The sequence below is a fragment of the Streptomyces sp. MST-110588 genome (assembly GCF_022695595.1).
Taxonomy (GTDB): domain Bacteria; phylum Actinomycetota; class Actinomycetes; order Streptomycetales; family Streptomycetaceae; genus Streptomyces.
In genome coordinates, this window is record NZ_CP074380.1 from 1,596,014 (window position 1) to 1,653,684 (window position 57,671).

Consider the following 57,671-nt stretch of genomic DNA (forward strand, 5'->3'; position numbering starts at 1 on the left):
GGGCGGCCGGCATTCCGCTCGGTCCGGGGGCGTGGAGGTGCTGGCGGAGTTCTGCGAGCCCCTGCCGGGGGACCGGGGGAAGGACAGCCGGCCAAAGATCCGCTCGGCGGACTCCGCGGTTTCCGGCGACGGCGGCGGTCGTACGGCTTCCGGGAACGACGGCGGCGGTGCGGCTTCCGGTGACGGCGGCGGCCAGACGGCTTCGGGTGACGGCCGTACGCCTTCCGGGAACGACGGTTGGACACTGAGCCTGCCGCCCGCGTCGGTGGCCGTGCTCCGGGACCGGTGAGGGGGCCGCCGACGGGGCCCCGCCCCCGCGCGAGCGTCATGGACGGGCGCGGTCCACGGCATTCCCGGCCGCGCCCACCGCGACGCCCAGCACGATCATCACGATGTAGCTGTAGACCTCGTACCCGTCGGCGACGAGATGGTGCAGGAAGCCGAACAGACGGACCCAGCCGAACCACTCGTGCAGCAGGCCGCCGATCCCTCCGACGACCAGAACGAAGCTGATGATCCTCAGCAGGCTCTTCACAGGTGATGTCATGCTCCGACGCTAGAAGCCGCGGTCCGGGCGGCACATCGGCCGACGGGAGCCGGGGCCGCGACCGAAGTCGCCGATGTCCGGGCCGGCGGTCGTCCCAAAGTATCGGACCGGTGGCGACAAGTACCGGTCCGGCCCGCCGGGCGCCCCCGGTGACACCCCGCGGCCGTACATTCGTCGAATATGCGCCGCTTCCACCGCATCCACCGCACCCGCCGCGACTGGGCCACCGACATCGGTCTGTTCCTCTTCGCGGCGTCCTTCGCCGCGATCAGCTCCCAATCGCTGCCCGGGACCGAGCTGAGCCCCGCCTGGCAGATCGCCGACCAGGTGGCGGGCGGCCTCGCCTGCGCCTCGGTGTTCCTGCGCCGGCGCCGGCCGGTCCAGATCGCCGTCGTCCTGCTGCTGGGCGGAACGTTTGCGCACTACCTGACCGGCCCGGCCCTGGTCGCCGTCTTCACCGTCGCCGCCCGCCGCCCGTGGCGCACCACGGCCTGGGTCGCCGCCCTCGCCTTCGCCCCGCTGCCCCTCTTCTTCGCCGAGCTGCCGGAGTACGACCAGGAGCGCGCCGGCCGGGCGCTCACCTACTTCGCGCTGATGGCCGGGGCCCTGGGGTGGGGGCTGTTCCGGCGCGCACGGCAACAGCTCATCGCCTCGCTGCGGGAGCGGGCGGAGCGGGCCGAGGCGGAGGCGGCACTGCGCGCGGAGCGGGCCCGGCAGCGGGTGCGCGAGGAGATCGCCCGTGAGATGCACGACGTGCTCGCGCACCGGCTGTCGCTGCTGAGCGTGCACGCCGGGGCGCTGGAGTACCACCCCTCGGCCCCGGCCGCCGAGATCGAGCGCGCGGCGGGGGTGATCCGCGAGAGCGCGCACCGGGCGCTCCAGGATCTGCGCGAGGTGATCGGTGTGCTGCGGGCCCCGGTCCAGGACGGGCGTCCGCAGCCGACGCTGCGGGACGTACCGCGGCTCGTGGAGGAGTCACGGGAGGCCGGGGCCGTGATCGCTTACGAGCCCCCGGAGCGGGCCGCCGGGGAAGCGGTGCCCGAGGATCTGGGACGTACGGCCTACCGGATCGTCCAGGAAGGGCTGACCAACGCCCGCAAGCACGCCCCGGACGCCCCGGTGCGGGTACGGATCTCCGGCCGCCCGGGCGAGGGGCTGGACGTGGAGGTGCGCAACGCCCTGCCCTCCGGTGCCGGGGACACGGACATTCCCGGAGCCGGGCAGGGGCTGATCGGGCTGGCCGAACGCGCGGAGCTGGCCGGCGGGCGGCTGGAGCACGGCCGGGCCGGGCCGGACTTCCGGCTGGCGGCCTGGCTACCCTGGCCCGCGGACCGCGGAGCGCCGGGCGGATGACGGAGCCCCGCCTCAGCCTTGACCCCGGCCCCCCGCGATCGCCCACCGTGGACGTGTGCCCGTGCAAACCTGTGACCCTGCAAACCTATGAACCTGCCAGCCTGTGAACCCGTGAACCTGTGAGGCCGCCTTGCCGTTGAACGAGCCCCCGCGGAACGAGCCCGTACCGGTGATCCGTGTCCTGCTCGTCGACGACGACCCACTCGTACGGGCCGGTCTGCGCCTGATGCTCGGCGGGGCACCCGACATCGAGGTGGTGGCGGAGGCCGCCGACGGCAGCGAGGTCGCCCCTCTCGTCGCGGCCCACGCCCCCGACGTCGTCCTGATGGACATCCGGATGCCGGGGACGGACGGGCTGGCCGCCACCGAGGCGCTGCGGCGGAGCCCCGAGCCGCCCGAGGTCATCGTGCTGACCACCTTCAACACCGACGAGCACGTGCTGCGGGCCCTGCGGGCGGGTGCGGCCGGGTTCGTACTGAAGGACACCCCGCCGCGGGAGTTCGTCACGGCGGTACGGAAGGTGGCGGCCGGCGAGCCCGTACTGTCACCGGCCGTCACGCAGCAGCTCATCGCGCAGGTGTCGGGCGGCGCGGGGCAGGACGCGCGGGCGGCCCGCGCCCGCGAGCGGCTGGCCGTGCTCGGCGAGCGGGAGCGGGAGGTCGCGGTGGCCGTGGGCCGGGGCAGGTCGAATGCGGAGATCGCCGCGGAGCTGTATCTGTCCGTGCCCACGGTCAAGACGCATGTCTCACGCGTCCTGACCAAGCTGGACCTGAACAACCGGGTGCAGATCGCACTGCTGGTGCACGACGCCGGCGAGTGCTGAGCCGGTGACGGGCTCGGCCCTCAGCCCACGGCCATCGGCCCTCGGCCCTCGGCCCTCGGTCACCGGCCCTCGGTCACCGGCCCTCAGCCTTCAGCCCTCAGCCCGAGAACTCCGCCACGAACGCCTCGCAGAACGCCTTGAGGTCGTCCGGCTTACGGCTGGTGATCAGCGTGTTCGGGCCGTGGTTGCAGATCTTCACCTGCTCGTCCACCCATTCGCCGCCCGCGTTGCGCACATCCGTCCGCAGGCTGGGCCAGGACGTCAGCATCCGGCCGCGTACGACATCGGCCTCAATCAGGGTCCACGGCGCGTGGCAGATGGCCGCCACCGGCTTGCCCGCGTCGAAGAAGCCCCGTACGAACCGTACGGCCTTCTCGTCCATCCGCAGCGCGTCCGGGTTGGCCACCCCGCCGGGCAGGACCAGGCCGTCGAAGTCGCCGACCGATGCCTGTTCGACCGTCTGGTCGACGGGGAAGGTGTCGGCCTTGTCCAGATGGTTGAACGCCTGCACCCGTCCGGAGTCAGTGGAGATCAGCTTGGGCGTACCGCCCGCGCCGATCACCGCCTGCCACGGCTCGGTCAGCTCGACCTGCTCGACGCCTTCCGGTGCCACGAGAAACGCCACCTGCATGCCGTTCACGTCCTTTCCGTCGTTCTCCACGTTCCGCACGGTCTGCACGTTCCGCGCGGCTGCACGTCCGCACGAGCCGTACGCTCCGTACGCTCCGTACGAGGAATGTTTCGGAGGAATGTTCTCCTTTCGCCTCCCCGTCCTTAAGCGAAGGAAAACACCCCAAAAGACCCGCGTCCATCCCGCGCCCTCACTCGCCCCGCCCCCGGCAGAGGCGATGGCCAGTCCGTCCACCCGGCGCGGGCGGGATGGACACCCTGTCGGCCCCCATGACGGACACTGTTCCCATGCCGCTGCGTATCGCCGATCTCCTGGACCGCCCCGAGCTGAATCTGTCGGTCGCCTACGACGTCCCGGCCGGTCTCCTGGACCGTCCGGTGGAGGCGGCGGCCGTCTCGGACCTGACGCGTCCGGGGAAGTGGCTCCAGGGCGGTGAACTCCTGATGACCATCGGCCTGTTGCTGCCGATGGAGCCCGCGGCCTGCCGGGCGTACGTACAGGACGTGACCGGGGCCGAGGCCGCCTGCCTGGCGCTGGGGCTCGGCCAGGGACTGCCGTACCAGGAGGTGCCCGAGCCGCTGGTGAGCGCCGCACGCGAGGCGGGTCTGCCGCTGCTGACCGTGCCGGACGGGGTGCCGTTCATCGCCGTCACCAAGGCCGTCTTCGACGCGCGGGCCGAGGAGCGGCGCGCCGTACTGCACCGGGCCTTCGCCACCCAGCGCCGGCTGACCGCCGCCGCCACGGACGGCGGGCTGCGGCCCACGCTGGAGGAGTGGACGGCGGCCACCGGGGTCGGCGCGGCGGTCCTGGACCCGCTGGGCCGGCTGCTGGCCGCGGGCGGCCCCGACCTCACGCCGCCGCCGGCCGAAGCGCGCGACCTCCTCGAACGGGTGGCCGCCCACGGGCTGCGCGGCAGCGCCTCCAGTACGGCCGGCGGCAAGCCGCTGGAGGTCCAGCCGCTCGGCGCCCGCCGGCTGCGCGGCCTGCTCCTGCTGACCGGCCGGCCGGACGCGGCGGCCCGGTCCGTGGTCCCCGGCCTGGTCGCGCTGCTCTCCCTGGAACTCGAACGCCGTCACCTGATGGACGAGCCGGAACGGCGCCGCAGGTCCGAGCTGCTCTCCCAGCTCCTGGCGGATCAGGAGGGCGCACCGGGCCGGGCCCAGGACATCCTGGCGTCCGCCGGCCTGCTGGAGGAGCGGGTACGCGGCGTCGTGGTCGAAGTACCGTCCACCCACCCGGACGCACCGTCCCACGACGCCCCGACGAACGGCACACGCGCACAGCGGACCACCACACCGAAGGCAGCCGCCCACGCCTCCGGCCGGACCGCGGCTCCCGGCCGGACCACGGCTCCCGGGCCCCCCGCCGACTCCCAGGCGCGGGAGATCGCCGCCGACCTCGCGCTGGCGCTCCCGGGCGGACTGGTGCGGGTGACGGACGGCGCGGCCACCGAAGCCGTGACCACCGAAGCGGTGACCATCGAAGCGGTGGTCGGCGAGAGCCTGGACATCCGGGAAGTACTGGGCCGTTTCGCCCCCGGCTGCCCGGCGGGCATCGGTGCGCCGACCGCACCCGGGTCCGTACGGATCTCGATACGCCAGGCCGCCGGCTTGCTCGGGGTGAGCCGGGCGAGCGGAGAGCCGGTGGAGGCCCGGCCGAGCGACGCCAGCAGGCTCCTCCTCGGCCTCGGCGACCGCCGCACCCTGCACGGCTACGCCGACGCCGTACTCGGCGCCCTGGACCTGGTGGACAACGGCGAGGAACTGCTGACGACCCTGGCGGCATGGCTGGAGACCGGCGGTGCGTGGGACGCCACCAGCCGGCGCCTGGGCGTACACCGGCACACCGTACGCAACCGCCTGGACAAGGCGATGGCCCTCACCGGACGCCGCCTGGAGAACCCCGACGACCGCTTCGACCTCTGGCTGGCCACCCGCATCCGACGCGACGGCGCCCCATCCCCCACCTCCGACACCCCCGATACCCCCACCCCACCCACCTGACCTACCGTCAAGGCATGCAGACCCCACGCGCCGCCGAGAACGCCGCGGCCCACGCCTCCGGGAGCGGTTCGGCGCCCGGCAGGCTGATGGCCATCAGCGACCTGCACGTCCGGTACGAGGAAAACCGCGCCATCGTCGAAAAGCTCCGCCCCTCCTCCGAGGCGGACTGGCTGCTGGTGGCCGGCGACGTCGGCGAGCACGTCGCCGACATCCGCTGGGCGCTGACCGTACTCAGCGACCGCTTCGCCAAGGTGGTGTGGGCCCCCGGCAACCACGAGCTGTGGACCCCGCCCAACGACCCCGTACAGCTTCGCGGCGCCCACCGTTATGACCACCTGGTGGAAATCTGCCGGGAGTTGGGCGTCGTCACACCCGAGGACCCCTACCCGGTCTGGGAGGGAGCCGGCGGCCCGGCCGTGATCGCCCCGCTGTTCGTCCTGTACGACTACACCTTCCGCCCACCGGGCGCCCCCACCAAAGAAGCGGCCCTGACGCTGGCCGAGGAAGCGGGGGTCATCTGCACCGACGAGTTCCTCCTCCACCCGGACCCTTACCCGACCAGGGAGGCGTGGTGCCGGGCCCGCCTGGAAACCACCGAAGCCAGGCTCGCCGCGATTCCCGAGGACCTGCCCACGGTCCTGGTCAACCACTTCCCCGTCGTCCGCCAACCCACCGAGCCGCTGTGGCACCCGGAGTTCTCCCTGTGGTGCGGCACCGAGGCCACCGCCGACTGGCCCCGCCGCTTCCGCGCCACCACCGTCGTCTACGGCCACCTCCACATCCCCCGCCTGATCCACGTCGACGGCATCCCCCACCAGGAAGTCTCCCTGGGCTACCCCCGCGAGTGGCGCCGCCGCACCCGCCCCCCGGGCCGCCCGGTCCAGATCCTTCCGGCAACGACGGAAGCATGAGAGCGAGCACGTCAGCAGGCGGGCCGGCGGGCCGGCGGGCCGGCTCCAGTTTGAACCCGTTCGCTCATGCGACCGGGCCTTGCCGAGGTGCGGTCCTGGCGTCCTTGCCGAGCACGAGCCCCAGCGCGTACGGCAACGCGTACGGCACCTCGCCGTATGCCGATGCCCGCGCAGAACCCTGTTCCGTGCGGGCATCGTCCGGTCCGGCGGCGGTCGCCACCGCCGGCCCTCGTCAGGCGTCGGGCGTCAGGCATCGAGCGCCAGACGCAGGGAAGAGAGGGCGCCCCTGCTCTCCCCGCGGGAGCTGATCACCCATGGGAGACGGCCGGGTCCTGCCGCACAGATCTCGACTTGGGCCAGGCCCTCTTGCCCAGCAGGACAAGGGCTGCGGGCAGCAGCACACCGCGGATCAAGGTGGCGTCGAGGAGGATGGCGACGGCAAGTCCCACACCCAGCTGCTTCATGTCCAAGGTCGACAGCGTCGCGAAGACCGCGAAGACGGCAACCATGATCACAGCGGCTGTGGTGACCACGCCCGCGGACGTAAGGATGCCGTGCCGAACGGCCGCATGTGTGGAGCCTCCCAGTCCGACCCCCTCGCGCACCCTGCTCAGAACGAAGATGTGATAGTCCATCGACAGCCCGTAAAGGACTACGAACAGAATCAGCGGGAGCCAGGAAACCACCGCTCCATTTGAGTCAAACCCCAGCAGGCTTTCGGCCCACTCGCCCTGGAAGACCAGGACGAGTACTCCATAGGCCGCCGCTACGGAAAGCACGTTGAGCACGGCCGTCAGCAGAGCCAGGGTCACAGAGCGGAAGGCGAGCAGCATGACGCCGAGGCAGAGCAGGGTGACGAATCCGAACACCAGAGGCAGACGGTCCTGCAGTGTGTCGGAAAAGTCCGTCGAGAAGGCTGTCTTGCCCCCGACTGCCCATTTGTCGACGTCGGCTCCTTTCAAAGTCTTCGGCGCCAGGTCGTTGCGCAGCAGTTGCAGCGTCTGCTTCGCCTCCGATCCACCCGCGTCCCCCTTTACGTGCAGTTCAAGCCGGGAAACCGTGCCGTCCCTCGACAGCGCGATGTCTGGCTTCGCTGACTGTGCAAACTGTCCGGTCGCCATGGCGTCGTCGTGGATGGCCGTCAGCAGCCGGGCAACCTCGCCGGATCGCCCCTTGTCGGCCTCGACCGCCACGGTATGCGCCGTTCCCTCGGTCGGGAACGCCTCCACCAGCCGGTCGTAGGTCTGCATGACCGCATACGAGCGCGGCAGGTCCTCGTCACCGGGCATCTTCAGCTTCATTCCGAGCGCGGGTGCGGCCAGAGCCAGCATGGCCACGCCGATCAGCAGTGACACTCCCGGTGCCTTGAGCACGGGACGCAACACGGCGGCCCACAGTCGGCTCTCACCGCGTACGACGGTGCGCCGCCGAAGCAGGGGGATCCGAGGTCGGTCGATCTTGTCGCCGAGGCCCGCGAGCGCGGCCGGAAGCACCGTGAGAGAGCCGAGCACAGCCACCAGGACCACCAGGACGGTGCCCAGGGCGAGCGAGTAGAACAGCATGTTTCCGGAGAGGAACATGCCGGCCATGGCGAATGCCACCGTCAGGCCGGAGACCAGGACGGCCCTCCCCGAGGTAGCTGCGGCGATACGCAGGGCCGCGGCGGGGGATTTCCCGAGCGCCCGTTCTTCGCGCTGTCGCCGGATGTAGAAGAGTGAGTAGTCAACTCCGACCGCGAGACCCATCAACAGGATCAGACTGGCTTGATTGGCATCCACGGGCACGAGCAGCGAGGTCACGCCCGCCAGGCCGAGTGCGAAGACGACCGAGGTGATGCCGAGTAGCACCGGCAGTCCCGCCGCGAGCAGTGCGCCGAACGCGACCAGCAGGATGAGCAGTGTCACCGGGACGCTGATGAACTCCGCGCGCTGGAAATCGGCGTTGAGCTTCTGGCTCAACTCCTTGGTGATGGAGCCCTTGCCGAGCTGTTCGATGCGGAGGCCGGTATGGGCCCGCTGCTCCGCCTCGGTCGCCTTCAGCATGGGACCGACGACATTCTTGGGCTTCTTCTTCTCGTCTCCGGTGCCCAGGTCGAGGGTGACCGGCAGCAGAACGCTGCGGCCGTCTTCAGAGGTCACCGGTTCACTGACGTCGGCGACCGCGTTCACAGTCTTGTACCGGGCGCGCAGAGAGGCGACCACGTCGTCGGCAGTGGCGGCGGAGAGTTTGCCGCTGCGCGCCTGGATCATCACGCGCTCGATGCCGTCGTCCGCGAAGTCCGCGTTGTCCAACATCCGTTCGGCGACCGCGGACTGTCCGGTGAGGCCGTCGGCGTCCTCCTGCTCGCGGACTCCGGTCACCGTGCTCGCCGCGTACGCCAGAATCACGACCGCGATCCACAACAGCAGGGTCAGCTTGCGATGGGCCATGCTCCAAGCAGCTGTTCTCTCCACGAGTCCACGCGGTGGCGGCGCCACGTCCGAGGACCCGGGGCGCTGGCGCGCTGCGTGCTTTTCTTCGGTGAAGGACACGGTCAAGGCTCCTCGTAGGGGTTGAACCGTGACGCTATGCAGCGGTGTACGTCACTGTCGGGCGTGCGATCACCTCTTCGGAAGTAGTGCTGGCACTACCGTCGAAGGACACGTCTGCACGCTCGGAACCGCCCAAGCCGCGAACCTAGGATCCTCATACGACGAGCCGAGACCGGGAAGTGTTATGAGGCGGAGACCACCGAGGATCCGGGCAGCGTACCGCGCCGCTCGGCGCCTGCTCACGCGGGACGTACGCGATGACCTCCTTCAGCTGCTGACCACGCTGGCCATGTCGCCGCTGTACTGCGTACCCCTCGTGCTGCTCCTGACAGGCGTGACCCTGACCCCGCTCCTGTTGATCGGTCTTCCGCTGCTGCCTCTGGCAATGATGACGGCCGGCTGGATCTCCCGGCTGGACCGGCAACGGCTCTACCTCCTGCGGACTTGGACATCGACATGCCGGTCACTGCGCCCAGCAAGGGCTGGAAGGACCGCCTGGGGCGGCTCTTCAGCCGTCGCGCCTGGCGTGAGCTGACGCACACCAGCGTGATGTTGATGTGGGCCCTCGGCGCCGGCGGGCTGATGCTGACGGTGCTCGCGGCAGGCGTGATGCTCACCCTGCTGCCGCTGTCCGCTCTGCTGCTGCCCGACGGAGCCGCGCTCCTCGACGCCGGCATCGGCACCCTGTGGGGCTCGACGTCCTCTGCGCTCACCGGGTTGGTCCTGCTGGTTGCCGGGCTGTGGCTCGGGCGGCCGTTGGCCCGCGCAGAGTCCGACCTGGCCATCCGCATGCTCGGCCCCAACCAGGTCGACCACCTTGTCCGGCGGACGCTGGACCTGGAGGACAGCCGCTCGCGCATGGTCGATGCCGCCGAGCAGGAGCGGCAGCGCATCGAGCGCGATCTTCACGACGGTGCACAGCAGCGGCTACTGTCGGTCGCGATGAGCCTGGGCAGGGCCAAGTCCCGGTTCGATCGGGACCCGGACAAGGCGCGACACTTGCTGGTGACCGCGCACGAGGAGGTCAAGGCCGCCATGCAGGAGTTGCGTGATGTCACTCGTGGTCTGCACCCGTCCATCCTCACCGAGCAGGGCCTGGCACCCGCTCTCGCGGCGGTGGCGGCCCGGTGCCCTGTCCCTGTCGAGCTCATGGTGCGTTTGACCGAGCGCCCCTCCCCCGGGCCGAAGCGGTCGCCTATTACGTGGTCTCCGAGTTGCTCACCAATATCACCAAGCACGCAAGGGCGGACGGGGCGTCCGTGAAGGTCTTCCGGGAGGACGAACTGTTACGGCTCACAGTCAGCGACGACGGCATCGGCGGCGCCGACCCCGACCGGGGTTCAGGGATCCGCGGGCTGCGTGACCGGATCCGTGCGGTGGACGGCCATCTCACGCTGACCAGTCCGTTCGGCGGCCCGACCGCCGTCGATGTCACCCTTCCCTGGAGGGCATAGCGAACATGTTGCGCGTCATCATCGCGGAGGACTCCGTCCTGTTGCGCACCGGTCTCGCCAAGCTCCTCGCCGACGAGGACATCGACGTCGTCGGGCAGGCAGGAAATACTGACGAGTTGCTCGCCCTGGTCACTGACCTGGACCCGGATCTGTGTGTGGTGGACGTCCGGATGCCGCCCACCCACACCGACGAAGGGTTACGTGCCGCTCTGACGATCCGGGCCTCGGACCCGGCCCGTCCCATCCTCGTCCTGTCCCAGTACGTGGAAGCCCGCTACGCCTCCAAACTCCTCGCGCACGGCAGTGCCGGCATCGGGTATCTCCTCAAGGACCGCGTGGCCGACGTGGACGAGTTCGTGGCCACCTTGCACCGTGTCGCCGACGGCAGCACCGCCCTGGACTCCGAGGTGGTCAGCCAGATCTTGGCAAGTCACCAGAAGAAGGACAACGGTCTGGCAGTACTCACCCCGCGCGAACGGGAGGTGCTCGGGCTCATGGCCGAAGGTCTCAGTAACAGCGGCCTCGCCGGCCGTCTGTTCATCACCGAGCGGGCTGTCGAGAAGCACATTCGTGCCATCTTCACCAAGCTCGGCCTGCTGCCCGACGACGAGGGGAATCGTCGCGTACGAGCGGTACTGCAGTACCTCGACTCCCTGACCGACCCGCTTCCGTGAGCCTCTTACGGGCACCCGCGCCGACCTGCGACCACCGAAACCGGAGCCAGAGATGTACGACACCCTTGCCTCGGCCCGCTCGGGCCCGCCCCAGTCACGCCGCCACAAACGCTCCGTGCTGCGTCGCGTCATTCGTACCCTCGCGATCCTGACCGGCGTCACCGTGGTCGGTGGAGCCGCATGGTACTTACTGTTGTTCCTGGTCACCGCCACGGAGTCGAGTTCTGCCGCGATCAGGCCTTCGGTGCGGAAGATAGAACTTTCCATCGACAGCGGTGATATCGAGGTCGATGTGGTCGGGCAGGAGGAGAAGCCGGAGCTGTACAAGAAGCTGACCAAATCGCTGCGCTCACCCGACGAGACCATCAAGCAGGACAAGGACACTCTGCGCGTGACAACCCGCTGTGGTGAGGGCATGGGCCAGTGCGCGTCGGACTATCGCCTGACGGTGCCGGTCGGCACCCGGATCAGGGCCGAGACACGGTTGGGCGACGTCTCGGTGCAAGGCGTGCAGGCCTCGGTCGAAGGTCGTACGCGGATCGGAAGCGTCCGCCTGGAACGCATCGCCGGGGACCACCTCGTGGCCGTCAGCAAGAACGGCGCTCTCACGCTCAAGGACGTGAAGTTCGGCACCGCCGAGGCCACGACCGAGCTGGGTGACGTACTGGTCGAGGACATCGACGCGTTCGAGAGGCTGACAGCCGTCTCCAAGACCGGTGACGTGGAGCTGCGTCTCCCGATGACCGCCGGTCCGTTCGCCGTGAACGCCGAGACCAAGATCGGCAACCGGAAGGTGACAGTGGACCAGGACTCATCCTCCGGCGCGAGCGTCAATGCCCGGACGAAGATCGGCGACGTGACGGTCCGCGCGAACTGACCGCGGCCACGCCCCTCCCTCACGTGATCGGGCGGTCGGAGCCCATGGCTCCGGCAGCCCCTCGATGACGGCCGGGTCCGGCTACAGCTCCTCGACGCGGGCGAGAACGGCCTTGAACAGCGGGTACTGGATGGCGGCAAGGAGCATCACCCGCCGTGATCCCGCTCCGACGTGCACGGCAAGATCTCCGCCAATGGCGATCCGAGGGGTTCGTCGCCGCCACTGGCAACCTGACAACCGTCTACTCAACGCTCCCGGCTCGTGGAACGCTCACCGAGTGCCCGCGATCAAGGAGCGCTACGGCTGAAGATCCACCGTCGTCGTTCTTCCGGCTCCACAACACCGCCCGCGGCCTCACCAGCGATCGCGACGACATGGCCACATGTAAACTGAGTAAACATATAGGATAGCGTTCGTTGGCGCACACTACCCTGGGCCACCGCAGTCAGTCCGTAACGTCACCGGATCCGGAGGGGGCCATGCCCGCACACCAGGAAGCACCCCCCGTCTTGGTGACCCTGGCCGAGATCGCACGCCTGGCCGGGGTGGGACGGGCGGCTGTGAGCAACTGGCGGCGGCGCCACCCGACCTTTCCGCTCCCGGTCGCAGGCACCGATGCCCGCCCCCAGTTCTCTCTGCCCGAGGTACGCGAATGGCTGAGCGCCGAGGGCAGACTGCCCGAGGAGCCACAACCCCTTGACCTGCTGTGGCCCGAGTACGAGGCACTGGGTTCACGGGAGGCCATGGGAGCACTGGTGGCTCGCATCGGCCTACGTCTGTCCGGCGCGGGTCCGGCCAGGGAAGAGGGCCTTCCCCCCTTGAACCAGGCAGCGTCCGACCTGTTGAAACGAACCTTGGACACCGCCGATGCGCAAGCTCTCGAGGGTGTTTTCGAGCAGCTGCTGGAGCGGTGGCTACGCACCCACGTGCGGCAGGTGGCAGCTACCCCGGAACCGCTGGCTCGCCTCATGCACACTGTCGCGGTCACGGTGCGGGGCGCATCAGTCCCGCGGTCAGTATTCGATCCTGCCTGTGGTACCGGCATGCTGCTCCTGGCCGCTCTGGGGGACGCCACGGACGGCGGCAGCCCCGCAGTCGTCCTCGGTCAGGACAATGACGCGGTGCTCGCCGCTTTGACCAGAGCCCGGTTGGCTCTGGCCACCGCCTCTCGAACCAACCAGCCCGACATCCGTATCGCATGGGGAGACTCACTGCGGTCCAATGAGTTCCCCACCGCCCAGGCGGACATGGTGCTCTCCAATCCGCCGTGGAACGAGCGGGACTGGGGCGATGCGGAGCTCGCCACCGATGCTCGCTGGGTGTACGGGCAGCCGCCACGGACTGAGTCCGAACTGGCCTGGGTACAGCACATCATCTCCGCGCTCTCCCCCGACGGTGTGGGCGTTGTACTGCTGCCGCCGGCAGTCGCATCACGCCGGGCCGGTCGGCGGATCCGTACTGCTCTGCTGCAGAACGGCGTGCTCCGAGCGGTCGTAGCTCTTCCGCCGGGAACAACCGCCCCGTTCGGAGTCGGCCTGCACGTGTGGGTACTTCGTTCCGCAACCTCTGCGGATTCCGATGCCAGTGACCCGCGGGTCGTCTTGGTGGATGCGGCCCGAGACCTCCCCACCGTTCCGGGAGGCGGTGTTCCCTGGGACGCGCTGACCGATGCCGTACGGCGAGCGCTACGGGGTGAGGACGTAGCGGGGGTTGTACGAGTGCCCGTCGTCGAACTCCTGGACGGCGAAGTGGATCTCACTCCGGCCCGGCACGTGCCGGATGACACCGCGACCACCGCGGCCGATCTGAAGCATGGATGGACTGGTTTCGGCCGCCTGCTCGGCGACGTGAGCGAAGCATTCGACTTCCTGTCGACCCTTGCTGTCTCGGACGAACGGGACCAGGCCTGGGCCGACATCGGCGAGCTCGAACTTGCCGACGCCCTCACCTTGAAGGCCGGCCAGGCCCTGCCGGAAGCATCGCTCCTGCGCGGGGACAGCCCAGAGGGCGGAATCCCGGTCCTGGTGGGCCGTCATTTCGTCGACGTCCCGCGTCTGTGGGTGCCTGCACAGCTGGTACGGCAGGGCCGCGAGGACGACTCGCTCACCGTGACCGCGAACGGAGATGTGGTCGTTTCGGCATTGGCACGCGCCTTTGACGTGCAGGTGGAAACCGCCGCCCCGGCCGTCCTCGGACCGCACATGGTGGCCATCCGAGCCAACCCCGCTCTCCTTGATCCATGGTTCCTGGCCGGGTGTCTGCACAGTGCCGCCAACGCCCGGCAAGCGGGAACACACTCGTCCACAAGCTCCCGCGTCGATGTACGGAAGCTGCGCGTTCCACGGCTACCGCTGCATGAGCAACAGCGGCTGGGGGATGTGCACCGACGGATCTCTGACTTCGACCGGCACCTGGACGACCTGCGCGCCTCGGGTAGGGAGCTTCGGCAGGCGCTCGGGGAACTGCTGTTCGCCGGGCGATTGTCGACGAAGTAGACGGACCGCGCTATCTCTGGCACGACGCTCCGGCAGCACAGTCCTCGATCACATCTGCGCTACCTGACCTGATCCGGTCATTCGGTCTCGTCATGTCGTCTCAGCCCGTTCCCCCACGAAGCCGATCGAGTTCCGTACAGAGCCACCGCGTCTGAACCACCAGGGGATCACCAACTCCCCACTCGGCTTCGGCGCGCACGAGCAGGGCAGGAAGTCGCCGGCAAGCGTCCGCCGGCCGTTGCGCATCGAGCTCCCGACCTGCCTCGTCGAGCTGGCGTCGTACATCCTCACGGTTGAGCCAGCCATCGCGACCGCGACCGCGTGAACCTGCACGGGGCGGAGTGATGGCACCGGGTTGCGGTGATGCGGTGGACGGACGAGCGACACCTTCCGGGAGGCGGAATCGCGCGGTGGGGTCGGGGTCCATCAGCGGTTCAGGAGCCGGGTCGCCAGGGCGGGGCAGATGGCGGCTCAGCACATCGGCGATCACGTCCGCGCTCTCCGGTCGGTTCGCGGGCCCCTTCTCCAGCAGCGCGCTGACGAGGGCGTCCAAAGCCGGCGGTACACAGGGGTTGAGCAGGCATGGGGGCGGTGGAGCGTCCTCGAGGTGCCGGATGTCCCTGCTGCGGTCGGGAAGGTCCTCGAACGGCCGCGCCCCTGTCAGCAACTCGAACAGAACGCATCCGAAGGCATACAGGTCCGCCGACGGCGTGATGTCCCGAGCACCACGGATCTGCTCCGGCGCCATGTAGCCGACGCTTCCAGGTGTGGCCCCTAGGACGGTGTACCGGGTGGCCTCAGGGTCGGTCAGATGGGCAATACCGAAGTCGACTAGTTTCACCGCGCCGTCAACCCGGCTGACCAGGATGTTCCCAGGCTTGAGGTCACGGTGGACGACTCCGCGGGCATGCGCATGTGACAGCCCTTCGGCCACCGGATGGGCGATGGATGCGGCTGCCGCGACCGGAAGGGGCCGGTGGCGCAGGAGCAGTTCGCGAAGGCTGACGCCGTCCACGTACTCCATCACCAAGCAGGGCTCGCCTCCGCGGCGCCCGTGATGGAGGAGCCGCGGGATGGACGGATGGTCGAGATCCGCGAGGATCCGGCCCTCTCGCTCGAATCGGCGGACGAGCTCCTGCAGCCTGCGATTCCACTCAGCAGGAGCGAAGTCCTCACGCGCGTAGGCATCCAGGCGCAGGACCTTGATCGCCACACGAGCTCCGGTGGTCAGGTCAGCGCCGAGCCAGATGGCACCCATACCTCCGCGCTCGACAACGGCCTGCACTCTGTAGCGGTCGGCGACCACTTCCCCTACCCGCACCGGGCACCTCCTCCTCGGCGTTCCAAGCGTGACCCACCGTAATGGTTCACAGGCGAATATACCTAACTTGCTTGACTTAGTTCACAGATGCCTGCTGTCCTGTTCAGCGTCACACCGCTCACGACGCCCCGGAGCAGAGAGGAACAACAACAGCCGTGAAGCCGTTCACCGTTCCGGCCGACACCGATGGGGACATCCGCCTCATCCGGACCTCTCTTCCGCTATTGCGCGACGACCCGGGCGACTGCCCCTTGGGGAACGCCCTCAGGGCCAGGCCACTGGTTCGGCAGAAGCAATCCCGCGCGCGCCGCAAGCCAGTTGAGGACTTCGCTCTGGGCCCGGTCATGGCGACGCTCGATGCGATCGAGTTCGAAGGGCTCTCCGTTCGGGAAGCACTCGCGCGTCTGGCCCGCGATCGCAGGTGCCTGCCCGCGCACCAGCGGTGGGCGGCAGAAGCAGTGGGCCGTTACCTTCAGATGCGGGAGCAGTACGAGGCCGCTCGCCGGGTCGAGGGGCGCCCTGCCACTCGGCCCGTGAAGCACCAGTGGTCGGTCATCGCCAAGCGTGACCAGGCCGACGAGCGCGGCGCCAGGCGCTACGAGCGCACCGCATGGGGCCGGCGCTACGCGTCCGAGGACGGCTCGGAGCGCGAACTGTGGCTGCTGTCCGTAAACACCCTGCGCACCGACCGGAGCGAGGCCGAGAAGGCGGAGGCAGCTTGTGTCCTCGCCCGCGGAGTGCCGGTGCAGTCGGCGTTCGGGGACATTCACCGCCCTCTGGCGGATGCGCCTCGACTCCCCCGCCAGGTCCGGGTCGTAGGTTTCGGCTGCGGTGACGGCAGCCACGGCATCCTCGAGGACATGTCGGCCGAACAGGCCGAACAGGCCTACGCCGACCGTGCTCGGGAGGTCCTGGGCCGTGCGGTGGACTCCAGGAGCACCCGCCCCGGCTCGTCGTGCGTGCGGTGCGAAGCGCTGACAGGGTGTACGGCGGTGATCCGCGCACCCGGCATCCTGGGCGTGCCGGCTCCCCGCCACTTCCGGAAGCGGCGCTCGCTGTCCACGACCGACCTGCGTGTCCACGCCGTATGTCCGGCGCGCTACCACCTCACCCGGACACTGCGCCTCAAGCCTGATGCCGAGGAGAGTGAGGCGATCCGGCGGGGACGAGCGGTCGACACCTGGCTGAACGAGCAACATGTGCACGGCAGTTGCTTCCACGCGCCGCTTCCTTCGGCCCTGCCCGGCCTGTCGGCCGACGCCGAGGCTCAGGCACTGAGCATGCTGGCCGAACATCAGAGCTGCTGTCCGCTCAGGTCGCTGCCCGCTGGTGCACGCGTACGCGTGCAGCCCCGGCTCACGGTCCACGATCCGGAGCTGGATGTCGTCCTGATCGCCGATCCCGATCTTCTGTACGCCCAGGGAGGCGGCTGGGTGTGGCACGAGACCAAGACTGCCTCCCGGCGCCCCTGGGAGGGGGCGAGTCTGCTGCAGAGCTATCCGCAACTCGCCGTCGCCGTCCTGATGATCGAGGCCGGCGCGCTGGAGAGCGACCCCCGCCGCTGCCGGATCGACCTGGAGGTGCTGCACGGGCAGGGCCCTTGGTACGGCGAGGTGGACCCGGCGGATCCCGGGACCCTGGACGAGGCGCGTCGGGTGGTGGCGGAACTCGCCGCATCCTGGGTTTCCGACGAAACCTACCCCGCACGCCCAGGCCGGCACTGCGCCGAGTGCGAGGTCCGCTCCTGCTGCCCTGACGCCTCCTCGCCGGACACCGAATGACACGGCCGCCGGCGAACGAGACGCCCGACCCGCCCTCTGTGTCCGACTGGGGTGCGCACCGGGGCATACCACTGCTGCGGACGGTCGCGACAGCACTGACCGTACTCGACCAGGTGACGGGCCTGGACGCCTTCTGTCTGCCGTATCCGCCCGAAGTCCAGCGAGCGCTGGACCGCACGGTCCTAGCCTGCCTGGAGCGCGGAGCGGCCGCGCCGTCCGGCCTCGCGGAGCTGCTGGTCTGGTGCCGGGAGCGTCCCGTCGCCGACTGGCCTGTCGACCTCCCGCGGGACGTGGTGGGCCCCCACGACCTGCTGCTGGACCCCGTCTCCCGACGCCCGACCCAGTTGTGCCATGAGTGGGCCGACCGGTGCGGTGACAGCGCCCTCGCCCTGCGCGACCGCGTGGTCGTGAGCGCGGCGCTGCGGCTGTGCCGCGAGTACGGCGAGGAGGCCGCCTACACCGAATTCCGCAGACTGCTGGTGGAGCATCCGGTCCTCACGGCGGCCGAGGAGTGCGAGCTTGCGTTGGACCACGTACTCGATCCGGTGCGTGAGCTGCTGGCCGTGATCTACCAGCCCGTCCCGGACAGTTACCGACGCGACGGCCGATGCGCGGTGTGCGGCCGGTGCGGCAGCCTGCTGACCCCTCTGCGGGAGGGGGGGTGGTGGTGCGAGCGGGACCGCTGCCGACTGCACGGGGAGCCCCTCATCCGTCGTCTCGTCCCTGCGGAGGAGGCGGCCGGACTGCTCCAACTGGAGAGGCCGCTGCGTGTGTTCGTCACTGGGCCGGGGCTGGCGGAGGTCGCATTGGAGGGGCACCTGGCCGCACTCGGGCTGAGGGTGCGCATGTGGCCCGCCTTCGACGCGTACGACATCCATGTGACGTTCCCGGACGGCTGGGTGTGGGCCGTCGACGTCAAGGACTGGGCCCACCCGGCCTTCCTGGGACGTGCGGCGCGGACGGTGCCGAGGGAGCCCCGCTATGACGAGGCCTTCTGGGTGGTGCCGCAGGAACGCGTGGACCATCGCCACGGGTACATCGAGACATTCGAACGCAACCGGCCACCTGCGGCACACGACCTCCGGCTCGTCACGGACACGGACCTGGTGGCCCGCGCCCGCCGGAGACTCACGTCGCTGCGCACCGGAAGCGGAAAGGAGCAAAGGCGTGCGTGACCGCGACAGCTGGCACCGCCCGGTCAGCCAGGAACTGGGACGCCTGTGGAACGAGGTGCGGGCCCGTGGCACAGAGGCGAAACCCGTATTGCTGTGCCAGGTGGAGCTCGCCTTGCGGCTCCTGGAACGGCTCGCCCCGGAGGAGCCGGCGAAGTCCGCATACGTCTTGCTAGGAGGGTATCCGTTCGCGCGGGCGCGCGGACTCGTCGGAGACTCGGGCGACGGCGCGGTCATGCTCGCGGCCGCACGCCACCTGTTGTGGCCCCTGCGCCGAGGACGCGCCTGGCACCAGGCGTTGGACACGTACGAGCAGCTGCCCGATCGGCTCAGGGGATATCGCGTCGAGTCGCCGCACGCCCCGGCACTGGCACGGGAACCCGTGGTCGCGGCGGACCGGTTCGCGGTCTACGACAACGCCTTGTCCGCCCTGCCGCCTCTGGCCGTGGCAGCGCTGCCACTCGCCCCGTCGGGCCGGTCCACGTTCGTCGAGCGCCGGCGCCCCGCTTCGGTCACAATTCCCACATGGCTGACCACGCCCCCCGTCGACGGTCACCGCCCAGAGGCCCCACGCGCGGGCACGGGCGAACCACTGGAGATCTCGCGCGCCGAACTGGTGGATACCGCTCGCTGGATGGACGCCACCGAACACTCGAACGAGGTGATGAACCCCGGTCACTGGGAGGCACGCCTCGCCGAGGTCCACCTGCATCCGCGTGACGGCAGCGACAAGGACTTCGCCGTTGAGGGGCCGCTGCTCCTCGACGGGCTGCTCCACCTGGTCGGCATGGTGGGGGCGGGCAAGTCGACACTGATGACGCTGGTAGCGGTATGGGCGGCGCGCCAGGACCCGGTGTTGCGCACGACGCTGGTCGTGGGCGATGTGGCCGAACAGCTCAGGCTGACCGCGCTGCTGCGCGACCTGGGCCTGTCGGCGGCCCCGGTGCTCGGTCTGACCACGCGGGAAACCCACGTGACGCGGCTGCACCGCAGGCTTGCCTCCCGCGGGCTGACGAACCTTCTCGACCACGACGATCCAGGTTTCGACGACCTGAGCACGGTGTGCGTCCTCGACGCACTACGGGGCACGGAGGCAGCCCGCCCCCTGCGGTTCGCCGACGCACCCTGCACCTCTCTCTATCCGGAGCGGGCCAAGGCCGCGGACGTACCCGACGGCGCCCCGCTCGCTCCGTACCGGCCGGGCGACCCGCGAGAGGAGCAAGGAACCCCCCAGCTCAAGGGTGAGCCGCACGGCTGCCCCGCCTGGTACGCGTGCCCGCGTCATCGGGCCGCCCGTGAACTGGTGGAGGCCGCCATCTGGGTGGCGAACCCCGCGAGCCTGGTTCAGTCCGCCGTACCACGTCACCTCGGGGCCGAGCGGCTGCGCCATCTCGAACTCGCCTGCCTGCGCAGCGACATCGTTATCGTCGACGAGGCCGACTCGGTGCAGATGAACCTTGACAGCCAGTTCGCGCCCTCGGCGGCTCTCGTCTCCCCCACTCTGGAGTCCTGGCTGGACCAGCTGCAGTCCCACCGCATCCAGGAGCTGTCGAGGCAGGGTCGGCTCCCGCTCACGGACCAGGACATCGAGCGCTGGGCGACCGCGCTGTCGACGGCGCACACGGCCGCGGACCGGGTCTGCACGCTGCTCATCTCACACAAGGACCTGCGGGAGTGGGCGGACATCGAGTACTTCAGCCCCTGGACCCTCCAGGAGAAGCTGCTCGTCGGCTGGTTCACGCCTGCGGCCGCGACCGGTCTGCCGGACGGAGCAGCCGACGAAGCGGAGGTGTACGAGGCGTACGAGGAGGACCTGGAAGGCGAGGCGAACGCACCGAAAGGCACGAGCAGCCCCTTCGAGGACAAGCAGCGCGAAGTACTGACAGCGATCTTCGACGCGTTCCGCGACGATCCGCTCGGCGGGCGCGGGCCGTACGGCGACGCCACCGACGAACTCACTCGGCTGGCGCAGGACGTGCTGCACACCCTGTCCGGACGCGATACACGGACCAGAGTGCTGGGCTGTCTGCGCACGCTGCTCGCGGATACCCCCTCCGTCGGGATGGACGAGGAGTCCCTGGACATCACAGCCCGCCGGCTGGAGTTCCTGCTCGCCTTGAGCGTTCTGCACCACCGGTTGGACCGTCTGGTGTTCCTGTGGCCGCATGTGGAGGCCGCTCTGCACCTGGACTCCACGGGCAACGAGCTGTCGCGCAGGCCTCCTCTGGACTACGCGCCGCTGGTGCCCGAGGCCCCCATGGGCAACGTGCTCGGCTTCCAGTACCTGCCCGACGACCGCGAGCGTGATGCCGACGGCCGGTGCAGCGGCACTCTGCGCTTCTTCCGCTGTGCAGGGGTCGGCCGGGAACTGCTTCAGGCCCTGCCCGATCTGGGTGCCGATCCAGGCCGCGGCAGGTCAGGCCCGCAGGTGCTGTTGATGTCCGGTACGAGTTGGGCCGGTACCTCCACCCGCGCGCACATCACCGCCCCCGTCGGTGCTGTGCTCAAGCCGTCCTCCCGATCCCTCAAGGCAGTCAGCCGGACGGTCTTCACCACCCGGTTCATGTACGACGCGGAAGGGCGGCCGATGAGCCTGTCGGGTACAGACCCGAAGGTGCGTCCCGCCGCCGCGCGAGCGCTCGCCACCCGGCTCGGCTCACCGGGGCGAGCCGGTGGCGCCAGCCCTCTGGAACAAGAGCTGGCCAAAGTCGACGACGAGGGCCGACGCCGCGCCCTGCTCCTGGTCGGCAGCTACGCGGAGGCTCGGACCGTCGCCGACGTCCTGCACGGGATGGATCGCTGGCGCGGACGGGTGAGGGTCCTGGCCGCCGACGACGCCGAGTTGCAGTACACGTCTCGCGCGAACGGAAGCAGCGACGACAAGACGGCCACAGCGCTGCGGCGCGGTGATCTGGCCTCCTTCGCCGAGGATCTGACGGCCGAGGTTCTGGTGGCTCCGCTGATGGCGGTGGAGCGCGGCCACAACATCCTCAACTCGCGACGCAACGCGGCGTTCGGCACCGCTCTCTTCCTGGCTCGCCCGCACCCGCGGCCCGACGACCTGTCGCTGGCGGTGTTCGCCATCAACGACTGGGCCAGCCGTTTCGTGCGCAACCACCCCGGCCTGCGCTTCGGCACATTCGCCGACCTGGTCAGGGCCGCGCCCGACCTGGACGCGGCGGCGCTCTCCTTCCGGCATGCCGCACGGGCCGAGTGGCGCCGTCTGCTCTCGCGGCGCTACATCTACTCTCGCCTGTCCGACGACGAGAAGCGGGCGTTCGCCTGGGACCAGCTGGTGACGGTGTGGCAGGTGATCGGCCGCCTGGTGCGGGGTGGTGTGCCGGCACGGGTGGTCTTCGTCGACGCGCGCTTCGCGCCACACACAGCACGGCTGCTCGCGCCCGGCAGCAGCACCCCCGCCGGCCCACCCCTGAGCGACGGGCTGCTGTCGGGCCTCCGCGACGTCCTGGCCCCGTATTTCGGCGACGCGCCCATGCCGCACACCCCGCTCGATCCGGCTGAGCCGGCCATCGTCCGGCTGCTCTACGCACCGATGTACCGGGCGCTGTACGACCTCACGCACCACACCCCCTGACAGCCACGCGAAAGGAAGCCCCATGTCCCCGCGCTATGAATCCGTCCGTACCGCCGCCTGGCTGCCGCTGGACACCGACGCCTCGGCCGTCGGCCGCTACCGGGTCATGCCCTTCCCCGAACAGTGGCGCGGCCGACTGCTCGACCTGTGCAGCGCGGGCCGCGACAAACCCGCCGAGTACGTACCCACCTTCCGCATGGATCAGGTGGTGCAGGCCCTCGCCCCGGACGTGCTCGTGCGCCCACGGCCCTCCGCGTATCTCGGCGAATCACCGGACTTCTGGTTCTACGTTCCCGAAGACGTCCCCGATCCGCTCCCGGCCCCGGCGCTGCGCACGTTGGTGAAGGCGTGGCTGCGGGACCTGCGCCCCGAGCGTGAACACCGCGCACTGCGCGAGGAAGTCCAGGAGGCCCTCCTGTCGGAACTGCCCACCTGGCAGCAAGGCGCCGCCGTTGAGCTGCTGCGCTGCACGCCCACGCCCGGAGACACCGCCGCTCCTGACCCCCGCCAATTCCAGCTGACCACGGACTGGCTGGCCCGTCGCATCCTGGAACTCCCGCCGTTTCCGTACGAGGGCGGCAGTCTGCGGTTCCGGGCGGTGCCGCGCGGACCGCGCGATCAGGGTGCCGAACTGGTCTCTCAGGCTCTGCCGTTCGAGTCGGGGCGGACGACCGGCTGGTTCTCCGTGGTCTTGAACATCACCCTGCACACCGTGCCCTTCGATCCGCTGCCACGCCTTCATCTGCACTCCCACATCCGCCGGTACGCGACGGCGGTCTCCTCCCGTACCGGACGCCTGCACCTGCCCTACGGCCGCCGCACGACCGTGCTGCTCCGCCCTCGTGTGCCATGGCTGCCCCAGGCTCCGGCCAGCGACCGGTTCGCGTCGGCTCGGCTCGCATGGAGCCGGGACGGACACGACTGGGTCCTCGGGGGCCCTGCGGGAATGCTGCGCGGCATGTCTCTGAGGGAGACGTTCCCGCAGGCCGACGCGATTCTCTCCGACCCGGAGGGATGGCTGAAGGACGACATGCGCGCCGCCGTCGTCCATGCGACGGCGATGGGCTCGCATCCGGTCGGAACCGGACTGATGCCCCATCAGCGATCACAGATCGTGGAATGGGCCGAACAGGCTCTGCCGCCGCAGCTGCGTCCGGCTCCTCTCCTGATGCGCACTCGCCTTTCCGGCAGCAGGCCGGCCAACCCCCGCCAGGAGCCGAGCGAGCCGTCCCGCAAGGCGCTGGCGGAGCGGGAACGGACCGAGGCCCGCCGCCTGGGCACGGCCTTCGCCCTGACGGCTCTGGCTCCCGGTGCGGCCTCCCCCCTGTCCTGCATGCCCATCTGCTGTGGCAGTCCGACCTGATGCGTGACACCTGCATCGCTGCCCTGACCACCCACCTCGGCCTCGAAGGCGATGGCGGGGTCCCTGTCTCCGAGCAGGCCTGGGAAGACGCCGTGGACCTGTCATGGTGCACCCCGGAGCTGGAGGTCCGCCTGCACTGCCGCAAGCTGGTGCGCGCTCTCGCCCATGACCTCGCCCTCCTGGAGGGGCGGCGTCACAGCGCCAAGGCTGTCGCCGAGGCGGTGCACGAGCGGCGCCGCCAGATCGGGCAGTTCCTCGCCGAATGGCCTGAGGGGGTGGAGGCCGATCGGCCGTCCGTCGCCGTCGTGGAGATCGACCGGCCGGACGACTTCACCTCTTCCGACCACGACGCGAAGTTCGCGGTACGCCTGGGCTGCGCCGACGCAGGTGTCCTGACCCAGTTCACGGCCGTACCCAAGCAGGTCCAGGGGTACGACAGCGTCAAGGACAAGGAGTTCAGGGCCGCCAAGGCGTGGGACGACGCCCTGCGCCAGCTCGGTGTCCGCGTGCATCCCGAGCACACACTCGGCGACCGTCTGCCCGAAGGGCTTCGGTTCGCGGCCGTGTGGATGGTGCGCAAGACCCGCCGCAATGCCACCCGCGCGGCGGGGCACCTGCCGGTCGCGGTTCTGGTCACCCCGGATCCGTCGACTCCGGGGCAGGCCCGCGTCGAGGGCTGGGACGACGAGGTCCGGGCGTGGGTGCCTTACCCCGTGCTGCTCCTGCGGCTGGCGCGCCGCTCCGGGGCGTCGGTACCGCTGGTTCCGGCGCCGCGCGACGGCGAGGCGCCGACCGCGGGGCTGTCGTACTGGGCCGACCGCACGGAGCAGCGCCGGGCCTGTGAGGAGTGGCTGCAGCGGGTGCGCCGCTCGTTGAGAGGCACGCCGACCATGCTGCTCGCGCACGGCCAGAACATGCGCGCGCACTGGACGTGGCTGCAGGACGGCAAGGTGGTCGCGGACCGTCTGCGCGACGGGCACGCCCCGATGCGCCGTATCGATCCGGACCTGTACCTGGTGCGGGTGCGTACCGCGCGTGGCCGTGAGACGCCGCAGTGGTGGGCCGAGAATCCGGCGGGGGCCAACGGGCTGACCGCGCATCTGTGGACGGCGCCTGTCGCGGAGGGGCGGACGGCGCGGGTCTTTTGGTCGGCGACCGAGAAGGCCCGTACGGCGAAGCTGTCGGTGGCCGCGGACAAGCTCGCTCCGCGCACCAACTCCAAGGGGAAGCTGGTGATCGACACGAACAAGGCGGCCTGGAACCCGGCGCTGGTGGAACTGGCCGTACTGGGCTGTCACTTGGAGGACGGGGACGTCCCCGAGGCGCTGGCTCTGGCTGCCCACCAGCTGCGCCAGGCCCCCGATCTGCCGGACGCCCTGAGCCTGCCCCTCCCGCTGCATCTGGCAGGACTGGCGCAGGAGTACGTCCTTCCTTTCAAGCCGGCCCAGGGCGAGACCCCCGATGCAGACGCCGCGGCTGACGGCGACCCGGATGAGGCGGCGGCGCCCGGCCTGGACGCCGGCCCCGAGGAGGGGCAGTTGGCGCTGTTCGACGCGGCGCGGGCGTAGTGGCCTGACGGGTGGGGGCGGGACCGGACGGCCCCGCCCCCACCCGTCATCTCTGGAGGTCGAGCGGCACGAGTACGCCTCTGCGCTGAAGCTCCCTGATGTGCTCCGCGGCCCGCTCCGGAGCCGTTCCGCCGGTCACCAGCACGCCGGCTTCGATGTTGCGCCGCACTCCCGACTCCGTCAGGTTGGCGCTTCCGACGAGCAGGGAGTGCCGGTCGGCGACCGCGAGTTTGGCGTGCTGCCGAGCCCCCGGCCCTTGCCTGGCTTCGGACGCCCAGTGCCACAGGCGAAGGCCGGGTACGCCGGTGAAGGCCGCGGCGGGTTCCGGTCCGGTCAGCAGCCCCGCGGCCCCCTGCCTGGTCTCGACGACGACATGGACGTCCACGCCGCGTGTGACCGCGGCGGTGAGCGCGGTCGTCAAGGGAGGGTACGGGCGCGCGGCGTAGGTCATGGCGAGCAGTTCGCGGTTGGCACCGTTGACCAGTTCGACGAGGACCTGGGCGGTGGAGCGCACCGGGACACCGGGGGTGGCCGGGCCGCTCCACACCGTGCGTACGTCTCCCGAGCGCCGCTCACCGCTCCATCCGGCGATGTAGCCGCGCAGGTAGGCCGCGGCCTCCGCCCGCGGAACCGTCTGCTGTTCGGTGACCGCGTACAGCGCGCGCAGTGCCTCGGCGAAGGCGGGCTGCGGCAGGGCGAGCAGGGCGTGTTCGACGCCCCGCCCGCGCGCCAGCAGACCGGCGAGATCCTTGGTCCGGGCAGGACCGAGCAGCCGGACCACGCGCTCCGCGGCCTGCTCGAAGGCCTGGCGGCTCACGGACGCAGGGCTTGCGGGGTGAGAACCTCGTCCGCGTCGTCGCCGAGCGGGACGAGGAAGCGCCGGTCGAGGAACCGGTTGCCGCGCTCGCAGGTCGTCTCCGAGACGAACAGGCAGGCGTGGCAGGCCGCGCCGTGCAGATAGTCCGCGGGGTTGCGGGGCAGCCGTTCCGAGCACAGCGGGTCGGAGGAGCAGCGCGCCGCGTCCTTGAGTGCCCGTCGCACGATGCGGTCGAAGTGCGTCGACTCGGCGAGGGCGACGAGTCCGCCCAGAGTGCCTTCGGAGTCGGGAACGGCCGTGTACAGGAGGATGCCGGTACGGGGGTGTTCGTCGTCGCCCGCGTAGATGCGCTCGGCGAGGCTCGCCGAGCTGTACCCGCATTCCAGGGCGATGGTGCGGATCAGGGCGTGGGAGAGGCTGTGCAGGGCGAGGTAGCGCTCGCCGGGCCAGCCCGCCATGGCGTCGAAGTCGGCGTCCGCGCTGAGCCGGCCCGACCGCCGGTTGGTGCGGAACCGGGTGTAGGCCTCGCGGTGGGCCTGCATGACGGTGGACTTCTGCATCCGCTCCACCCAAGGGTTGATGAGGTCCTCACGCACCCGCAGGAAGATCCCCTCGCCACGTACCTCGCTGGCCGGCACCCAGTTCTGAGAGCTGCGCCAGAGCCGGACGGGCCGGGCGATCTCGGGGTTGTCCGGGTCGGGTGCGTCGAGCCGGGTGAAGCCGATCTGAGCACGCACCTCACGCAGCCGCTGCACCTGCCGCACGGAGCCGAACAGTTCGGCCGTGGGGCCCGCCACCTCTGCCTCCTCCAGGGTGAAGTCGTCGGTGGGGTGGGCAGGCGGGTACCCGCCAGGACCTCCCACTCGGGGCCGAGAAGGTCGGGGGCGGTCTCCGTGGGCTGCTCGTCGGTGGTGCCGCCAGTCAGGCGCGCCTGGATGGCAGCGAGCAGGGCGTCGCGGTCGTACTCCTTGAGGTAGGCCTGCCCCGGCATGTTCGACAGCGCGGTGTACACCTCGGGGGTGGTGATGTGCTGCAGTTCGTTCCACCGGTCGTCGAGCAGCTTGTCGATACCACTGTCCGGCGCGGGCGGCAGCGCCAGCGTGCTCATCGTCAGCGGGAACCACTGGTTCGACGCACCGGCGATCATCAGGGTGGCCTGCTCATCGCAGCCGTCCGGCGCGAACGCGGCCAGGTGCGGGTGCCGGCCGCGACAGCGCGGCAGTTCGCGTGCGCCGCGCTCGCCCATGGCGTCGCGGATGTTGCGCTTGGCCTGACAGGCGACGCACTGCAAGGTGACGTTGGCGGCGAGGTTTCCGCCGTGGTCGGTCATCCGCAGCAGGGGCCGGGGATTCTTGGTGCACTGCTGGCCGTGGTGGACGAAGTGGGCGTACGGGAATTCGTCGAGGTGCCCGTTGGTGCACACCAGCGTGAAGCGGGCCGTCACGGCGAGCGGCTTGCGCCTGGCGCGACCGCACTCGGAGTGGACGAACCGGGCCTCGTGAGGGGTGCGCGCGTTGGTGTTGAGGAGAGTGAAGGCCTCGCTGTCGATCGGGGCGAGGAGGTTGCAGCTGGTGCAGCGCAGCCACTGCGGGAAGGGCGTGACAGGGACACCGACGCCCTGGGCGTGCCAGCCCTTGGGGTCGGAGTCGTTGCCCCGCAGCCACGGTGCCGTGCGCAACTCGGTGACCTGGGTGTTCCCGTACAGCTGGAGTCGGCGGTTGACGGCGGTGCGCAGGCGGGGTTCGTCGATGACGTAGTCGGTCAGACCGCTGTGGCTCCAGGACTCGAGTCCCTTGACCAGCACGGAGAAGTTGGGCAGGTCGACGAGGGAACCGACCCCCGCTGTGTACATGAGGTGGCTCGGGCGGGCCGCGCCCACGCGCCGGTGGTAGGTGCCGCTCATCGGCGTCCCTTTCCGGCCGCCCCGGCGGCCTGTCCGAATTCGTCGGCGTCGACCGGCTCCGCGGTGGCCTCGCCGTCCTGGTCGTCGGGCCGCGGCAGGAAGGTCCAGGCCGGGCCGCCGTGGGTCGGCTGGTCCACCAGGTGGCCACCGCCGGGCAGCAGCAGGTTGATCTCGTTCTCGGTCTCACGCATGGACATCGGAGCGGTCAGCTCGTCCCAGCGCGAGCCGTCGGCACGGTGCAGCAGGCCGTGGACGACGGTGTCCTTCTGCTTCTCGGCGCGGTATCCGAGGCGGCCGCCCTTGAGCCGCTCGTCCTCCCACCGGTCCTTGAGGACGTCGATGCGTTCGCTCAGGTACTGCCGTGCGGTGGCACCGCCGACGCGCTCGGCGCGGTCGAGCAGCCGCGCGTCGACGTGTGCGGCGAGCGGGCCGTGCAGGTCCACGGTATGGGCGTCGGTGTTGCGCGAGGTGTCCAGGGCGGCCTGGCGCAGGGCCGCCACATATGTGGCGGCGGTGCCCCGGTCCAGGGACCGGCGCGAGTAGGGCGTCACCGAGAGGGCCTCGACCTGCCGGTAGAAGGTGGCGTGGTAGTGCTCGAAGTCCTCGTAGTGGGCGAGGTCGCGGGGGCGGGACCAGTTGTAGAGGGTCACGACGAGGCCGGGGCGTTTCCTGTCCCGGCCCACGCGGGAGGACGCCTGGATGTACTCGGCGGTGTTCTTGGGCTGGCCGACGACCAGCATCAGTCCGAACCGGGATACGTCCACGCCGACTTGGAGCATGGAGGTGGCGAGTACGACGTCCACCGAGCGTTCGTCGAACCGGGTGGGTTCCACGCGCGGGTCGCGCTTCTGCTTGGCGGCGGCGACGATCTCGGCCGCGAAGGCGCGGCGCCGTGCCGTGGTGTCACGCTCCGGGTCGAAAGGGGCTTCCAGCCGTCGCAGTGTGACGCCGATCTCGGCGGAGGAGATGCGCGAGGTCAGCTCCTGGATGGTGAGCATCCCGGTCCTGGTCGGAATGCGGTCGGCCAGCGACCGGACACCACGTCGGCTGCCCGTGGAGCGCACCCGGGTCGTGATGTCGTCGTCCATGTACCGCCGCATGCCGGCGAGTTCACGGGTGGCGTTGAAGTATCCGACGAGCGTCATGTAGGGGTCGGCGGGGGTGCCGTACTCGTCGAACTGCTGCTGTGCGGCGAGCAGCATGATCTCGGCGACCCTGATCTCGGCGGCCTTGAGCCGGGTGCCGTGGGCACAGATGCCGAGGTAGCGGCGCCCGGGCTGGTCGCGGTCGGCCTCGATGCGCCGGGAGAAGAACGTGTCGCCGACGTCGAGCACCTGCGGCGGGAACACCGCGACCCGGCGCCCGAACACGCCGAGGACCTGTTCGGCGGCGCGCTTGGTGGTGGCTGTGGATGCCACGATCTTCGGCCCGACCTCGTGCGTGGTCCCGGCGGAGTCGGTGTACGTCCAGCTGCACAGCTGGTCGACGGCGGACTCGAACAGCCCGACGGTGGTCCCGAGGGCTCCGGAAATGAGGTGCAGCTCGTCCTGGATGATCAGGTCCGGTGGCCGGAGCCGGCCGACGGGCTGAGCCACCGTCGCCGGGAGGTTGTCGCCCTTGCGGTTGTGGCGGGAGCGGCAGCCGGTGTGCTCGTCGAGGTCGGCGTGACGGTAACCGTGCCGCGGGCACCATTCGGTGACCCGGCCGAACAGCAGCCCCGCGTATCCGTTCCACGGCAGTTGGGCGAACTTGTCGACGGTGGCGATGACCATGGCGGGCGCCAGACGGTAGATCTCCTCGTCGACGGTGAGGACGGGGATCCCCTCACCGGGCGCGGAGCGGCGCGAGAACGGGCAGCGGTCCTCGCCCTCAGCGCGCCCGCAGTACAGCAGGACGCGGCGGCGGTCCTCGTCAGCCTTCATGTCGCTGTGCGCGGACAGCCCCTGGCCGCACCAGGGGCAGGTGAGCACCTGGATGACACGGGCGTGCTTGTCACTGGCGCTCTCCCGGGCACCGGCGACCTGCTCCTGTGCCTCACCGAACCAGTTCGGCGACACCCCGGTCCCCACCCACAGGCCGATCCGGAACGGCGTCTGCCCCCAGCGCGCGTCCCTGTCGAACTCCTCGCGGCGCAGCACCTCGCAGGCGCTGACGAGAGCCGCCGCCCGCTGGAACTGCTGGGCGGTCAGAAGTCGCAGCGTGTAGCGCATGAGGACGGCGACGCCCCCGCTGCCATCCCGGGCCTCGGCCCCGGTGCCGACGACGCCCTGAAGACGGCGCAGCGCGAACGTGAAGGCAGTGAGCCCGAGATACGCTTCGGTCTTGCCACCACCGGTGGGGAAGAACAGCAGGTCGACGAGGGCCTCACGGCCGGTCGAGCGGTGCGGGTGCTCGGGCCGGCTCAGGGAGGCCAGATTGAGCAGGACGAACGCGAGCTGGAAGGGCCGCCAGCTGGCCCCTTCCTTGCCCTTGGCGTAAACCTTCTCGTACGCCTCGCGGTAGGAGGACGCGTCGTTCTCCCGGCCCGCGCGTGCGGCGGCGATGTCGGTGTTGCGCCGCTGGAGCGCCATGGCCCGGTTGGCGAAGCGGAACGCGTCCAGCGCGTCGTCGTCGGTCTCCAGGGCGGCCACGCCGAAGGCGATGCGGTGACACACCTCCTCGGCCTCGTCGATGGCGGCCTCGGCGGCGATGCGCAGGTCCTCGGGCAGTCCGCGCGCCTTGTCGCGCTGCTCGGCGAGCCAGGCGCTGTATCCGTCGGCGAGCGGGGCGAGGGCGACGCTCAGTTCGGTACGCCGGGACGGCACCGCGAGGGCGGCCAGCTCGTCCATGCCGAGTTCGAGGCCGACGAGCAGCGGCTGGTCGGCGGCGGTGGGGGCGGTGGTGGCCCGCACATCGTACGTCGGCAGCCAGGTGGTGCGCAGTCGGTGGGAACGCCGCTCACCGGGGCGGACCTCGGCGTGCACGGCGACGTTGCGCCCGAGCGCGTATCGCAGCTCGTCGCGGTAGAGCAGGCGCAGGCGCCGCTCCTCGGCATCGTCCTCGTACGGGTCGGCGCAGCGCGGGTCGAGCGGGTCGTCGATGGGCAGGAACACGGCCGCCTTGCCGTCGGGGAAGGCGGCGACCTCCAGCCTGGTCTGGAACAGCCACTGCTTGTCGCGCTCGCGGCCGGTGCCCTCCGGCTGCCGGTTGACGAGAGCCACCTCGACGACCCGCAGGTCCTCCCCGTCGGCGCCCACGTCACGTTGCCGCACCTGTACGTCGAGATGCACTCCGGCACTGTCGTCCCCGTCGAGCACGAATCGCCGCCCGCCGGTCTGTGTCACGTCGATGTCGGCATCCCGCTCGACCGGCTCGCGCCCCCATACCCGTACGGCCCCGGCGTCCTCCCCCAGCTGCTCGCTGAGCGCGTACCGGCCCCAGCCGGCGACGACACTGAGCATCCCGACCGAGGCGGGCACCACGAACGACAGCCCCATGGAGGAAGCCCAGATCCGTCCGGCGGCCTGCGGGGTGAGCCGCTCGCCGAGTCCGCCGTACTCCTCTTGCCCCTCGTCGCCGCTCTCCTCGTTGTCCGCGCTCTGGGCCGCGGCACGCGCGATGTCGGTGCTCGTCTCGCTGTCGTCCGCGCGCGGGCCGAGCATCCCGACGAGGTAGCGGTCACGCGGCCCGGCCGACGACTTCGGCAGCTCCTCGGTATCGCCGTCCCACGGGCCGAGCAGATCCAGACGGATGTACTTCTCCAGCCCGTCGCGTACGTCGTAGGAGTCGCCGTTGCGGAACGTCTGAGGCACCTCGTCGATGGGGTGAGGTACGTCCGTGACGTCGGGCTGGGATGCCATGGGAGGCCTTTCTGCGAGGACGTGCGGAGGGACGCCGGGAGCCGAGGTTATCGACAAGGGGCGACTGAGCCGACCTCTTCAGCATGCCACGCGTGAACTCAGTTCACAAACACTTTTAAATGCGCCTCAGAAGAGAGTGTCCGGCGGCGAGAACAGCGCCCCGTCCACGGAGGTTCCCCATTGCTTCTCCACCGGGGCGGCCTCGGCCGTGACTGCTGACAGGTCGGCTTCCAACAGCGCCTGCAGTTTCCCTGGATCGGCACCCGTCATCCGGTCCAGTTCGGCGACGGCCTTACGGCGCATCGCAGCACACAACTCTCCCTGCACCGGCACGCTCACCATGCGCAGGACATGCCAGCTCCCGTCATGGGCCGGACTGAGGAAGGCGAGGCGAGCCCGCCCGGCACGGGAGAGGGCGAGCAGGTGACACATCCCGAGCAGGTCGTCGTCGGCGTACCGGAACCGCATCACGAGCGTGCGCTCATCGGGGTGACCGGCGGGGAACCCGACGAGGAGGTCGTGGGCATCGTCAAGGCTGCGGCAGCCGATGCGAACGGCGCCGTCCTCCTTGAAGCGCAGCGCGGCGGCGGACGGCAGCCCGGCCTCCACGGCGTACACCCACCAAGGCTGGGAGGCCACGTCCCACGGGACACCGAGCTGTGAGCCGCGAGTACGGGAAGCTCCCTGCGCCATCCACGACGGCGCCGGCACATCGGGACGCTCGTGAGCCTTCAGGCCCACGAACTCCTCCTCACCGAACAGCGGGGTGTCCGGCGTCCCCACGCCCGGCACGCACCACACCCGCGCATAGGCCTGGAGATAGTCGTCGGCACGCTGGGCGTCGGAGCCGCCCAGATCGAGCAGCGTCCGCTCCAGCGGCGTCAGTTCCGGTACGAACGTCTCATCCACCCAGGCCAGATAACGGTTGGCGGCACGGCTGATCTCAGTGAGGGAGGCGTGCAGTCCGACCTCCTCGCGGGAAGCTCCGGCCAGGTCGATGGCCTGCCGGTTGCCTTCGGCCACGCCACCCAGGGCCTCGGCGAGGCACTTCATCCGGTGGATGTGGTCCAGGTGGGGCGCGCGTGCGAGGTCGTCGGCACGCTCGGAGGCGTAGGTATCGACCTCGTCGGCAAAGCCGTCGAGGCGGGTGAGGAACATCCGGGCGAGGTGCGCCGCCCGAGGGTCGGTCGCACTGGCGTCGAGCACCTCCAGGAACCCGGACCAGTCCTCCCGCTTCTCCTCCGGAGGCATGAGCCCGCGCCGCCAGATGCCGTCGGTGTCCACCGACCACCGCTCCCTGAGCTCGGCGTGGACACGATTCCAGCCGGTGCTCTCCGCCCGCCGTTCCGCCCAGAACGCCAGCAGCCCCTCCGCGAGCGGTTCGCGCCACCAGGCGTGCAGCAGAGAGACGGTGGGCTGCCGCAGGGCGGTCCACAACTCCAGGACGTCCTCGAGCGGGCGCTCCCCCGTGTACGACATGCCGCCGTACAGCCGCTCAAGGAAGTCGGCGGCCGTTCCGGACTCCTGCCCCTCGGCGTCCATCTGCGCGAGCCGCGCCAACGCCGTCGCCGCGACGAGCCGTCGGGGTCCAAGGTCGTCGGGTATGCGGTCCGCCACCTCCGGGGCGAGCATGTCGAGCACTTCGGCCACGGCCCCGTACGTACTCATGAACCACGCGGCACGCTCGGCCTCGAACCGGTCCATCCCCACCCCTTACCCCTCGCGCCCCACCATAGAATTGCGTCAACTCAGTTCACAGAACACCTGAGCCTTTGTCAACTCCCGGGCCTTGGCGGGCATTACGCCGACACGAGAGACGTCAGCAGTCCCCGACGGCCTCGCCGTGCAGGGCCAGGGCAAGCCGCCACACCCCGGTGGCCGGGTTCGTGGTGTGCTCGGTACCGAACCGGGCCAGACTGCGGGCACGTTCCACGGCGCCACGCCACGACGCCTCGTCCGCGTAGTCGCGGTCGAAGTTCACGCCCTTGCCCGGGGAAGGGCGGACATGCCTCGCCAGCAGCACCTTCAGGCGCCGATAGTCGGCGACGGGAGCGGTGTGGTCGTCGTGATGGAGCAAGAGCCACAGCTCGAAGCAGGGATTGGACACCGCCAGACGCACGCCGTGCCTGCGAGCGAGCGGTGCGGCCACGTCGAAGTCCTGGTACTGGTCCACGTCCACCACGCACCAGACCTGGTCGTAGTCCCCCTCGGCCCGCTCCATCACGCCGATGGCGTCCCGCACGACATCGACGGTGGATCCCGGCTTCTCCAGGACCTTGAGCGACACCGTGCGCTTCTTGAAGTGCCGCTTGAAGCCGTTCAGGTAGTCGGACTCGGTCTTCTCGGATCCGCAGACCACGAGGATCCGGTCAGCAGGGTCGAGTAATCTCTGCTTGCGCCGCAGATCGGTCTCCCTGCTCGGACGCGCCGGAGTCCGTCTGCCGCTCGGCTTCGGCGTCCTCGCCAACCGCCCCCGCTCCCCTCTCGCGCAGAGCGCGCGAGAAACTCTCGTCGATGTACGGCACTCCACCATAACTGCCGCCCAGATAGCGGCGTTCGCGGTTCTCGTCCTTGCGTGGCCTGAACTCGGCGAGTGCGTACAGCCTCGACTCCCCGTACTGGTCCTTCTCCACGAACCACACCTGGTCGCGCTTGAGGATGTCCTCCCCGTCACGACGCCCCAACAGGGACGGATCGTGGGTGGTGAAGACGAGTTGGGCGCCCCATCGGTTGGTTTCGGGGTTCTGGAACAGCCCGATCAGGCCTGTGGTGAGCAGCGAGTGCAGACTCGCGTCGATCTCGTCGACGACGAAGGTGCCGCCGGTCCGCAGCACGCTGAGGAACTGCGGGGCCTGGTCCAGGAGCGCGCGCGTGCCCGCCGACTCGTCGTGGAGGTCTATCTGGACCGTCCCGTTCCGTCCACGGTGCGCCATCCAGGGGCGGACGACCTCGAGAGGACCCTCCTCCTCCAGCCGTCGCAGTACGTGGGGAGGGACACGCCCCCCGTACTGCCGCCGCAGGGCGGCCTCGTCCATGAGTACCCGCTCGGTGCCGCAGGCTTCGATACCGAGATCCGCCGCCCGCAGCAGGCTCATCAGCTCCGGATGCCTGCCCATGCCCTCCAACCACCGGGCAGTGGAGTAGATGGGGCGGCTCAGTCCGGGGACAGGCGGAACCTCAGGCTCCGGGAGAACCAGTCGTAGACCGGGCGGAAGTCCTTCTGCTTCGAGCGGGCCGCGAGCGACAGGAACAGAACGTTCGGCTCGGTGATGCTCTCCACCAACGCCAGCTGACCTGAACGCTGGGAGTCCCCCGGGGAGACATGCTCACCCTTGCGCTCGAACAGGGAACGCTTCCTGCCTCGGGGGTAGCTGTCGAGCCACTCCTCGACGACACGCTCGTCGTCCACGGCGAAGCCGTAGGTGTAACGGACGCCCCCCAGCAGAAGGTCGGCGATGTACCAGGACGGCTCCCCGCGCGCCTCCTCGTCCAGCAGGAAGGGGTGGCGAAGGACCCCGCCGTCCGGCTCCGCCTCGCGGTGGGAGTTGACCACCATGTCGGCCATGTAGCGCAGGGCAGCGACCAGGTTCGACTTGCCGGAGGCGTTGGCACCGAAGATCCCCGTCACCGGGACCGCTTCCCAGTCCGTGCCGGCCGGTCGGTCGTCCTCGTACACGGGGTGCAGGTTGAGTTGCTGTTCGTCTCGGAAGGACCGGTGGTTGACCACGCGGAAGCTGAGCAACACGGGCTGTCACCTCCTCGTCGTTCACAACCGCCGTCGCAGCGAGGCTGCCCGGCGACGACCTTCTCTGCCGTTTTCGAAAGACCTCTCCTGCAAGTAAATCGCGGAAATCGCTCCACAAGCAATGCTAAGGGCGGATCACCCACCCATTCGTGCGTGTTTTTCGCCTCACCCTGCAGCAGACCGAGGAAGATCTGTGGACTTAGTTCACGCGCCATGCCATTGTCTCGGATGCCGCACCCTCGCTGGAGCGGGCGGACAAGGCGCACCTGCACTTCCGTTTCCCGGTGTTCGCCTTCCCCGCCGATGCCGAGGAGGTCCACGACGCGGTCGGCGGGGAGACGGTGACGCACGGAGACGTCACCATCACCGCCCCCGACCGCGTGACAATCTCTTTCCATCACGTCCTCGCCGACGAGCCGGACGAAGAGGACAGCCAGATCCACGATCCGTCCCGCATGGCCACCGAGCGGCTGAAGCGGACACTGAACCTCCTGCACCGCCCGCCCCGCCAGTTGTCGACCGTCAGGCAGTACGCCACCGGGGAACTGGCCCTGGTGCAGGTGGTGGGGCCGGAGGACTTCAAGCCGAAGGGAGGCCCGGAGCGTGAACTGCGGGATGTCGTCGACAACCTCCGGCATCGGCACGGGGGCTTCGCGCGCTGGCGCTTCGACTGGGCGCGGGGCGCCAAGTGAGGCGACGCGGGGCGGGTGGGACCCGCGCAGGACCGTTCAACGCTTGAACTCCGCCCACACCGTCTTCGTCAGGTCGGCGGTGCCACGGTCGCAGCCCCAGCCGTCGGCGAGTGCGGCGACGACGGCCAGACCCCGCCCCTGTTCGGCCCACGCGGGGGCGCACGGCAGCGTGCCGTCCACGGGCGGCCGGCGCTCGGGCCGGGCATCCGTGACCTCCACTCGGATGCGGTCTTCCGCGGAAGTCACAGCGACGCGGAAGTCCCTGCCGGGCACGTGACCGTGAGTGATCGCGTTGGCGGCCAGTTCGGCGAGCACGAGCAGGACGTCCGCCACGCGGTCCGGTTCGCCGGCGGGGCCGAGAGCGTCCAGACGCTCGGCCACCCAGTGGCGTGCCCGGCGGGCCCCGAGGGGCGTGGCGGGGAACAGGCGGCGGTCTTCTCGCACGGGCGCCTCATCGACGAGTTTCGGTTTCACGCTGTAATCGTCCCGTCACGCAGATACCCTGACCAGGGCGGCAGTAAGTACCAGCGGCCCGTGTACGGGGCTGGTACCGCTCTGTACGGGCGTCGGGCCGTGTCCCGGTCCGCGCGGGAGGAGGCAGGGGCAGCGCATGGGCGGCAAAGGCAACGGGCGCGGCGAGGCATCGAGCACCGCGCGCGACGACGGCAACCCGGCCATCTGGGCCGGATACGGGCGCCTGTTGAAGCTGTTACGTGAGCGGGCAGGCCTGACGCAGACCCACCTCGCCGAGGCCATCGGGTACTCGGTCGAACAGGTCGCCTCCGTCGAGCAGGGACGCAGACCGGCGAAGGCCGACTTCACGCGGCGCGCGGAGGAGGCACTGGGGGTGAGCGGCGAACTGGCGGTGCTGCAACCGGAGGTTGATCGGGCGAAGTTGCCGTTGTTCTTCCAGGACTTCGCGGGGATCGAGGCGGAGGCGGTGAGTCGGTGTTCTTATGATCCGCTGCTGATTCCGGGGTTGCTCCAGTCCCCGGAGTACGCGCGAGCCATACTCGCCGTTCGGTATCCGCCTCTCGACGACGAAGCCCAAGAGCAGCAGTTGGAGGCACGGCTCAGAAGGCAGGTCGTTCTCACCGGCAAGCTGTCGATCGACTTCTCGTTCATCGTCGGGGAGTCGGTCCTGCGCTGCCCGGTCGGTGACTCCGGCATTCTGAAGGGGCAGTTGCATCGGATGCTGGAGATGCAGCAGCTCCCGAACGTCGACGTGCAGGTTGTCCCGACGTTGAACGGGGCACACACCGGCCTCCATGGGCCGCTCGTGATAGTGGAGACCACGGCACATCGGCGGTACGCCTACTTCGAGTCGCACGGCGAGAGCATGGTCATCTCCGATCCAGCCAAGGTCAGCATTCTCGGGCTGCGCTATGGGAAGCTGCGCACACAGGCACTCAATGCCGATGAGTCGCGCCGCCTCATCGATCGGATCGCAGGAGAGCTGTAGCCGTGGTTCACTCACCCGCTCAAGACACTCAACTCCGCTGGTTCAAGAGCACGTACAGCGGACCGGACGGCGGCGACTGCATAGAAGTCGCCGTCGACACCACCCGCGTCCTCGTACGCGACTCCAAGGACGCGCACGGCCCGCGGCTCAGGTTCTCCTCGGCATCGTGGACCGTCTTCACCTCGTACGCCGGTCAGGCCGAGGGCTGAGGCGCCGTCTTCCTCTGCACAAGGCGTGCTGGCAGGGGGCGGGGTGGGTCCGCGTAGGCCGCGTGCGCCCGGTCCTGCTCCCGGCGCCAGGCACTCCGTAGAGCGTGTTTGTTTGCGGGCACCCTGTACCCCGCGGCCCGCAGGGCGTCCCTGAAACTGGCCAGTGGGAAACCCCGGCTGTCGGTGACCAGGGCGGACAAGAAGGGCGCGTCTTCGGAGGCCTTCCTGTCGACCTCCACCAGCACCCACTCCTGCACACCGTCTTGCACGCTGCGAAGTCCTTCGAGTTCCGATCTGGTGATGGTGGCCGCCCGCCTCGCCACCGTGATGAGCAGCTGTCGAAGTTCCTCGCCCGGTTCAGTCCTGACCGCGGCCTGCTTGGCCGCCTCCACCCACACCTCCTCCAACGTGCGCCTGAGATGTTTCGGATTCGCCGATGCCCGGCTGCGCTGGTTGTTGGAGAGCGCCTCCTTCTCACTCTCCGAGAGATCGTGGAACTGGAGCCAACCGCGCGCCCTGCGCATCGCGTCACCGACCCGCTTGCTGATGGCCGAGCCCGTGTACAAGCTGGGCTTCAATTCCTCAAGCTGCTCGACGAATTCGGCAATCTCTTGCCGCAAGGCAGCGAGTTCCTCGGCCGTCGGGGACACCGCTGGTGCTTGTGGCGCGCACAGTTCGGCGCGGGGTGGGATCAGTGCCTTCGGCTCGGCGAATACGGCGTAGGCGCGCTGCCGTTCGACGGTGACCCACTCCGTCAGCTGGGGATCATGCAGCGATACGCCGGTTGCGTGCTCCACTCCAAGCTTGGCGAGGACGGCGGGGAGGCAGGACAGGAAGGGCGAGTCGTGCTCCGTCAACAGCGCCGACAGGACGGGCTTGGTCGCGGTGAGCGGGGTTTCGAGTTCCACCAGGAAGTCCGTGATCTCGGACTGCGGCAGACCCTCCAGAACCGGCCCCGCCGTGACACCGATCTCCGACCAGGCGGCGGTTCCCCTCTTCGCGGCGGCCTCGGTCAGCAGGACTCGGGTACGCCATACCGCCTCCGGACGGGTCAAGGGAGGGGGCTCGGGCGGCGACTTTGGCGGAGCCGCCACCGCCTTGGCCTGCTCCGGCTTGGCCAGCCGTTCCTTCCTGCTCCTGCGCGTCTCTCGCGGGTCCGCCACAGCCCGCACTTTCGGCACCGAATGGACCAGCTTCCCCGGCTTACGGCTCCCGGCGGCGGGCTCGGCCGACCGGAGCTCGGGTACGGTCACGGACAGCCCGGTGCGGGCGGCGTCGTGCGCGTTGAGGCGGTAGAAGCGGTCCAGTTGGACCGCCCAGCCGCCACCCTCGTGGACCAGAAGGCGGGGGTGGTCGTGGCTGTCGGTGCCGTAGACGTACCGGGCGGGCGGAAGCGCGGTGTCGTCGGGGAGGGAGAGCACCGTACGGACGATGGGGCTGTCCATGGGTTTCACGTCGGCCACGACGAGGCGGCGTCCCTCGGTGGCGAACGGTGAATCGCTGGGGACGGGGGCCTTGGGATCGAACGCGAAGTGGAGCGTGCCGCTGACGGGGAAGGCGAGCGGCTTCGGTCGCGGCGGGGATATGCGTATCGCCTCGGTGGCCGGGGTCAGCAAGCCGGTGGGCGTGATGCGGCAGTCCTCCAGGGAGCTCCACCGCACGGTCGGTTCGGCCAGGGTCTGCGCTCCGACGTGGACTCGGCGCTCACCGCCGGCGGTCTCCAGGCGGAAGCGGAGGCTGTAGCCGTGGCGGGCGAGGATTTCCTTGGTGAGGGGGCCGTCCGTGCCGAAGAGCCAGTCGACCTCGTCCACGTCGTCGCCGAGGGCCTGGTTCGCCGTACGCCAGCCCCGATAGTCGAGTTGGGAGAGCTGAAAGCGGAGCCTGCGGTTGGCGGCGGGCAGATGAAGGTCGACGGCACCGCCCGGTCCTGAGCCGAGGTCGCGGGTCTCCACGGTGCCTCGCTGCCCGTGCTGGCCGAGGAGGTTGCGCAGGCCTCGCTTGATGAACAGGTGGTCCGCGCTGGACTCGCCGGTGGCGGCGCGCCCGCAGGTGGGGCCGCCGGCCACGTGGGCAAAGTGGCAGACCTTGTCGTGGTAGAGGCGGTCCGTCAACTTGCCGCCGCAGCCGCCCAGTTCGTATCCGCACCAGTAGGTGTAGTCGGGGTGGCGTCTGCGCCAGGCGTCCAGTTCCGCGGCGTCCATGGGGAGGATCACCGGGTGGTCGGAGTGGGCGCTTCCGACCACCGCCGTCTGGACGAGACGGTGGTCGGAGAACAGGAGTTGTGTCACTGCTGCCTCTGCCTCGCGGGAACAGGAGTGCGCGGGTGGCCCACGCGTTGGGTCAGAAGATCGTGCCCTCGGGCTGGAAGAGCGAGCCGTCGTTGAAGTCGACCGCCTGGACCTCCTTGCCCTGTGCCTTCTTGCGGCGGGCCTCCTGAGAGGGCGGGGGCATGTCCGGGTGCTTCGCGGGCTTCTTGTGCAGGCCGAGGAAGACCTCGTCGGCGTAGGCCTGGTGGTTGAGCTGGCGTAGGCGGTCGATGATCTCGGTGCGGGCGAGCAGGCCGATGGTGTAACGGGGGCCCTGGTCGGTGTCGTGGAAGCCGTGGTCCAGCGGGACGCGCTCGTGCGTGGGGTCCGCCGGCTTGGTCGCCCCGGTCTCGTCCAGCAGGTCCAGCCAGCCGTAGGCCTCGATGGTGGCCTTGTCGATCTCCTCGTGGATACGGCGGAGTTCGATGATGTCGGCGTCCTGGCAGGTTTCGTCGTGGATAAGGTTGTAGGTGTCAGTGAGGCCGATGTTGCGGCGGAGCATCAGGTCTCGGCGGTAGGTGTCAAGGCTAGTTCCGGCGGTGCGGAGGCGGTCGGTAAGTGGGGGGCGGACGAGGGTTTCGAAGACGTCGCTGGGGGTGTACCGGATCCGTGTTTCCAATGTCGAGCAACGGTCGATTGTCCACCAGTAGTGCAGGGAACTGCTGAGGACAGCAAGAAGGGCGGCGTCATCAGACGCGAAGACACCCAGCATGTGGCTGAACACCTGCCCTGTCGGCACCATGACCGGCATCACAACCTTGCTGACCAGCGTGATGGCGATGCAGCGTTCAAGCGAACTGATGGCTTCCTGGAGCTCCGGGGCAGGCCGAGTAAACCGCCACCAGATCTCACGCCGCGACCTATCATTGTTTTGCGCTCGCTCCGGCTTCACATCTCGAATGACCTTCTCGTACGCCTTGGTGTATGTAGCAGCCTTGCTCTCAGGCCAGTTGTGGAAGTTGATGATCCACCGGTTAGTGCCGTGCCCGACGTTCTGATTGATGTCCTGACCGTTCAGGTAGGGAAACAGCACCTCCGCATACCGTTCGTCCTGAGCGATCCAATCCTTCGCCTCATTCTCCGGCAAAGTGAACCCCATACCGAGCACATAGGAACCGATGAAAGACGTACTCGCGTTCTGTGCCAGCGGCATCACCCAAGAGGTAATCCGAGTCCCCGGGTAGAGCGAAGTGGAGATTCCGTTGTGTACCACCTCATCATCGACCACGCACTCAGTCCCTTCCCCGAGGCGCGCCCGTGAAGTCCACACCGCGCAGTACTCCAAATTCGCCGATCGAGAAGGCCACTCCGCGCTCTTGATAGCCCGTCTGATCGCCACTCCGTCCCGCTCCAACTGATCAAGCCCGACCTCGCGAGTGTCCCCCTGCGCCAGCGTGTTCGTAGCAATCAGCCCCGTCTGGCCACCACCATTGAGCAACCCATGTACCCGAAGCTCAAAGTACGCCACAAGGTCAGCACTCCCCCGCTTACCCCTCGCAAGGAAATCGACCAGGTACTCCCGATACGCCTCCCCCAAAGCTCCCGTCAGCTTCTGCCCACCCAGAAACGGCGGATTCCCCACAATCGCATCAAACCCACCCCTCCCCGTAAACACCTCCGGAAACACCAAGGGCCAATGCAACGGCACCCGCTCCAGCCCGTCATCCGGCAACTCCGCCGCCAGCCACTCCCGAGCCGTTTCCCGAGCAACCCGCACCACATCCGCGTCGTCCCCGACGCCCTCCGCCACGACAGCCGCCGCCAGCTGGGCCGCGTACGGGAACAGGTCCCGCATCCGCTCCCCGCCCTCCGGCTCGTACCAAGGCACCCGCCCCGACGCGCACGTCCCCAACGCCGCCCCCGCCAGCAGGTCGCCGACCAAACGCAACCGCTTCGCGTGCTCGTTGACCAGGGCCAGCCGCTCACGCTTCTTCCGCAGCGCCTCCAGATCCACGCCCTTGATCGCCGTGATCGCAAGCCGCTCGCGGGTCAGCTCCTCGACCATGGCACGGGCCTTGCCCGTCCACTCGTCGGTCTGCCGCTGAGGCCGTAGGTGAAGCCCCTGGATCTGCTCCATGCTGGAAACACCCAGCAGCGAGTCCCCCGCCACCAACCGGTCGTCCAAAAACGTGAACGGCCGACTCGGATCCATGGACACCAGCCACAACGACAGCTTGGCCATCTCCACAGCCATCGGGTTGACATCCGCCCCGTACAGACAGTGCTCGATGACATCTCGCCGAGCCTCTATCACCACCGGATCCGACTCGGCATCCGAAGCCGTCACAGCATCAACGGCCCGCCTCTCCCGATACGCGACGGCACGCTCATCCCCCTCCCGAGCCCACGCCTCGATCAACCGATCCCCGAGGTAACGGCACGCCGCCACCAGGAACGCCGCCGACCCCATCGCGATGTCGGCGACCTTCAACTCAAGGATCTGCTCAGCGGACTTCGGCTTCCACTGCTTCTCATCAGCCGTCTGCAGCGGCCCCACCTCGTACATCAGCGGCTCCAGCGCATGCCGTACGACTTCCTCGGCCAGGAACCGCGGTGTGTAGTGCGTACCGGTGTTCTTACGAAGCACGGACTCGGTGACGAAGAGAGCCCCGGCCTGAATGACGACCGGCAGACCCCGCAGATCCATCCGAATGATCCGGAAGAACGGCATCAGACGAGCCGTCAGTCCGGCGTCCCGCGAGACAGCCTGGAGCAGCCGACGCGCCTCTTCCTCCTCCGCCGCGTCCTTGAACGGGGCCAACGCCTTCGCCAGCGCCGACTCAGAAGCCGGAGGCTTGGGCTCCTTCCACTTCGTGTGGATTTTCTTCGCGAGCCCCTTCACGTCCTTCGTCTGCGCCGCCAGCGTCTCCAACTCCCGCAGCGGTACCTCGTGCTCGCTGCCCCCGGGACCGATGAGGCCGACCATCGGCTCGACGGCGCGCTCACCGCCGTACGAGAGCAGACCCTCGTAGACATAGCCGATCTGCTCGACGTCCAGCGCGCGGAAGGACAGGGTCCGCACCTCGCGCTGTCGGCCGGTACCGACGTGGACCTCCTGCACCGACTGCAGCATGTGCAGCACCGTGCGGTCGTCGATGGGCAGCAGCGGGGAGCGGTCCTCCAGCCACGGGTACTTGCGCGGGTCGAAGAGCGAACCGTCGTAGGCGGGCAGCCGCAACTCAGGGTGGTCGACCCCGCCGTGCACCGCGTGGAACAGCGCGATCAGCCGGTGCCATGCCGACGTCGTGTGGTCCAGCGCGTCCTCGCCCTCGGCGTCCGCGCGCTTCTTCAGCTCGTCGCGCAGGAAGCGGGCGGAGTATGACTGCGCGTACACCGGGTTGTCGGCGGGCAGCAGGCCGCGTTCCTCCGCGAACAGCAGGAAGACGACCCGCATCATCACGGCGACCGCCGCCCGGTACACCTCGCCCGCGGAGACCTTCTCGGCCCGCAGCCCCGGCGCCCCGTGTTCCATCGCCCTGGCGTCGGCGCGGCCGATGGCGTCCACCAGCAGCTCCACCGCCTGCCGGACCTGGACGCCGAGCGCGTCGGTGACGTCGTCGCCCGCGGCGAGGCTCTTCTTCAGCAGGCCGAGGAGCGTCTCAGGCTCGTCGTAGGAGAAGAAGCGGGTGCGGGAGAGCAGCGACCGGAAGGCTCGTACGACGTCCCGCTCCGCCGCCTCTCCCCAGCCGATCGCGTCGAAGACGGCGGTCGTGGTGACGCCGCCGGCCGGTGCCCACACCAGGCACCACCAGCGGCCGTCGGTGGCCAGGCCGAGGGGGACGCCGTGGTAGCGGCAGAGGCGGGCGAGGCGGTCGGCGGGGGTGGCGGCCCAGTCGTCGCGCGTGGTGCGGGCCGTGGGGGGTGTGCCGGTGGGCAGGATCAGGCCGAGCAGGCGTACGCGCTTGGCGGCGGACTCGGCGTCCGGCTCGGTGGCCAGCGGTGCGCCGGGCTCCGCGAGGGCGAAGTCGGGACGTACGCGGGTGTCGTGCTCGGGCACGGGCAGGGCGAGGCGGTCCAGTGCCAGGTCCTCGTCCTCGCCCTGGCGCAGGGTGAGCGCGTCGCCCCAGCCGAGCAGGGTGCGCAGGACGTAGGCAATCCACTCGTCGCGGCCGGCGGTGGTGTCGGCCTGCCAGTCGGCGTGACGGGCGCGCAGCCGGGCCCGCTCGTCCTTTTCGAGGGCGTCGAGCTGCGGCCAGGCCTCCAGCAGAACCGGCATGGTCAGGAAGGGGCCGGAGACCTCGGTGAGGTCCAGCCACCGCTGGTGCTGGCCTCGGCCGTCGAGCGCCTTGGCGCGGGCGGCGGCGAGGCCCTTGGAGACGGCGGGGCGGCGGCTCATCGGCGGGCTTCCTTTGCGGGGATCACGAAGACGACGGCGGCGGGGAAGAGGTGGGGCCGGGGGTCGCGGTAGCGGTCGGCGATGCGGGCCAGTTCGCTGTCGCGTTCGGCGGGCAGGTTGTCCAGGCGCTGCTGCCAGCGCTCGCGGTCCTGCTGGTACTGGCGCTGCTCGGCGGTCGTTATCTCGTGGGCGCCGAACAGGGTCATCTGCGCGTCGTCGTCGCCCTCTTCCTTGAGCTTGGCGCGGCACTGAGCCTCGAAACGGTCCAGGGTGGCGGTGATGCGGCGCTCGTCCTCGGCCTGGCGCTCGATGAGCCGGTCGCGGAGCGAGTCGCCGCGCTCGCGGGCGCGGGCGGCGAGGGAGTCGTACAGCGGCTTCTCCAGTCGCGGTCGCCATGCCTCCGTGAGCTGGGCGCCCAGGTGGGAGGCGTCGGCACCCGCGTCCAGGGCGGCGGCCAGGACCTGTCCCTGGTCGTTGACGTTGTCCCAGCGGCGGAAGCGGCCGGTGTCGCCGAACCAGCCGCCCGCCCACAGGACCTCCTCGTGCAGCCGGGTGCCGTCCGCGCCGACCAGGACGTAGCGGGCGTAGGCGGAGACGAGGGTGGTCTCCAGGCGGGGGTCGTCGCTGACGACGGCGGTGACGCGGTGCAGGCCCACGGTGTCGGCGTTCCACACGGCGGCCGTCAGCAGCCGGGTGGACAGGGCTACGAGCGGGTGCTTGAGGTGGGCGAGGACGACGTCGTCACGGCCCTGGGCGGCGATCGCCGGGTCGAAGGTGACCGGGCGGCGCTCGCCCGGGCGAAGCTTGTGCGCCAGGCCGCGGGTGGCGCGTTCCCAGGTGCCGGCGAGCGGCGGGACCTCCCACAGCGGCTCCTCGAAGTCCTCGCTGTAGTACGGGGAGAGGGGGAGTTGGTGGCTGAGGCCGAGGGCGGTGTCTACGACCCGCTTGACGTTGGCCGGGGTCAGACCGAGGACGTCGACGGTGGTGTCGTACTGCTCGGCGAGACGTTTGGCCTGCGCGGTGACGTTCTGCTCGGCGGCGACGGTGCCGCCGGTGCGGCGGCCGGGAATGCGCTTGGCCTTGGCGTTCTCGATGTCCACGGGGTTGGTGTCACCGCTCATGCGGCGCTGGACCGCGTCGGCGAGGACGGCGTTGACCTCGCCGAGGTCCTGCGCGGTGACGGCGATCTTCTTGGCGACGCGGGAGAGGAACTCCAGGTCCGCCTCGTACGACCCGGCCTCGGCGTGCTGCCAGCCCGCGCCGATGAAGTGGCTGATCTCCACGTCGTGCCGCTGGCCCCAGCGGTCGACGCGGCCGATGCGCTGCTCCAGCTTGTTGGGGTTGAACGGAATGTCGTAGTTGACCAGCCGGTGGCAGTGCTTCTGTAGGTCGATGCCCTCGCCGGCGGCGTCGGTGGCGATCAGGATGCGGATGCGGCCCTCGTCCGTGGCGGGGTGGGCCTGGAAAGCGAGGCGGATGTCCTCGCGCTCCTCGGCGCTCATGCCGCCGTGCAGCTGGGCGACGCGGCCGCCGTCGGTAAGGCCTTCCTGGCGGAGCAGGTCGGTCAGCCAGCGCTGGGTGTCGCGGTACTCGGTGAAGATGACGACGCGCTCGTTGAGCCACTTGCCGTCGGCGAGGCAGATCGCCTTCAGGTCGCTGATCAGCCGCTCGGCCTTGGAGTCCGCCGCCGCCTCGTGGGTGAGCGCCCAGTCGCGCATGGCGCGCAGGAGTCTCAGCTCCTCGCCGTCCTCGTGCGGGGTGAGGCTGGTGGAGCGGGTGAGCGCGTCGTCCTCGGCGTCGGCGAGTTCGTCGTCGTCGAGTTCAGCGACGAACTCGGGGAACTCCTCCATCCAGTCGGGTACTTTGAGGGCGGCGGAGCGGGGACGGCCCTCGGTGTCCTCCAGGTGCGAGAGGTAGATCCCCACGGTGTGGAGGAAGGCGGCCGGGGAGGAGAACAGGCGCTTCTTCAGCAGCAGGGTCACCAGGTCGGCGGCGCGCCGCCCGCCGCGCGCCTTGGGTACCATGCGGCGCTTGCGCAGCTCGGCGAAGGCGGTGAGCAGAGCATGGACCTCGCGCTCCTCGGGCGTGTAGTCGACGGGGACCTCGCGGGTCTTGCGGGAGCGGAAGCGAGGGTTGCCGTGCCGGTCGGTGACCGACGACTTCAGACGCCGGACAACCGTCTCCTTGCGGGCCTGTTCGTCGGGTTCCATGCCGCGCGCGAACCGCTGGTTGTCGATGAGCTCCAGCAGGGCCGTGTACGACTCGGAGTAGCCGTTGTGCGGGGTGGCTGACAGGAACAGGCGGTGCTCGAAGTGCGGGACGAGCCGCCGGATCAGCTTGGTCTGCTGGGAGTCGACCGCGTAGACCTGCTTGGGGGCGGCGGGGGCGACGTGGTGCGCCTCGTCGAGGACGAGAAGGTCGAAGGCACGGCGAGCACCGGCTTCCGGCTGGGAGTCGTCGCCCGTCGGCAGCACCTCGTCGAGGAGGCGTTGTGCCTTCGGGCCACGCAGCCAGGGCAGGGAGACGATCGTCAGCGGGTGGACCCGGAAGGGGTTGGCGGCGGTGCCGTGGGTGCGGCGCAGGCGCCCGCAGGCCTCGGCGTCGACGATGGTGAAGTCCAGGCCGAACTTCTCCGCCATCTCGTCGCGCCATTTCAGGGTCAGACCGGCCGGACAGACGATCATGATGCGCTGGGCGCGACCGCGCAGCAGCAGCTCCTGGACCACTAGCCCCGCCTCGATGGTCTTGCCGAGGCCTACGTCGTCGGCGAGCAGGAGGTTGACGCGGGGTGCGCGTACGGCCCGGGCCACCGGCTCCAGCTGGTACGGCTCGACGGCGACACCGGAGCGGAACGGCGCCTGCAGGGTGCGTACGTCGGCGGAAGCGACGGCCGACCAGCGGACCGCGTCGAGGAACGCGGCGAGCCGGGAGGGGGCGTCGAAGCGGCCGGTGGAGGCGTCGGGCAGCGAGCCGCGGTCCAGTACGCGGCGGCCCGGCTCCACTTCCCAGATCACGGACAGGGTGTCGCCGAAGCGCCCGTCGGCGACGGACTCCAGGTGGATCAGGGTGGCGGTGCGCGCCGTCTCGGTGCCCTCCGCGGGCCCGATCTCGTCGTCTTCACTACGGGAGGACGGGGGATCGGCGTCTTCACGACGGGGGGACGACGGTTCATCGTCTTCACGCCTGGAAGACGACTCGACCCTGGCCACGACCCAGCTCTGGCCGCGCACCTCCACGAGGTCCCCCTCCGACGGAAGGCGCTGCGCCGATGCCGCTCCGCCCACCTCCGCACGCTCGCTGGTGCGCACCATCACCGATTCGCCTCGTCCCCGGTCTCGGATGAAGGGTGCCGACGGCCGACCCCCCGGCCCGGCGACACCCGATTCGACGCTGCCACATTACGCAATTACGCATTTCGGGCCTCCTGGCAGCCCCTGCTTGTACACAGCACATACGAGGTTACCTGTGAACTGAGTTCACTGTCACCCTCTTGGTGACGTTTCCCGTCTGAGTTCAGCCCGCGCCCAGCACCCGGTCCAGCCGGTGCAGTAACGCGGCAACCCGCCTGTGCCACTCGTGGCTGTCCGGCAGCACCTCCGCCTGACGGTCGCGCAGATCGGTCAGAAGATCGCGCGCCTCACCCGTACGCCCCATGCGCGCCCGCAGTTCCGCAACCCGGAACCGCGTATCGAAGGCCTCGACGCTGTTTACACCGAGGATCCGTTCCTGGACCGGGAGCAACCGCTCCAGGTCCGCCAGCGCCTCGGGGGTGCTGCCTAGTTCCGCCAGGCACGCGGCCACCCCCGCGCGGCATACCAGGACGTCCCGGTCGGTCTGCGGGCGGCTGCGCCGCAGTTGTGCTCCCAGGCGGTGGTATCCGTCGTACGCCTCCGAGAACCGCTCCTCGGCGAACAGCTCCCGGCACCGGCGCAGCCGGTCGGCCACGGGTGCCGAAGCGCCGGGCTCCGCGTACCCTCTGCGCGGCGGCGCCCCCTTACCGGGCGGCTGCTCGTCCCGCTGGGGAAGCGCAGGGCCGGCGGTGGGCCGCGAGCCGGACTGTTCTCCCGCCGGCGACGGTGCGAGGTGGCGCCGTACGACGGCGCGGACGCGGGCCGCAGTGGGGCGTTCCTCCGGCGACTTCGCCAGCAGGCCGTCCACCAGGGCGGCCAGACCCGCCGGGATTTCCTGGCGGTGCGTCGCCACCGGAGGCGGCGTATCCTGCACATGCCGGTACATCAGCGCCCATGGGGTGGGGGCGGTCAAAGGTGGTTCTCCGGTGAGCAGTTCGTACAGCAGGCAGCCCAGCGCGTACAGGTCACCGCTGGGCATCGCCGCCCCGCCCGTGGCCCGCTCGGGAGCGATGAACCCCGCGGTGCCAGGCAGATCGCCCGTGCCGGTGAGCACCGGCTCGCCCTCTTCAGGCTCGATCGCCGCCGCGATCCCGAAGTCCATCACCTTGGTCCTGCCGTCCAGGGTGAGCATCACGTTCGACGGCTTCAAGTCCCTGTGGACGATGCCGAGGCGGTGCGCGTGACTCAGCGCGTCGGCGACCTGGTCGGCGACGGAAGCGACGTCCGCGCAGGCGAAGCGGCCGCTCTTGCGCAGCAGCTCTCCGAGCGTGTGTCCCCGTACGAGCTCCATCACCAGGTAGAGGATCTCCGCGTCCCCCTGGCCGTCCCTCCCCCAGTCATGGACGGTGGGCACGGCCGGATGCTCGATACGAGCGGTGAGTCTGGCCTCCCGGGCGAAGCGCTCCTTCGCCTTCTCCCCGTGGAACGGCCCGTCGGCCAGCAGCCGCTTCACGGCGACATCCCGCTGCAGCCGCAGGTCACGGGCGCGCCATACCTCGCCCATGCCGCCCTGGCCGAGCTTGTCCACGAGGCGGTAGCGCCCGCCGATCGTCTCCCCCACCGCCGCTCCGTCCCTCACTGGTCGCCGCCTCATACTTGTCGCCCCACGCATTGTCACCCGGGCGCACACAGCGTGTCACAGCTCCGCGGGAATCACCGCAGGCCGGAGACACCGCAGGCCGAGGCATCCGCTCCGAGCCCGCATAAAATGCCCGTTTCTCACCGAAGACGCGCACTCACAGAGGGAACGGCGCCTGAGGCAGGAGGAACGGCCGCCGCGGATCCTCCGAGCCACAGCGCTCGCCTCCCTCCGCATTCCCCGGCTTCGGCAGCCATGGTCCGAGTGCCTGGTAGACCTCGGCAGCCGAACCCGGCCGATCCTGCCGCCTCTTGGCGAGCAACGCCGACACCAGTTCCTGCAGCGCGTCGGGCACCGTGACGCCCGCGCTCGCCAACGACGGCGGCTCCTGCGTCAGATGCCCGCCAAACACCTCCATCGGAACCTTCGAGGCGAACGGCGGCGCTCCGGCCAGCATGCCGTGCAGCAGACATCCGACGCTGTACAGGTCACTGCGGGCATCCAGCTCGACTGCACCCTCCAGCAGTTCGGGAGATGCATACATCAGGTTGCCGATCGTCTCGCCCGTGGCGGTCAACCGGGGCCCCGCCTCCGACATGAGCTTGACCAGGCCGAAGTCCAGTACCTTGACCACACCGTCGCGCCGGACCATCACGTTCTCCGGCTTCAGGTCACGGTGGACGAGTCCCGCGGCGTGAGCGGGCGCCAGGCCCGCACACATCTGCGCCGCCACCGCGGCGGCCGAGGCCAGGTCGAACACGATCCGCTCGCCGAGCAGCTCACCAAGCGTGGCCCCCTCGACGAGCTGCATCACCAGCCAGTGGATCTCCCCGTCGTCGCCGAAGTCCACACCGGCGTCGTGCACCGTGGCGACGTTGGCGCTGTCCAGCGCGGCCGCCGCCTTGGCCTCACGTTCGAAGCGCTTTCGAGCCCGCGCCATGTCGCCCGTCCCCGGGCTGAGCACCGCGAGCTTCACCGCCACCCGACGTCCCAGGTGGCGATCCCGCCCACGCCAGACCTGCCCCATGGCGCCATGCCCCAGCGGCACCTCGAGCTCGTAGCGGTCCCGCAGGGCGTCGCCCTTGCCGATCCGGCGCACTCTTCCGCTCCCCGGCCAGATGGTCAGTACAGTGACCGTCATTATCGGACAGACGAGGTGAGGATCCGGGGGCCATGGCGAAGCTCGGTATACACCGCGACTTTCTGATGGAATTCGCGGCGCTGGAGAAGCACGTGCAAAAGCGTGTCTTCGAGGTCTTCGAGAAGTTCGCCGCTGCCACACACGCGGGCCTTCACCTGGAGAAACTGACGTGTCAGCGCGACCCACGCCTGCGTACCATCCGTATCACCGACTTCTGGCGCGGTGTCGTCCTCAAGTCCGAAGAGGGTGACGGCTACCTGCTTCTGAAGGTGCTGCCCCACGACAAGGCCAACAACTGGGCGGAGCACCATCGCGCCTCGGTCAACGCCGCCAGCCAGGGCATCGAGATCCGCAACGACGTGGGGCTGGAGCGGGCGTCCTCCGAACTGCGCGCCGTGATCCGGCAGGACGACACCACGCGACTGTTCCCGGAGGCGACGCACCCGGACAAGGTGCTGCGCAGCCTCGGCATCGACGCGGAGATCATCCCCATCGTCCGGCTCATCCCCGACGAGGCCCACCTGGAGGCCCTGCACCGCGTCCTTCCCGAGCAGCAGTACGACGTCCTGCTCGGGCTGGCGACCGGAATGTCCCCGGAGGAAGTGGACCGCGAGGTGGTCCAGGTGTACGCGGCCGCCGCCGCTCGTGACACGACCGCCGCAGCGACCGACCCGCTGGCCACGGCCATGGCCCATGCCCGTGGCCGGATCGCCCTGGTCTCGGGAACGGACGAGCTGCGCGAGATCCTGGACCGGCCCTTCGATGCCTGGCGTGTTTTCCTGCATCCCAGCCAGTACCGGATCGCCTATCAGGAGTCGTACCGGGGCTCCGCCCAGGTCACCGGCGGCCCGGGCACCGGCAAGACCGTGGTGGCCCTGCACCGTGCCCTGCACCTGGCCCGCAGGCTGCCCGCCGACGCACCGGACGGCAGCATCCTTCTGACGACGTACACCCGGGCCCTCGCGGCCGAACTGGAGCGCTGCCTGGGCCTACTGATCCCGGACGAGCGTCTGCGGACGAAGATCACCGTAATCAATGTCGACGCGCTGGCCTACGACATCGTGCGGAACAGGCAAGGTGGCGGCCCCGTCAAGCTGGTCACCGATCAGAAGGAGATCACGGCGCGCTGGGCCCGTATCGCACGCAAGCTGGGACTGGAATTCGCCGACGTGTTCCTGGACCAAGAGTGGCGCCACGTCATCCTGGCCCAGGACCTGCGCAGCCCCGAGGCCTATCTCAAGGCCCCTCGCCCCGGACGCGGCACGGCATTGCCGCCCGTCCGACGGCTCCAGGCGTGGCGCGCCATCGAGGCGTTCGAGCAGCAGCTGCGGCAGTCCGGTGAACGCACCTTCCTGCAGATCTGCGCGGAAGCGGCGAGCCTCCTGGCCGAGCAGGACGAGCCACGGTTCCGACATGTGATCGTCGACGAAGCCCAGGACCTCCATCCGGCCCAGTGGCGCTTCCTGCGCGCGCTCGTGCCAGAAGGTCGCGAGGACCTGTTCATCGCGGGCGACAGCCACCAGCGCATCTACGGCAACAAGGTGTCCCTGCGCTCACTGGGCATCGCCGTCACAGGGCGTTCCCACCGGCTGCGCATCAACTACCGCACCACACACGAGATCCTGGCCTGGTCGTCCGCCCTGCTCACGGGGACGCCGGTCGACTCGGCCGACAGCAATTCCTCGCTGACCGGTTACCGTTCCACCCTGCACGGCCGCCGGCCTGCCTATGTGCGTCACTCGTCCAAAACCGACGAACTCTCCGCCGCCGTCGCCCGGGTCACGGAGTGGACGGCGGCAGGTGTGGCCCCCGAGGACATAGCCGTGGCGGCGCGCTTCATCCAGCTGGGCCGGGACGCCGCGAACGCGCTGGAACGCGCCGGTCACGCCACCCGCATCCTGGGGAACTCCGCGCCCGGGCCAGGCGTGCGCATCGCGACCATGCACCGCATGAAAGGCCTGGAGTTCCGCTGCGTCGTCGTCCTCGGCGCGAGCGAGGGCATCCTGCCGATGCGTGCCGCCATCACCCCTGTCGACATCGATCCGCAACAGCACCAAGAAGACATCAACACCGAGCTGAGTCTCCTCTTCGTGGCCTGCACCCGCGCCCGGGAGGACCTCCTCGTCTCCTGCCACGGCGTTCCGAGCCCGTTCCTGGCACCGGTCGCCGAGGACAGGCGAGGGCACACGGGGTGACCACTGCTGCCCTGCGAAGAAGCGTCAGCTCGACGAGCGAGTCCCGGCAACCGGGAGTGCGACGGGCCAAAGGTCCATCATGATGGTGGGCATCACGTGCCGCTCGACCGAGAGCGGATAACCGCACGGTCGATCATCTCGTGCCCGGGGTGACCACGGTGGTTCCCCACGCTGCGCTGCACTCGCGCGGTACCCCGCCTGACGAGCCGAGTCACGCCCCACCAGCCGATCCCCCCTTGCACAACCGTTGCACAATCACGCGGGAACTCCCGGGAACCCGCAGGTAGAAGCGGGAACCCCCACCCAACGAAAAACGGCCCTGCCCCAGAGATAACCCCAGGTCAGGGCCATGTAAGCAGACTAGTCGGGCTATACTCCGGGAACTGTTCCGTCCGTGGCCAATCAGGCTGCCAGGTAGATACCCGAGCTCACCGCTCGCACCTCACTCCTCGTTCGGCGTCAACCGCAACGAGATCGAGTTGATGCAGTATCGCTGATCCGTAGGCGTCGGATACCCCTCGCCCTCAAACACATGCCCAAGGTGGGAGCCGCAGCGGGCGCAGCGGACCTCGGTGCGGACCATGCCGTGTGAGCGGTCCTCCAGCAGTTCCACGGCGTCGGAGTCCTTCGGGTCGTAGAAGGACGGCCAGCCGCAGTGGCTCTCGAACTTGGTGTCGGAGCGGAAGAGTTCGGCTCCGCAGGCGCGGCAGGAGTAGACGCCGGCGGTCTTGGTGTCGGTGTATTCACCCACGAAGGCCGGTTCGGTGCCGGCCTGGCGCAGGACGTGGTACTCCTGCGGGGTCAGCTCCGCGCGCCACTGCTCGTCCGGCTTGTCGATCTCGTACGACATGTGCGCCTCTCTCGTCAGCTCTCCAGGCGGGCCAGGCGGTCCAGGACGGCGGGACCGAGGTCGGTCACGTCGCCTGCGCCCATGGTGAGAACAAGGTCCCCGGGCTTGGCCATTCCGGCGATGACCTCCGGGATCGCCGCCGTGTCGTGCTCGGCGGCCACCTCGGCGCCCGCGTTCCGCGCCGCGTCGATGATCAGCTCGCTGGTGACGCCCGGGATGGGGTCCTCGCGGGCCGGGTAGATGTCCAGGACCACGCAGCCGTCGGCGAGCGCCAGGGCCTGGCCCATTTCGGTGCCCAGTTCCTGCGTACGGGAGTAGAGGTGCGGCTGGAAGACGACCAGCACGCGCGAGCCCTGGGCGGCGCCGCGGATGGCCTCCAGGTCGGCGGTCATCTCGGTGGGGTGGTGGGCGTAGGAGTCGATGACCTGGACGCCGGCCGCCTCGCCCTTGAGCTGGAGGCGGCGCTTGACGCCGGTGTACGTGCCGAGCGCGGAGGCCAGGTCGTGCGGGGGCAGGCCCATGGCGATACCGGCGGCGAGTGCCGCGACGGCGTTGTGGGCGTAGTGCCGGCCGGGCACCGAGACGGTGAAGGTGAGGTTCTCGCCGTTGCGGAGGGCGACGGTGACCTCGCTGGTCAGGCCGTGCGGGTCGACCTTGAGCACACGGATGTCGGCGTCCGGGGACTCGCCGTAGGTGACGACCTCGATGTCGTGGCGGCCGGCCACGCGGGTGGTCAGCTCGCGGGCGCCTGCCTGGTCGGCGGCGATCACGAGCGTGCCGCCGGGCCTGATGCGCGCGACGAAGGTCTCGAAGGAGTCGTAGATCTCCTCCATCGAGGCGTAGTTGGCGTGGTGGTCCAGCTCCACGTTGAGGACGATGGCGACCTCGGGGGCGTATTTGTGGAAGCTGCGGTCGCTCTCGTCGGCCTCGGCCACGAAGATCTCGCCGGTGCCGTGCTCGGCGTTGGAGCCGGGGGCGTCCAGGTCGCCTCCGATGGCGTACGACGGTGCCAGGCCGAGCGAGCCGAGGGAGACGGCCAGCATGGAGGTGGTGGTGGTCTTGCCGTGGGTGCCCGCGACGGCGAGCGGGCGCAGGCCCTCCATGAGGGACGCCAGAGCGTCGGAGCGGTGCACGACGGGCACGCCGCGCTCCTGGGCGGCCACCAGCTCCGGGTTGTCCGCGCGGATGGCGGAGGAGACCACGACGCCGGTGGCGTCGTGGGCGAGGTGGGCGGCGTCGTGGCCGATGTGGACCGTGGCGCCGAGGGCGCGCAGGGCCCGGGCGGTCGGCGAGTCCTTGGCGTCGCTGCCCGCGACCCGGGCGCCGCGCTGCGTGAGGATCTTCGCGATGCCCGACATGCCGGCTCCGCCGATGCCGATGAAGTGCGGTCGGTCCATCGAGGCTGGGATGGCGGGTGCCATGCGGGGTCTCCTGATCGTCGCGTGCGGTCGTACCGTGGCTGGAACGTCCTCACCGGAGGCGGGAGACGTCCCTTCCGTGGTCGGGACGTCCGTGCCGTGGCTGGGACGTCGCGGACGATTCTCGCACCCGCCACTGACAGTGGTGACCGCGGTGGATCGGGTGACGGGGAGGGATGGGGGCATGGGGGGCGGCCCGGGGCCGGCCGGTGGCAGTGGCGGTCGCGGTGGCGGTCAGCGGCGGATCAGGCCGCGGGCGGTGGCCGCGGCGACGGCGGACGTACGGGAGTCGACGCCCAGCTTGGCGTAAATGTGGACGAGGTGGGACTTGACGGTGGCCTGGCTGAGGAAGAGCCGCTTGCTGATCAGCGCGTTGGACAGGCCGTCGGCGACGAGTTGCAGGACCTCGGTCTCCCGGCGGGACAGGGCGGTGGCGGGGGCGCGTACCCGGTCCATCAGGCGCAGGGCGATGGTCGGCGCGAGCGCGGACTTCCCGGCGGCGGCGGTCCGTACGGCCGCGGCCAGTTCCTCGGGCGGGGCGTCCTTGAGGAGGTAACCGGTGGCGCCGGCCTCGATGGCGGCGAGGATGTCGGCGTCGGTGTCGTACGTGGTCAGCACCAGGACCCGCGGCGCGCCTTCGCGGGCGGTGATGGCGGCGGTGGCCTGCGAGCCGAGCATCCGGCCCCCGAACTGGAGGTCCATCAGGACGACGTCGACGGCGACGTCCGGCCGGGCGGCGAGGGCGACGGCCTCCTCGGCGGTGGGCACGTCGGCGACCACCTCGAAGCCCGGCTCGGTCTCCAGTACGGCGCGCAGCCCGGCCCGTACGACGGGGTGGTCGTCGGCGAGGAGGAGGCGGACGGCGGGGGCCGGGCCCAGGGGCGCGGGATGTGTTCCGGGTGTGGGAGACGTGGAACGCGTTTCAGGTGTGGGAGTCACGGGGCGCTTTTCAGGTGTTCCGGTGGGGTCGGTCATCCGATGGCCTGGTCGGGAGTCGGTCATGCGATGGCCTGGTCAGGAGGGGAAGGGGGTTCGGGCGAGGGTACTGCGGGAGGTGGAGGACTGGGGGACGCGTCCGTAGTGAGCGGGCCGGTGTGCGCCGGGTACGGCAGGGTGACGGCGACGGCGGTGCCCTCGCCGGGCGCGGACTCCACGACGAAGGTGCCGTGCAGCGCGCGGGCCCGGGCCCGCATCGCGGCCAGCCCGAAGCCGGAGCCCGCGGGCCCCTCGCCCGGCGCCGGCGTCCGGGACGGATCGAATCCCGCGCCGTCGTCCACGACGTCCAAGGCGACCTCGGTGTCCATGTAGCTCAAGGTCAGCTCGGCGCGGCCGGCCCGGGCGTGCCGCACGGTGTTGGCGAGCGCGGACTGCGCGATGCGCAGCAGGGCGACTTCGTGCGGGGTGGACAGTTCGGCGGGGGCGCCGGAGACATGGCAGTGCACGGCCAGTCCGGAGGACCGGGCCGTGGTGGCGCACAGCCGCTCCAGGGCGGCGGGCAGCGACCCGGCCTCCAGGTCGGGCGGGCTCAGTGCCCGTACGAACCGGCGGGCCTCGGCGAGGTTGTCCGCAGCGGTCCGCCGGGCGTGCCGGACGTGGCCCAGGGCCGCCTCCGAACGGTCCGGCAGGGCCCGCTCCGCGGCTCTGAGCAGGAGCTGGATGCTGGAGAGGCCCTGCGCGAGGGTGTCGTGGATCTCCCGGGCGAGCCGTTCGCGCTCGGCGAGCACTCCGGCGGCACGCTCGGCGGTGGCCAACTCGCTGCGGGCCGCGGTCAGCTCCTCTATGAGACGGCGGCGCTGCTCGCTCTCCCTGTAGAGCGCCTGGTAGCCGAGGACGACGGCGACGGCGACGGCGGCGCCCAGTACGGGCCCGACGACCATGCCGACGCCTGCCGTACGGGCGTGCAGACCGAACCCGGCGACGGCGGCGGCCGTGGTGACCGTGACGGCCGCCAGCGCCCGGCGCAGCGGGAGAAGGTGCAACTGGACGAAGAACAGCGGGAAGGCCAGCCAGACACCGTCGGGCGTCAGGGCGAGCAGGACCGCCCACACCACCATGACCGCCGTCAGCCACAGCCCGGCGGCCGACGTGGAGGACCGTACCCGGGAGACCGCCGGGCCGACGGCGTAGACGCCGAGCATGAGGAGGGCGACGACGACGGTGGCGGCGGCCGGCGCCTGTCCCCCGTACGGCCGGTGAAGCCGAGGGGACCGGCGGGGTCGAGAGGGCCGGCAGGGACGGCCCGGCCCGCCAGGGCCCGTACGACGACGAGCGCCAGCAGGGCGAGAACCATCAGGTGCAGGCAGACACGCAGCACCCGCAGGGCGGGGGTCAGGGTGTGTGGAGTCACGGCTTGTCCAGGCTAGGCGTCCGGCCCGGTCGCGGCATCAATCGAAAGGTGTAGGGAAGGGACCGCCTTTCGATACCTACGACACCCTCCATCGGCAGATGCGGTGACCCGCTGCTTCACGCGACGGTGGGTCCGGTCGCCGGGCACCGGGCCCGGCGCAGCACCGAGGGATGGCCGAGGACTGTGTTCGTCGCCTGGAGAGACCTGCGATTCGCCAAGGGCAGATTCGCCCTCATGGGGACCGTGATCGTGCTGATCACGGTGCTGGTCGGGCTGCTGTCCGGGCTGACGGCGGGGCTGGGCCGGGAGAACACCTCCGCGCTCACCGGGCTGCCCGTCGGCCATCTGGCCTTCGCCGCTCCCGCCCAGGGCGCCGACGTCTC

At 70.0% G+C, this 57,671-nt stretch carries 39 protein-coding genes and 3 pseudogenes (2 of these 42 running past the window's edge); 20 read left to right on the forward strand and 22 right to left on the reverse strand.

Annotated features, from left to right (window positions below; all coding sequences use genetic code 11):
• Nucleotides 1-248: pseudogene (gene treZ / locus KGS77_RS07120) on the forward strand (malto-oligosyltrehalose trehalohydrolase) (it extends 1,572 nt beyond the left edge of the window).
• A gap of 77 nt (nucleotides 249-325) precedes the next feature.
• On the opposite strand, the gene KGS77_RS07125 reads toward treZ, so the two are convergent.
• Nucleotides 326-547: a hypothetical protein gene (locus tag KGS77_RS07125; protein ID WP_242579543.1), complete on the reverse strand. Its 222-nt coding sequence runs from the start codon at nucleotides 545-547 to the stop codon at nucleotides 326-328.
• A 180-nt stretch (nucleotides 548-727) separates the two neighbouring features.
• Here KGS77_RS07125 and KGS77_RS07130 point away from each other — a divergent pair, with 180 nt between their 5' ends.
• Both KGS77_RS07130 and KGS77_RS07135 read left to right on the forward strand, forming a co-directional pair.
• Nucleotides 728-1,900, forward strand: a complete 1,173-nt coding sequence (locus KGS77_RS07130) for a histidine kinase (protein ID WP_242579544.1) — start codon at nucleotides 728-730, stop codon at nucleotides 1,898-1,900.
• A gap of 169 nt (nucleotides 1,901-2,069) precedes the next feature.
• Entirely contained in the window at nucleotides 2,070-2,723 is a 654-nt protein-coding gene (locus KGS77_RS07135) for a response regulator transcription factor (protein ID WP_277994197.1), read from the forward strand.
• Between the two features lie 97 nt (nucleotides 2,724-2,820).
• On the opposite strand, the gene KGS77_RS07140 is transcribed toward KGS77_RS07135, so the two are convergent.
• Nucleotides 2,821-3,354 (reverse strand): type 1 glutamine amidotransferase domain-containing protein, encoded by a 534-nt coding sequence (locus KGS77_RS07140; protein WP_242587331.1) that lies wholly within the window; start codon nucleotides 3,352-3,354, stop codon nucleotides 2,821-2,823.
• 287 nt (nucleotides 3,355-3,641) lie between these two features.
• On the opposite strand from KGS77_RS07140, the gene KGS77_RS07145 reads away from it, so the two are divergent.
• The gene (locus KGS77_RS07145; RefSeq protein ID WP_242587332.1) at nucleotides 3,642-5,357 is read left to right on the forward strand and encodes a PucR family transcriptional regulator; all 1,716 of its coding nucleotides are present in this window, start codon (nucleotides 3,642-3,644) and stop codon (nucleotides 5,355-5,357) included.
• Nucleotides 5,358-5,443: 86 nt separating this feature from the next.
• Nucleotides 5,444-6,268 carry a metallophosphoesterase gene (locus KGS77_RS07150; RefSeq protein WP_242587333.1) on the forward strand — a complete coding sequence of 275 codons (825 nt, stop codon included), beginning with the start codon at nucleotides 5,444-5,446 and terminating at the stop codon, nucleotides 6,266-6,268.
• 308 nt (nucleotides 6,269-6,576) lie between these two features.
• On the opposite strand, the gene KGS77_RS07155 is transcribed toward KGS77_RS07150, so the two are convergent.
• Entirely contained in the window at nucleotides 6,577-8,799 is a 2,223-nt protein-coding gene (locus KGS77_RS07155) for an MMPL family transporter (protein WP_242579548.1), read from the reverse strand.
• A gap of 444 nt (nucleotides 8,800-9,243) precedes the next feature.
• Here KGS77_RS07155 and KGS77_RS07160 point away from each other — a divergent pair, with 444 nt between their 5' ends.
• The 5 genes from KGS77_RS07160 (at nucleotide 9,244) to KGS77_RS07180 (ending at nucleotide 14,299) form a co-directional block, all read left to right on the forward strand.
• Nucleotides 9,244-10,062 (forward strand): histidine kinase, encoded by an 819-nt coding sequence (locus KGS77_RS07160; protein WP_242579550.1) that lies wholly within the window; start codon nucleotides 9,244-9,246, stop codon nucleotides 10,060-10,062.
• Complete coding sequence (locus KGS77_RS07165; protein WP_347404448.1) at nucleotides 10,002-10,253, forward strand: ATP-binding protein; 252 nt, start codon at nucleotides 10,002-10,004, stop codon at nucleotides 10,251-10,253. The genes KGS77_RS07160 and KGS77_RS07165 overlap by 61 nt, the downstream gene beginning before the upstream one ends.
• A gap of 5 nt (nucleotides 10,254-10,258) precedes the next feature.
• Nucleotides 10,259-10,927 carry a response regulator transcription factor gene (locus KGS77_RS07170; protein ID WP_242579554.1) on the forward strand — a complete coding sequence of 223 codons (669 nt, stop codon included), beginning with the start codon at nucleotides 10,259-10,261 and terminating at the stop codon, nucleotides 10,925-10,927.
• A 52-nt stretch (nucleotides 10,928-10,979) separates the two neighbouring features.
• Nucleotides 10,980-11,804, forward strand: coding sequence for a DUF4097 family beta strand repeat-containing protein (locus tag KGS77_RS07175; RefSeq protein ID WP_242579556.1), 825 nt, complete (start codon nucleotides 10,980-10,982; stop codon nucleotides 11,802-11,804).
• Between the two features lie 512 nt (nucleotides 11,805-12,316).
• Entirely contained in the window at nucleotides 12,317-14,299 is a 1,983-nt protein-coding gene (locus KGS77_RS07180) for an N-6 DNA methylase (RefSeq protein ID WP_242587334.1), read from the forward strand.
• A 100-nt stretch (nucleotides 14,300-14,399) separates the two neighbouring features.
• Here KGS77_RS07180 and KGS77_RS07185 read toward each other — a convergent pair whose 3' ends face one another.
• Nucleotides 14,400-15,620, reverse strand: a complete 1,221-nt coding sequence (locus KGS77_RS07185; RefSeq protein ID WP_347404449.1) for a serine/threonine-protein kinase — start codon at nucleotides 15,618-15,620, stop codon at nucleotides 14,400-14,402.
• 344 nt (nucleotides 15,621-15,964) lie between these two features.
• On the opposite strand from KGS77_RS07185, the gene KGS77_RS07190 reads away from it, so the two are divergent.
• The 5 genes from KGS77_RS07190 to KGS77_RS07210 are packed head-to-tail and all read left to right on the forward strand — an operon-like array spanning nucleotide 15,965 to nucleotide 25,099.
• Nucleotides 15,965-17,401, forward strand: coding sequence for a PD-(D/E)XK nuclease family protein (locus KGS77_RS07190; RefSeq protein WP_242579558.1), 1,437 nt, complete (start codon nucleotides 15,965-15,967; stop codon nucleotides 17,399-17,401).
• Nucleotides 17,398-18,576: a hypothetical protein gene (locus KGS77_RS07195; RefSeq protein WP_242579560.1), complete on the forward strand. Its 1,179-nt coding sequence runs from the start codon at nucleotides 17,398-17,400 to the stop codon at nucleotides 18,574-18,576. Before KGS77_RS07190 ends, KGS77_RS07195 begins: the two co-directional genes overlap by 4 nt.
• Nucleotides 18,569-22,168 carry a hypothetical protein gene (locus KGS77_RS07200; protein ID WP_242579562.1) on the forward strand — a complete coding sequence of 1,200 codons (3,600 nt, stop codon included), beginning with the start codon at nucleotides 18,569-18,571 and terminating at the stop codon, nucleotides 22,166-22,168. Before KGS77_RS07195 ends, KGS77_RS07200 begins: the two co-directional genes overlap by 8 nt.
• Nucleotides 22,169-22,190: 22 nt before the next feature.
• The gene (locus tag KGS77_RS07205) at nucleotides 22,191-23,531 is read left to right on the forward strand and encodes a DUF3962 domain-containing protein (protein ID WP_242579565.1); all 1,341 of its coding nucleotides are present in this window, start codon (nucleotides 22,191-22,193) and stop codon (nucleotides 23,529-23,531) included.
• On the forward strand, nucleotides 23,531-25,099 hold the full coding sequence (locus KGS77_RS07210; protein ID WP_242579567.1) for an RNaseH domain-containing protein: 1,569 nt from the start codon (nucleotides 23,531-23,533) through the stop codon (nucleotides 25,097-25,099). The genes KGS77_RS07205 and KGS77_RS07210 overlap by 1 nt, the downstream gene beginning before the upstream one ends.
• A 46-nt stretch (nucleotides 25,100-25,145) precedes the next feature.
• Here the strand turns inward: KGS77_RS07210 and drmC are convergent, their stop codons facing one another.
• The 8 genes and pseudogenes from drmC to KGS77_RS07245 all read right to left on the reverse strand — a co-directional run bounded on the left by drmC (nucleotide 25,146) and on the right by KGS77_RS07245 (nucleotide 35,403).
• On the reverse strand, nucleotides 25,146-25,916 hold the full coding sequence (gene drmC / locus KGS77_RS07215) for a DISARM system phospholipase D-like protein DrmC (protein ID WP_242579570.1): 771 nt from the start codon (nucleotides 25,914-25,916) through the stop codon (nucleotides 25,146-25,148).
• Nucleotides 25,913-26,713 (reverse strand): DUF1998 domain-containing protein, encoded by an 801-nt coding sequence (locus KGS77_RS34575; protein ID WP_277994198.1) that lies wholly within the window; start codon nucleotides 26,711-26,713, stop codon nucleotides 25,913-25,915. The genes drmC and KGS77_RS34575 overlap by 4 nt, the downstream gene beginning before the upstream one ends.
• A 101-nt stretch (nucleotides 26,714-26,814) precedes the next feature.
• Nucleotides 26,815-27,819, reverse strand: a pseudogene (drmB, locus tag KGS77_RS34580) (DrmB family protein); the annotation flags it as partial.
• Complete coding sequence (gene drmA, locus KGS77_RS07225; RefSeq protein WP_242579572.1) at nucleotides 27,816-31,658, reverse strand: DISARM system helicase DrmA; 3,843 nt, start codon at nucleotides 31,656-31,658, stop codon at nucleotides 27,816-27,818. The pseudogene drmB and the gene drmA, both read right to left, overlap by 4 nt.
• 126 nt (nucleotides 31,659-31,784) lie before the next feature.
• Nucleotides 31,785-33,362, reverse strand: a complete 1,578-nt coding sequence (locus KGS77_RS07230) for a hypothetical protein (RefSeq protein ID WP_242579574.1) — start codon at nucleotides 33,360-33,362, stop codon at nucleotides 31,785-31,787.
• Between the two features lie 115 nt (nucleotides 33,363-33,477).
• Nucleotides 33,478-34,017, reverse strand: a complete 540-nt coding sequence (locus KGS77_RS07235; RefSeq protein WP_242579576.1) for an RloB family protein — start codon at nucleotides 34,015-34,017, stop codon at nucleotides 33,478-33,480.
• Nucleotides 34,018-34,027: 10 nt separating this feature from the next.
• Nucleotides 34,028-34,774, reverse strand: a complete 747-nt coding sequence (locus KGS77_RS07240; protein WP_242579578.1) for an AAA family ATPase — start codon at nucleotides 34,772-34,774, stop codon at nucleotides 34,028-34,030.
• Between the two features lie 38 nt (nucleotides 34,775-34,812).
• Complete coding sequence (locus KGS77_RS07245; protein ID WP_242579579.1) at nucleotides 34,813-35,403, reverse strand: AAA family ATPase; 591 nt, start codon at nucleotides 35,401-35,403, stop codon at nucleotides 34,813-34,815.
• Between the two features lie 284 nt (nucleotides 35,404-35,687).
• Between KGS77_RS07245 and KGS77_RS07250 the strand changes: the two genes are divergently transcribed.
• Nucleotides 35,688-36,095, forward strand: a complete 408-nt coding sequence (locus KGS77_RS07250; protein WP_242579580.1) for a hypothetical protein — start codon at nucleotides 35,688-35,690, stop codon at nucleotides 36,093-36,095.
• Nucleotides 36,096-36,131: 36 nt separating this feature from the next.
• On the opposite strand, the gene KGS77_RS07255 is transcribed toward KGS77_RS07250, so the two are convergent.
• Nucleotides 36,132-36,539 carry an ATP-binding protein gene (locus tag KGS77_RS07255; protein WP_242579585.1) on the reverse strand — a complete coding sequence of 136 codons (408 nt, stop codon included), beginning with the start codon at nucleotides 36,537-36,539 and terminating at the stop codon, nucleotides 36,132-36,134.
• A 166-nt stretch (nucleotides 36,540-36,705) separates the two neighbouring features.
• Between KGS77_RS07255 and KGS77_RS07260 the strand changes: the two genes are divergently transcribed.
• Together KGS77_RS07260 and KGS77_RS07265 are read left to right on the forward strand one after the other, a co-directional pair.
• Nucleotides 36,706-37,557 (forward strand): helix-turn-helix transcriptional regulator, encoded by an 852-nt coding sequence (locus KGS77_RS07260; protein WP_242579587.1) that lies wholly within the window; start codon nucleotides 36,706-36,708, stop codon nucleotides 37,555-37,557.
• A gap of 2 nt (nucleotides 37,558-37,559) precedes the next feature.
• Nucleotides 37,560-37,766, forward strand: coding sequence for a DUF397 domain-containing protein (locus KGS77_RS07265; protein ID WP_242579589.1), 207 nt, complete (start codon nucleotides 37,560-37,562; stop codon nucleotides 37,764-37,766).
• On the opposite strand, the gene KGS77_RS07270 is transcribed toward KGS77_RS07265, so the two are convergent.
• The 5 genes from KGS77_RS07270 to KGS77_RS07290 all read right to left on the reverse strand — a co-directional run bounded on the left by KGS77_RS07270 (nucleotide 37,751) and on the right by KGS77_RS07290 (nucleotide 50,436).
• A complete protein-coding gene (locus KGS77_RS07270) occupies nucleotides 37,751-40,054 on the reverse strand; it encodes a hypothetical protein (RefSeq protein WP_242579591.1) in 2,304 nt (767 codons plus the stop codon). The genes KGS77_RS07265 and KGS77_RS07270 overlap by 16 nt on opposite strands.
• Before the next feature lie 52 nt (nucleotides 40,055-40,106).
• Nucleotides 40,107-44,408, reverse strand: a complete 4,302-nt coding sequence (locus KGS77_RS07275; RefSeq protein ID WP_242579594.1) for a type IIL restriction-modification enzyme MmeI — start codon at nucleotides 44,406-44,408, stop codon at nucleotides 40,107-40,109.
• On the reverse strand, nucleotides 44,405-47,719 hold the full coding sequence (gene drmD, locus KGS77_RS07280; RefSeq protein ID WP_242579598.1) for a DISARM system SNF2-like helicase DrmD: 3,315 nt from the start codon (nucleotides 47,717-47,719) through the stop codon (nucleotides 44,405-44,407). The genes KGS77_RS07275 and drmD overlap by 4 nt, the downstream gene beginning before the upstream one ends.
• Nucleotides 47,720-47,921: 202 nt before the next feature.
• Nucleotides 47,922-49,319: a serine/threonine-protein kinase gene (locus KGS77_RS07285; RefSeq protein ID WP_242579600.1), complete on the reverse strand. Its 1,398-nt coding sequence runs from the start codon at nucleotides 49,317-49,319 to the stop codon at nucleotides 47,922-47,924.
• A gap of 175 nt (nucleotides 49,320-49,494) precedes the next feature.
• The gene (locus KGS77_RS07290) at nucleotides 49,495-50,436 is read right to left on the reverse strand and encodes a serine/threonine-protein kinase (RefSeq protein WP_242579602.1); all 942 of its coding nucleotides are present in this window, start codon (nucleotides 50,434-50,436) and stop codon (nucleotides 49,495-49,497) included.
• 74 nt (nucleotides 50,437-50,510) lie between these two features.
• Between KGS77_RS07290 and KGS77_RS07295 the strand changes: the two genes are divergently transcribed.
• On the forward strand, nucleotides 50,511-52,673 hold the full coding sequence (locus KGS77_RS07295; RefSeq protein ID WP_242579604.1) for a UvrD-helicase domain-containing protein: 2,163 nt from the start codon (nucleotides 50,511-50,513) through the stop codon (nucleotides 52,671-52,673).
• Between the two features lie 442 nt (nucleotides 52,674-53,115).
• On the opposite strand, the gene msrB is transcribed toward KGS77_RS07295, so the two are convergent.
• The 4 genes and pseudogenes from msrB to KGS77_RS07315 all read right to left on the reverse strand — a co-directional run.
• Nucleotides 53,116-53,523, reverse strand: a complete 408-nt coding sequence (gene msrB / locus KGS77_RS07300; RefSeq protein ID WP_242579606.1) for a peptide-methionine (R)-S-oxide reductase MsrB — start codon at nucleotides 53,521-53,523, stop codon at nucleotides 53,116-53,118.
• Nucleotides 53,524-53,537: 14 nt separating this feature from the next.
• Nucleotides 53,538-54,944, reverse strand: a complete 1,407-nt coding sequence (gene murC / locus KGS77_RS07305) for a UDP-N-acetylmuramate--L-alanine ligase (protein ID WP_242579607.1) — start codon at nucleotides 54,942-54,944, stop codon at nucleotides 53,538-53,540.
• 231 nt (nucleotides 54,945-55,175) lie between these two features.
• Nucleotides 55,176-55,820, reverse strand: coding sequence for a response regulator transcription factor (locus tag KGS77_RS07310; protein WP_242587336.1), 645 nt, complete (start codon nucleotides 55,818-55,820; stop codon nucleotides 55,176-55,178).
• A 119-nt stretch (nucleotides 55,821-55,939) separates the two neighbouring features.
• A pseudogene (locus KGS77_RS07315) lies at nucleotides 55,940-57,097 on the reverse strand (sensor histidine kinase); the annotation flags it as partial.
• 374 nt (nucleotides 57,098-57,471) lie between these two features.
• On the opposite strand from KGS77_RS07315, the gene KGS77_RS07320 reads away from it, so the two are divergent.
• Nucleotides 57,472-57,671, forward strand: partial view of an ABC transporter permease gene (locus KGS77_RS07320; RefSeq protein ID WP_242579608.1) — the 5' end (the start) only. The gene runs 1,033 nt beyond the window's last position; only the first 200 of its 1,233 coding nucleotides appear in the window; its start codon is at nucleotides 57,472-57,474; the stop codon falls past the right edge of the window.

Bases quoted from the DNA above. Each gene is read 5' to 3' on its own strand.
- drmD (WP_242579598.1), bottom strand. From the start codon at position 47,719: ATGGTGCGCACCAGCGAGCGTGCGGAGGTGGGCGGAGCGGCATCGGCG.
- KGS77_RS07190 (WP_242579558.1), top strand. From the start codon at position 15,965: ATGGCGACGCTCGATGCGATCGAGTTCGAAGGGCTCTCCGTTCGGGAA.
- KGS77_RS07150 (WP_242587333.1), top strand. From the start codon at position 5,444: ATGGCCATCAGCGACCTGCACGTCCGGTACGAGGAAAACCGCGCCATC.
- drmA (WP_242579572.1), bottom strand. From the start codon at position 31,658: ATGGCATCCCAGCCCGACGTCACGGACGTACCTCACCCCATCGACGAG.
- KGS77_RS07130 (WP_242579544.1), top strand. From the start codon at position 728: ATGCGCCGCTTCCACCGCATCCACCGCACCCGCCGCGACTGGGCCACC.
- KGS77_RS07125 (WP_242579543.1), bottom strand. From the start codon at position 547: ATGACATCACCTGTGAAGAGCCTGCTGAGGATCATCAGCTTCGTTCTG.
- KGS77_RS07210 (WP_242579567.1), top strand. From the start codon at position 23,531: ATGCGTGACACCTGCATCGCTGCCCTGACCACCCACCTCGGCCTCGAA.
- KGS77_RS07145 (WP_242587332.1), top strand. From the start codon at position 3,642: ATGCCGCTGCGTATCGCCGATCTCCTGGACCGCCCCGAGCTGAATCTG.
- KGS77_RS07240 (WP_242579578.1), bottom strand. From the start codon at position 34,774: ATGGGCAGGCATCCGGAGCTGATGAGCCTGCTGCGGGCGGCGGATCTC.
- KGS77_RS07170 (WP_242579554.1), top strand. From the start codon at position 10,259: ATGTTGCGCGTCATCATCGCGGAGGACTCCGTCCTGTTGCGCACCGGT.
- KGS77_RS07295 (WP_242579604.1), top strand. From the start codon at position 50,511: ATGGCGAAGCTCGGTATACACCGCGACTTTCTGATGGAATTCGCGGCG.
- KGS77_RS07275 (WP_242579594.1), bottom strand. From the start codon at position 44,408: ATGAGCCGCCGCCCCGCCGTCTCCAAGGGCCTCGCCGCCGCCCGCGCC.
- KGS77_RS07230 (WP_242579574.1), bottom strand. From the start codon at position 33,362: ATGGACCGGTTCGAGGCCGAGCGTGCCGCGTGGTTCATGAGTACGTAC.
- KGS77_RS07205 (WP_242579565.1), top strand. From the start codon at position 22,191: ATGTCCCCGCGCTATGAATCCGTCCGTACCGCCGCCTGGCTGCCGCTG.
- KGS77_RS07175 (WP_242579556.1), top strand. From the start codon at position 10,980: ATGTACGACACCCTTGCCTCGGCCCGCTCGGGCCCGCCCCAGTCACGC.
- KGS77_RS07195 (WP_242579560.1), top strand. From the start codon at position 17,398: ATGACACGGCCGCCGGCGAACGAGACGCCCGACCCGCCCTCTGTGTCC.
- murC (WP_242579607.1), bottom strand. From the start codon at position 54,944: ATGGCACCCGCCATCCCAGCCTCGATGGACCGACCGCACTTCATCGGC.
- msrB (WP_242579606.1), bottom strand. From the start codon at position 53,523: ATGTCGTACGAGATCGACAAGCCGGACGAGCAGTGGCGCGCGGAGCTG.
- KGS77_RS07260 (WP_242579587.1), top strand. From the start codon at position 36,706: ATGGGCGGCAAAGGCAACGGGCGCGGCGAGGCATCGAGCACCGCGCGC.
- KGS77_RS07140 (WP_242587331.1), bottom strand. From the start codon at position 3,354: ATGCAGGTGGCGTTTCTCGTGGCACCGGAAGGCGTCGAGCAGGTCGAG.